Origin of the sequence: Aestuariimicrobium sp. Y1814 (assembly GCF_050113895.1) — a bacterium.
In the GTDB taxonomy this organism is placed as follows: domain Bacteria; phylum Actinomycetota; class Actinomycetes; order Propionibacteriales; family Propionibacteriaceae; genus Aestuariimicrobium.
On sequence record NZ_JBNJRW010000010.1, the window covers coordinates 1 to 55,826 of the forward strand.

51 protein-coding genes, 1 tRNA gene, 1 other RNA gene and 1 pseudogene (1 of these 54 running past the window's edge) are annotated in these 55,826 nt (G+C 68.7%); 26 read left to right on the plus strand and 28 right to left on the minus strand.

Annotation, left to right across the window (positions count from 1 at the left end):
• Positions 1-47: 47 nt before the first annotated feature.
• Both ACQE3C_RS11585 and ACQE3C_RS11590 read right to left on the minus strand, forming a co-directional pair.
• Positions 48-1,289: an IS256 family transposase gene (locus tag ACQE3C_RS11585; protein ID WP_434539340.1), complete on the minus strand. Its 1,242-nt coding sequence runs from the start codon at positions 1,287-1,289 to the stop codon at positions 48-50.
• A gap of 341 nt (positions 1,290-1,630) precedes the next feature.
• Complete coding sequence (locus ACQE3C_RS11590; RefSeq protein WP_434539341.1) at positions 1,631-2,113, minus strand: MarR family winged helix-turn-helix transcriptional regulator; 483 nt, start codon at positions 2,111-2,113, stop codon at positions 1,631-1,633.
• 100 nt (positions 2,114-2,213) lie between these two features.
• On the opposite strand from ACQE3C_RS11590, the gene ACQE3C_RS11595 reads away from it, so the two are divergent.
• The 3 genes from ACQE3C_RS11595 (at position 2,214) to ACQE3C_RS11605 (ending at position 4,772) form a co-directional block, all read left to right on the plus strand.
• Positions 2,214-4,058 (plus strand): ABC transporter ATP-binding protein, encoded by a 1,845-nt coding sequence (locus tag ACQE3C_RS11595; RefSeq protein ID WP_434539342.1) that lies wholly within the window; start codon positions 2,214-2,216, stop codon positions 4,056-4,058.
• A gap of 64 nt (positions 4,059-4,122) precedes the next feature.
• Positions 4,123-4,341, plus strand: a complete 219-nt coding sequence (locus tag ACQE3C_RS11600) for a hypothetical protein (protein WP_434539343.1) — start codon at positions 4,123-4,125, stop codon at positions 4,339-4,341.
• Positions 4,342-4,343: 2 nt separating this feature from the next.
• On the plus strand, positions 4,344-4,772 hold the full coding sequence (locus ACQE3C_RS11605; RefSeq protein WP_434539344.1) for a type II toxin-antitoxin system VapC family toxin: 429 nt from the start codon (positions 4,344-4,346) through the stop codon (positions 4,770-4,772).
• Positions 4,773-4,997: 225 nt separating this feature from the next.
• Here ACQE3C_RS11605 and ACQE3C_RS11610 read toward each other — a convergent pair whose 3' ends face one another.
• The 3 genes from ACQE3C_RS11610 to ACQE3C_RS11620 form a co-directional block, all read right to left on the minus strand.
• A complete protein-coding gene (locus ACQE3C_RS11610; RefSeq protein ID WP_434539345.1) occupies positions 4,998-6,590 on the minus strand; it encodes a TROVE domain-containing protein in 1,593 nt (530 codons plus the stop codon).
• Between the two features lie 365 nt (positions 6,591-6,955).
• Entirely contained in the window at positions 6,956-7,783 is an 828-nt protein-coding gene (locus tag ACQE3C_RS11615) for a phosphoenolpyruvate hydrolase family protein (RefSeq protein ID WP_434539346.1), read from the minus strand.
• Positions 7,784-7,792: 9 nt separating this feature from the next.
• On the minus strand, positions 7,793-9,031 hold the full coding sequence (locus tag ACQE3C_RS11620; RefSeq protein ID WP_434539347.1) for a Tm-1-like ATP-binding domain-containing protein: 1,239 nt from the start codon (positions 9,029-9,031) through the stop codon (positions 7,793-7,795).
• Positions 9,032-9,150: 119 nt separating this feature from the next.
• Here ACQE3C_RS11620 and ACQE3C_RS11625 point away from each other — a divergent pair, with 119 nt between their 5' ends.
• Positions 9,151-10,539, plus strand: a complete 1,389-nt coding sequence (locus ACQE3C_RS11625; protein ID WP_434539348.1) for a PLP-dependent aminotransferase family protein — start codon at positions 9,151-9,153, stop codon at positions 10,537-10,539.
• Here ACQE3C_RS11625 and ACQE3C_RS11630 read toward each other — a convergent pair.
• Genes ACQE3C_RS11630 through ACQE3C_RS11640 form a run of 3 tightly spaced genes read right to left on the minus strand, consistent with a single transcriptional unit; the run spans position 10,523 to position 14,028 of the window.
• Positions 10,523-10,981, minus strand: a complete 459-nt coding sequence (locus tag ACQE3C_RS11630) for a hypothetical protein (RefSeq protein WP_434539349.1) — start codon at positions 10,979-10,981, stop codon at positions 10,523-10,525. The genes ACQE3C_RS11625 and ACQE3C_RS11630 overlap by 17 nt on opposite strands.
• Before the next feature lie 42 nt (positions 10,982-11,023).
• On the minus strand, positions 11,024-11,800 hold the full coding sequence (gene yaaA / locus ACQE3C_RS11635) for a peroxide stress protein YaaA (RefSeq protein WP_434539350.1): 777 nt from the start codon (positions 11,798-11,800) through the stop codon (positions 11,024-11,026).
• A 26-nt stretch (positions 11,801-11,826) separates the two neighbouring features.
• Complete coding sequence (locus ACQE3C_RS11640) at positions 11,827-14,028, minus strand: copper-transporting P-type ATPase (protein WP_434539351.1); 2,202 nt, start codon at positions 14,026-14,028, stop codon at positions 11,827-11,829.
• 217 nt (positions 14,029-14,245) lie between these two features.
• Here ACQE3C_RS11640 and ACQE3C_RS11645 point away from each other — a divergent pair, with 217 nt between their 5' ends.
• The 4 genes from ACQE3C_RS11645 to ACQE3C_RS11660 are packed head-to-tail and all read left to right on the plus strand — an operon-like array spanning position 14,246 to position 17,296.
• Complete coding sequence (locus ACQE3C_RS11645) at positions 14,246-15,073, plus strand: ABC transporter ATP-binding protein (RefSeq protein ID WP_434539352.1); 828 nt, start codon at positions 14,246-14,248, stop codon at positions 15,071-15,073.
• 53 nt (positions 15,074-15,126) lie between these two features.
• Positions 15,127-15,723 carry an ABC transporter permease gene (locus ACQE3C_RS11650; protein ID WP_434539454.1) on the plus strand — a complete coding sequence of 199 codons (597 nt, stop codon included), beginning with the start codon at positions 15,127-15,129 and terminating at the stop codon, positions 15,721-15,723.
• On the plus strand, positions 15,720-16,397 hold the full coding sequence (locus ACQE3C_RS11655) for an ABC transporter permease (protein ID WP_434539353.1): 678 nt from the start codon (positions 15,720-15,722) through the stop codon (positions 16,395-16,397). Before ACQE3C_RS11650 ends, ACQE3C_RS11655 begins: the two co-directional genes overlap by 4 nt.
• A complete protein-coding gene (locus tag ACQE3C_RS11660; RefSeq protein WP_434539354.1) occupies positions 16,394-17,296 on the plus strand; it encodes an ABC transporter substrate-binding protein in 903 nt (300 codons plus the stop codon). The genes ACQE3C_RS11655 and ACQE3C_RS11660 overlap by 4 nt, the downstream gene beginning before the upstream one ends.
• A gap of 3 nt (positions 17,297-17,299) precedes the next feature.
• On the opposite strand, the gene ACQE3C_RS11665 is transcribed toward ACQE3C_RS11660, so the two are convergent.
• The 4 genes from ACQE3C_RS11665 to ACQE3C_RS11680 are packed head-to-tail and all read right to left on the minus strand — an operon-like array spanning position 17,300 to position 23,459.
• Complete coding sequence (locus tag ACQE3C_RS11665) at positions 17,300-18,370, minus strand: ABC transporter ATP-binding protein (protein ID WP_434539355.1); 1,071 nt, start codon at positions 18,368-18,370, stop codon at positions 17,300-17,302.
• A 4-nt stretch (positions 18,371-18,374) separates the two neighbouring features.
• The gene (locus ACQE3C_RS11670) at positions 18,375-19,901 is read right to left on the minus strand and encodes an ABC transporter permease (protein WP_434539356.1); all 1,527 of its coding nucleotides are present in this window, start codon (positions 19,899-19,901) and stop codon (positions 18,375-18,377) included.
• Entirely contained in the window at positions 19,885-20,919 is a 1,035-nt protein-coding gene (locus ACQE3C_RS11675; protein ID WP_434539357.1) for an iron ABC transporter substrate-binding protein, read from the minus strand. Before ACQE3C_RS11675 ends, ACQE3C_RS11670 begins: the two co-directional genes overlap by 17 nt.
• Positions 20,916-23,459 (minus strand): AMP-binding protein, encoded by a 2,544-nt coding sequence (locus ACQE3C_RS11680; protein ID WP_434539358.1) that lies wholly within the window; start codon positions 23,457-23,459, stop codon positions 20,916-20,918. The genes ACQE3C_RS11675 and ACQE3C_RS11680 overlap by 4 nt, the downstream gene beginning before the upstream one ends.
• Positions 23,460-23,503: 44 nt before the next feature.
• Between ACQE3C_RS11680 and ACQE3C_RS11685 the strand changes: the two genes are divergently transcribed.
• The gene (locus ACQE3C_RS11685) at positions 23,504-24,070 is read left to right on the plus strand and encodes a 4'-phosphopantetheinyl transferase family protein (protein WP_434539359.1); all 567 of its coding nucleotides are present in this window, start codon (positions 23,504-23,506) and stop codon (positions 24,068-24,070) included.
• A gap of 19 nt (positions 24,071-24,089) precedes the next feature.
• On the opposite strand, the gene ACQE3C_RS11690 is transcribed toward ACQE3C_RS11685, so the two are convergent.
• Positions 24,090-25,343: an MFS transporter gene (locus tag ACQE3C_RS11690; RefSeq protein ID WP_434539360.1), complete on the minus strand. Its 1,254-nt coding sequence runs from the start codon at positions 25,341-25,343 to the stop codon at positions 24,090-24,092.
• Between the two features lie 90 nt (positions 25,344-25,433).
• On the opposite strand from ACQE3C_RS11690, the gene ACQE3C_RS11695 reads away from it, so the two are divergent.
• On the plus strand, positions 25,434-25,988 hold the full coding sequence (locus ACQE3C_RS11695; RefSeq protein ID WP_434539361.1) for an ArsR/SmtB family transcription factor: 555 nt from the start codon (positions 25,434-25,436) through the stop codon (positions 25,986-25,988).
• 7 nt (positions 25,989-25,995) lie between these two features.
• Here ACQE3C_RS11695 and ACQE3C_RS11700 read toward each other — a convergent pair whose 3' ends face one another.
• Both ACQE3C_RS11700 and ACQE3C_RS11705 read right to left on the minus strand, forming a co-directional pair.
• Positions 25,996-26,379: a type II toxin-antitoxin system VapC family toxin gene (locus ACQE3C_RS11700; protein ID WP_434539362.1), complete on the minus strand. Its 384-nt coding sequence runs from the start codon at positions 26,377-26,379 to the stop codon at positions 25,996-25,998.
• Complete coding sequence (locus ACQE3C_RS11705; RefSeq protein ID WP_434539363.1) at positions 26,376-26,603, minus strand: FitA-like ribbon-helix-helix domain-containing protein; 228 nt, start codon at positions 26,601-26,603, stop codon at positions 26,376-26,378. Before ACQE3C_RS11705 ends, ACQE3C_RS11700 begins: the two co-directional genes overlap by 4 nt.
• A gap of 219 nt (positions 26,604-26,822) precedes the next feature.
• Here ACQE3C_RS11705 and ACQE3C_RS11710 point away from each other — a divergent pair, with 219 nt between their 5' ends.
• Complete coding sequence (locus ACQE3C_RS11710; RefSeq protein ID WP_434539364.1) at positions 26,823-27,017, plus strand: hypothetical protein; 195 nt, start codon at positions 26,823-26,825, stop codon at positions 27,015-27,017.
• Between the two features lie 74 nt (positions 27,018-27,091).
• Here the strand turns inward: ACQE3C_RS11710 and ACQE3C_RS11715 are convergent, their stop codons facing one another.
• Positions 27,092-28,378, minus strand: coding sequence for a site-specific DNA-methyltransferase (locus tag ACQE3C_RS11715; protein ID WP_434539365.1), 1,287 nt, complete (start codon positions 28,376-28,378; stop codon positions 27,092-27,094).
• Positions 28,379-28,511: 133 nt separating this feature from the next.
• Between ACQE3C_RS11715 and ACQE3C_RS11720 the strand changes: the two genes are divergently transcribed.
• The 3 genes from ACQE3C_RS11720 to ACQE3C_RS11730 are packed head-to-tail and all read left to right on the plus strand — an operon-like array spanning position 28,512 to position 32,585.
• Positions 28,512-29,366, plus strand: a complete 855-nt coding sequence (locus ACQE3C_RS11720; protein WP_434539366.1) for a DNA adenine methylase — start codon at positions 28,512-28,514, stop codon at positions 29,364-29,366.
• Complete coding sequence (locus tag ACQE3C_RS11725; RefSeq protein WP_434539367.1) at positions 29,363-31,267, plus strand: McrB family protein; 1,905 nt, start codon at positions 29,363-29,365, stop codon at positions 31,265-31,267. The genes ACQE3C_RS11720 and ACQE3C_RS11725 overlap by 4 nt, the downstream gene beginning before the upstream one ends.
• A gap of 4 nt (positions 31,268-31,271) precedes the next feature.
• Complete coding sequence (locus tag ACQE3C_RS11730) at positions 31,272-32,585, plus strand: 5-methylcytosine restriction system specificity protein McrC (protein ID WP_434539368.1); 1,314 nt, start codon at positions 31,272-31,274, stop codon at positions 32,583-32,585.
• A gap of 9 nt (positions 32,586-32,594) precedes the next feature.
• On the opposite strand, the gene ACQE3C_RS11735 is transcribed toward ACQE3C_RS11730, so the two are convergent.
• Positions 32,595-33,323, minus strand: coding sequence for a hypothetical protein (locus ACQE3C_RS11735; RefSeq protein ID WP_434539369.1), 729 nt, complete (start codon positions 33,321-33,323; stop codon positions 32,595-32,597).
• A 199-nt stretch (positions 33,324-33,522) separates the two neighbouring features.
• Between ACQE3C_RS11735 and ACQE3C_RS11740 the strand changes: the two genes are divergently transcribed.
• The 5 genes from ACQE3C_RS11740 to ACQE3C_RS11760 all read left to right on the plus strand — a co-directional run bounded on the left by ACQE3C_RS11740 (position 33,523) and on the right by ACQE3C_RS11760 (position 39,187).
• Positions 33,523-36,135 (plus strand): TrlF family AAA-like ATPase, encoded by a 2,613-nt coding sequence (locus tag ACQE3C_RS11740; RefSeq protein ID WP_434539370.1) that lies wholly within the window; start codon positions 33,523-33,525, stop codon positions 36,133-36,135.
• 149 nt (positions 36,136-36,284) lie between these two features.
• Entirely contained in the window at positions 36,285-37,400 is a 1,116-nt protein-coding gene (locus tag ACQE3C_RS11745) for an ImmA/IrrE family metallo-endopeptidase (protein WP_434539371.1), read from the plus strand.
• A gap of 8 nt (positions 37,401-37,408) precedes the next feature.
• Positions 37,409-37,933 (plus strand): DUF4411 family protein, encoded by a 525-nt coding sequence (locus ACQE3C_RS11750; RefSeq protein ID WP_434539372.1) that lies wholly within the window; start codon positions 37,409-37,411, stop codon positions 37,931-37,933.
• A 207-nt stretch (positions 37,934-38,140) separates the two neighbouring features.
• Entirely contained in the window at positions 38,141-38,746 is a 606-nt protein-coding gene (locus tag ACQE3C_RS11755; RefSeq protein WP_434539455.1) for an ABC transporter permease, read from the plus strand.
• Positions 38,747-38,965: 219 nt separating this feature from the next.
• Positions 38,966-39,187, plus strand: a complete 222-nt coding sequence (locus ACQE3C_RS11760) for a hypothetical protein (RefSeq protein WP_434539373.1) — start codon at positions 38,966-38,968, stop codon at positions 39,185-39,187.
• A gap of 16 nt (positions 39,188-39,203) precedes the next feature.
• On the opposite strand, the gene ACQE3C_RS11765 is transcribed toward ACQE3C_RS11760, so the two are convergent.
• The 6 genes from ACQE3C_RS11765 to ACQE3C_RS11790 all read right to left on the minus strand — a co-directional run bounded on the left by ACQE3C_RS11765 (position 39,204) and on the right by ACQE3C_RS11790 (position 44,445).
• Positions 39,204-39,440 carry a FitA-like ribbon-helix-helix domain-containing protein gene (locus tag ACQE3C_RS11765; protein WP_434539374.1) on the minus strand — a complete coding sequence of 79 codons (237 nt, stop codon included), beginning with the start codon at positions 39,438-39,440 and terminating at the stop codon, positions 39,204-39,206.
• Positions 39,441-39,563: 123 nt separating this feature from the next.
• Positions 39,564-39,651 (minus strand) — tRNA-Ser (locus tag ACQE3C_RS11770).
• 63 nt (positions 39,652-39,714) lie between these two features.
• On the minus strand, positions 39,715-40,386 hold the full coding sequence (locus ACQE3C_RS11775; protein ID WP_434539375.1) for a TorD/DmsD family molecular chaperone: 672 nt from the start codon (positions 40,384-40,386) through the stop codon (positions 39,715-39,717).
• A gap of 33 nt (positions 40,387-40,419) precedes the next feature.
• On the minus strand, positions 40,420-41,334 hold the full coding sequence (locus tag ACQE3C_RS11780; protein WP_434539376.1) for a dimethyl sulfoxide reductase anchor subunit family protein: 915 nt from the start codon (positions 41,332-41,334) through the stop codon (positions 40,420-40,422).
• A 1-nt stretch (position 41,335) separates the two neighbouring features.
• Positions 41,336-41,965 carry a DMSO/selenate family reductase complex B subunit gene (locus ACQE3C_RS11785; protein ID WP_434539377.1) on the minus strand — a complete coding sequence of 210 codons (630 nt, stop codon included), beginning with the start codon at positions 41,963-41,965 and terminating at the stop codon, positions 41,336-41,338.
• Between the two features lie 2 nt (positions 41,966-41,967).
• The gene (locus ACQE3C_RS11790; RefSeq protein WP_434539378.1) at positions 41,968-44,445 is read right to left on the minus strand and encodes a DMSO/selenate family reductase complex A subunit; all 2,478 of its coding nucleotides are present in this window, start codon (positions 44,443-44,445) and stop codon (positions 41,968-41,970) included.
• Between the two features lie 209 nt (positions 44,446-44,654).
• Here ACQE3C_RS11790 and ACQE3C_RS11795 point away from each other — a divergent pair, with 209 nt between their 5' ends.
• From ACQE3C_RS11795 to recR, 7 genes and pseudogenes are all read left to right on the plus strand, one after another.
• Complete coding sequence (locus tag ACQE3C_RS11795; protein WP_434539379.1) at positions 44,655-46,154, plus strand: CHAD domain-containing protein; 1,500 nt, start codon at positions 44,655-44,657, stop codon at positions 46,152-46,154.
• Positions 46,155-46,241: 87 nt separating this feature from the next.
• Positions 46,242-47,123 (plus strand): 4Fe-4S dicluster domain-containing protein, encoded by an 882-nt coding sequence (locus ACQE3C_RS11800; protein WP_434539380.1) that lies wholly within the window; start codon positions 46,242-46,244, stop codon positions 47,121-47,123.
• Positions 47,124-47,166: 43 nt separating this feature from the next.
• Positions 47,167-47,403 (plus strand): DUF6457 domain-containing protein, encoded by a 237-nt coding sequence (locus tag ACQE3C_RS11805; RefSeq protein WP_434539381.1) that lies wholly within the window; start codon positions 47,167-47,169, stop codon positions 47,401-47,403.
• A 53-nt stretch (positions 47,404-47,456) separates the two neighbouring features.
• Positions 47,457-47,553: signal recognition particle sRNA small type (gene ffs, locus ACQE3C_RS11810), an RNA gene on the plus strand.
• 24 nt (positions 47,554-47,577) lie between these two features.
• A pseudogene (locus ACQE3C_RS11815) lies at positions 47,578-49,494 on the plus strand (DNA polymerase III subunit gamma and tau); the annotation flags it as partial.
• Between the two features lie 484 nt (positions 49,495-49,978).
• Positions 49,979-50,287 (plus strand): YbaB/EbfC family nucleoid-associated protein, encoded by a 309-nt coding sequence (locus tag ACQE3C_RS11820; protein ID WP_434539382.1) that lies wholly within the window; start codon positions 49,979-49,981, stop codon positions 50,285-50,287.
• 16 nt (positions 50,288-50,303) lie between these two features.
• Positions 50,304-50,903 (plus strand): recombination mediator RecR, encoded by a 600-nt coding sequence (recR, locus tag ACQE3C_RS11825; protein WP_434539383.1) that lies wholly within the window; start codon positions 50,304-50,306, stop codon positions 50,901-50,903.
• On the opposite strand, the gene ACQE3C_RS11830 is transcribed toward recR, so the two are convergent.
• From ACQE3C_RS11830 to ACQE3C_RS11850, 5 genes are all read right to left on the minus strand, one after another.
• Complete coding sequence (locus tag ACQE3C_RS11830) at positions 50,888-51,817, minus strand: BadF/BadG/BcrA/BcrD ATPase family protein (protein WP_434539384.1); 930 nt, start codon at positions 51,815-51,817, stop codon at positions 50,888-50,890. The two genes, recR and ACQE3C_RS11830, sit on opposite strands and share 16 nt — an antisense overlap.
• Positions 51,818-51,921: 104 nt before the next feature.
• Positions 51,922-53,670 carry a threonine/serine ThrE exporter family protein gene (locus ACQE3C_RS11835; RefSeq protein ID WP_434539385.1) on the minus strand — a complete coding sequence of 583 codons (1,749 nt, stop codon included), beginning with the start codon at positions 53,668-53,670 and terminating at the stop codon, positions 51,922-51,924.
• A gap of 154 nt (positions 53,671-53,824) precedes the next feature.
• Positions 53,825-54,103, minus strand: a complete 279-nt coding sequence (locus ACQE3C_RS11840) for a metal-sensitive transcriptional regulator (protein WP_434539386.1) — start codon at positions 54,101-54,103, stop codon at positions 53,825-53,827.
• A 1-nt stretch (position 54,104) separates the two neighbouring features.
• A complete protein-coding gene (locus ACQE3C_RS11845; protein WP_434539387.1) occupies positions 54,105-54,266 on the minus strand; it encodes a hypothetical protein in 162 nt (53 codons plus the stop codon).
• 50 nt (positions 54,267-54,316) lie between these two features.
• Positions 54,317-55,826 carry the 3' portion of an FAD-dependent oxidoreductase gene (locus tag ACQE3C_RS11850; protein WP_434539388.1) on the minus strand. The gene runs 188 nt beyond the window's last position, so 1,510 of the gene's 1,698 nt are visible here — the last part of the coding sequence; its start codon lies beyond the right edge, outside the window; its stop codon occupies positions 54,317-54,319.

Genomic DNA, 55,826 nt, shown 5'->3' on the forward strand with positions numbered 1-55,826 from the left:
CAAGTCCCGGGTAGTGGTGTAGCGGTTGGTGATCCTGTGGGGCGGGGTTAGCTGGCGAGTGCGGGCATGGTGGTCTCCTGTTCGGGCTGGTTGGTGATGCGGGTCATGCGGCTCTTGGCGAGGGTTTCGAGGCCGAGGTAGCGGCGTCCTTCGGCCCATTCATCGGTTTGCTCGGCCAGGACAGCGCCGACGAGCCGGACGATTGCGCCCCGGTTCGGGAAGATCCCCACGGAATCGGTGCGGCGGCGGATCTCCCGGTTCAACCGTTCGGTGGGGTTGTTCGACCAGATCTGGTGCCAGACCTCGACGGGGAACTGGGTGAACGCGAGGATGTCGGCCCGGGCCGCATCGAGGTGCTCGGTGGCCTCGGGCAGCTTGTCGGCGGTGTAGTCCAGCAGCCGGTCGAACTGGGCGTGGACGGCATCGGCGTCGGGCTGGTCGTAGACCGAGTGCAGCATCGCCTTCACCGCGGGCCACAGACTTTTCGGGGTGATGGCCATCAGGTTCGCGCTGTAGTGGGTGCGGCACCGCTGCCAGGACGCTCCGGGCAGGTTCGCCGCGACCGCCTCGACCAAACCCGTGTGGGCGTCGGAGGTCACGAGACGGACCCCGCTCAGGCCGCGGGCGACCAGGTCGGCGAAGAACTCGTTCCAGGCCGGGCCGGTCTCGCTGGTGGCGACGCGCAGGCCGAGGACTTCGCGGTGCCCGTCTGCGTTGACTCCGGTCGCGAGCATCACCACCGAGTTGATGACCCGGCCGCCCTCGCGGACCTTCATGGTCAACGCGTCCGCGGTGACGAAGGTGAACGGCCCGGCCTCGCCCAGGGGTCGGTGGCGGAACTGCTCGACGTGTTCGTCCAGCTCGGCGGCCATCCGGCTCACCTGGGACTTCGACAGCCTGTCGATTCCCAATGCCTTGACCAGCTTGTCCATCCGGCGCGTGGACACGCCGGCGAGGTAACAGTCCGCGACCACGGTGATCAGGGCAGTCTCGGCGCGCTTGCGGCGTTCCAGGAGCCAGTCAGGGAAGTAGCTGCCGGTGCGTAGTTTCGGGATCGCGAGGTCGATCGTGCCGGTGCGGGTGTCGAGGGCGCGGTGGCGGTAGCCGTTGCGTTGCGCGGCCCGGCCCGGGGTGGGCTGGCCGTAGTCGGCGCCGACCACCGCGTCAGCATCAGCACTGAGCAGGGCGTTGAGCATGGTCTGCAACAGACTGCGCATCATGTCCGGTGATGCCTCGGTAAGCAGCTCGCCAAGAACGCGGGCAGGGTCGACAATGTGTGGAGCGGTCATCGTGATGGTCCTTCTCGAGTGAGTTGTGAGAGATGAACTCGAGGATCACGCGGTGACCGCCCTGTCGTCCAGACCCGGGCCGCCCCGCTACACCACTATCTGGGACTCAACTTCTCGCGCCTGGGTTGGCGCGCCAGCGCCCGCACGTATCCGCATACTCGGCAGGGCGGAGGACTGGCCGCGGAGCGCGTCGCGGGCATTGATCAAACCGACTCGCGAAACGCGTGTTGGTGTCGTGCGGTGAAGGCAGCCGTGCGTGCAGGCCGTGCGCAGGCGCAAGGTCTGCAGGTCATTGATCCAGATTCGCCAGCAAACCTTGCACGGCTGCAAGATCTGCACGCTCAGCGGGCCAACAGCCCCAGCAACTGCGCAAGCTGGGCCCGCTGCCCCTCGTCCAGGGGCGCGAAGTACTCGTCCGAGAGTTGGCGGCGCTTGGCCAGCACCGCATCGCACAACTCGCGGCCGGTGTCACTGGGGGTCACGATGACCGCTCGCCGGTCCGCCGGGTCGGGCTCCCGGCTGACCAGGCCGCGGTCCTGCAGCGAGTCGATGACCTCGGTGGCCGAGCGCGGGGCGATCCGCAGGCGCTCGGCGAGGTCCTTCAACCGCATCCCCCCGCCGGATCGCATCAGGGTGCTCAGGGCCCGCCACTGCCCGGGGGTGATCCCCCAGGGGGCCAACTGCTCGGTCCACTGGTGGCGCAGGCCGCGGAAGGTGGCGTGCAGCAGCGACCCCAGGTCGGGGGAGTGGCCCCGATCCCCCGGGGAATCACTCGTCCCCCCGCGTGGGGCCCCCGGTGACAACGGCGAATGGTCGGCGGGCATGGCGCCACCCTATCCCAACTTGCGTGCAGCCTCATAATGAGGTAACCTCAGCAATGCGTGTGAACAGTTCCACGCCTTCCACTCCAGGAGGTGGTGCCGCATGGCAACCCCCCACATTTCTGGCGAAGTCGCACCTGGTGGACCCACTCGCGGTCCCGGCCGGGTCAGCGCCGCCGACAAGTCACAGCTCAAGCAACACCCCGTCGACCTGCGCAGGGTCGCCGCGTTGTTCGCCCCCCACAAGTTCACCATCGTGCTGGTGATGCTGCTGATCAGCGCCTCGTCGTTGGTCGGCCTGGCCCAGCCCTTCCTCGTGCGCGCGGTCATCGACACCGCGCTGCCCCAGCAGGACGTCAGCCTGCTCGCCCTGCTCGCCGGGGCCATGGTCGCGGTCGCCGCGACGACCTCGGCGATCGGGGTCATCCAGACCTGGTTGGCCACCCGCATGGGCCAGCGGGTCATGCACAGCCTGCGCACCTCACTGTTCGGCCACCTGCAGAAGCAGTCGCTGGCCTTCTTCACCCGCACCCGCGGCGGCGACGTCCAGTCGCGGCTGACCAATGACATCAACGGCATGCAGTCGGTGGTCACCACCACGGCCACCTCGGTGGCCTCGAACCTGACCACCGCGGTCGCCACCATCATCGCGATGGTTGCGCTGTCACCGCGACTGACCCTGCTCTCGCTGCTGGTGCTGCCGCCCTCGATCTGGCTCAGCCGTCGCGTCGCCCTGCTGCGCCGCGACATCACCAGTGCCCGCCAGCGCGAACTGTCCGAGCTGTACAACCAGGTCGAGGAGGGGCTGTCGGTCTCCGGCATCCGCCTGGCCAAGACCCTGGGCAGTACCGGACGAAACAGTGCGCGCTTCACGGCTTCGTCCGAACGTCTCGTCGGGCTCGAAATGCGGTCGCAACTCGCCGGGCAGTGGCGGATGGCGACGATGTCGATCGTCTTCGCCGCGATCCCCGCGGCGATCTACCTGGCCGCCGGCTTCCCGGCCGCCTCGGGCGGCATGACCATCGGTACCCTGGTCGCCTTCACCGCCCTGCAGGCCACCATCTTCCGCCCGATCATGGGGCTGCTCAACGTCGGCGTGCAGTGGGTCACCGCGATGGCCCTGTTCAGCCGCATCTTCGAGTACCTCGACCTCACCCCCGAGGTGCCCGCCCCGGCCGAGCCGGTGGCGATCAACCTGGACGAGGTGCGCGGTGAGGTGCGCTTCGAGGGCGTCGAGTTCGCCTATGCCGATGGCGAGCCGGTGCTGCGCGGCATCGACCTGGTGATTGCGGCCGGCACCACCACCGCCGTGGTCGGGCCCACCGGCTCGGGCAAGTCGACCCTGGGCTCACTGGTGCCGCGACTGCACGACACCAGCGCCGGACGAGTCACCATCGATGGCATCGACGTGCGCGACCTGGCCCCCGAGGACCTGGCCCGGATCGTCGGCGTGGTCAGCCAGGAGACCTACCTGGTGCACTCCACGGTGCGCGAGAACCTGCTGCTGGCCAAGCCAGATGCCTCCGACGACGAGCTGTGGACCGTTCTGGAATCGGCCCGGATCGCCGACCTGGTCGCCAGCCTGCCCGATGGTTTGGAGACGGTCGTGGGTGCCCGTGGCCACCGCTTCTCCGGCGGTGAGCAGCAGCGGCTGGCCATCGCGCGGACCCTGCTGCGCAACCCGAAGGTGCTCGTCCTCGACGAGGCCACCAGCGCCCTGGACAACACCACCGAGGCCGAGGTGCAGGCCGCCCTGGACCGGCTCGCCGAGGGACGCACCACGCTGACCATCGCCCACCGCCTCTCGACGGTGGAGGATGCCGACCAGGTCGTCGTGCTCGAGGGTGGTCACCTGGCCGAGATCGGCACCCCGGCCCAGCTGCGGGCCGCCGGTGGGGCCTTCGCCCGGCTGGCTGCCCATCAGGTGGCGGAGGAACTGGCGGCCTGACCGGGCCTGGTCAACGTCCGCTCGGCGACCGAGCATCAGCATTCCCGTCGCCTAGACTTGGGCCATGTCCGAGAACCGTGAGAAGCTGCACCGGCTGATCGACCGCCTCCCCGAGGAGCAGGTCGAGCAGGTGCTGTCTGATGTCTGGTCGCGCACTCAGCCGCGCCCGGTTCCATCGGAGAAGGCGTTCGCCTGGATCGGTGCTGGAGTCGCCAAGAACGGGCGTACCGACAACGCAACGCACGTCGACGAGTTGCTCGCCGAGGGCTTCGGCCGCCACTGATTGTGATTCTGATCGACACCGCACCCATCGTGGCGGCCGCCTTCCGAACTGAAGAGCACTACGAAGTCTGCACCGAGTTGTTCACCGGTCTGCATCTGGCCGGTCGACGTCTGTTGCTCCCTGCGACGGTTGTCGCCGAGGTCGGCTATTTGCTCGATCGACTTGGCGGTCCCGAATTGGAGGCCGGGTTTCTCGAAGGCATCGCGGAGGGAGCGTTCGAGGTGGTCAATCTGACCCGGGTGGACTTCACGCGCATGGCTGAACTCGTAAGGCAGTACGACGACATGCGTCTTGGCACGACGGACGCCTCACTCATCGCTCTTGCGGAGCGGCTGAAGATCACCGAGGTGGCCACCCTCGACAGACGCCACTTCGCTGCTGTCCGGCCTCGTCATATCGAAGCGCTGTCACTGCTCCCTGAGAGGCTCTGACCTTTGATTGGAGGCTGGCTGCTGGCGGTCTCACCCCGCCCGACAGCCAATTGCCCGTGACAATCACACTTGCCCCTGTTTCGGAACAGGGGCAAGTGTGATTTAGGCGGGTAACCAGCCGAGGGGTCGGCCAGCTGCGGGGGTGCGGGCCACCAGTTGTGGGACCGGGCAGCCGGTGCGACCGGAGCCCGTCGGGGCTTGTCAGGCTCGACTGCCTGGCCCCGCTCAGCCGCGGGCGAACTGGCTGATCAGGTTCGGCACCGCCGCGTCGAACCCAGCGATGTCGAGCATGCCCGCATCGTCCGGGTCGGCGATGGTGAACCCGGTGGAGGTCATGCCGACCACCACCAGCTTCGCCGCGATCCCGGTCTGCTCGCGGTAGGCCCGCAGGGCCTGGTGCGGGTGCACGCTGCCGGCCCAGGTCTCGTTGTCGGTGTAGATGACGAATACATCGACCTCGAGGCCCTGCTGCGCCGCGTGCAGCATCGGCAGCGCGCAGTCGGTGCCACCGAAGGGCAACGCACGAACCGCCCTGAGCGCATCGTCCAGACGCCTGCGCGGCGAGATCGCCAACGGCGTCAGGCCAGTGGGGGCATCCCAGCCACCCGCACGGGTGAAACCCACTGCGGACGAGCCCGGCTCGGTCGCCAACTGGACCAGGGCCAGGGCCGCCGAGGCCTCGCGGGCGCTGAGCGGCAGCCCCGAGATCATGGCACCCATCGACCCGGAGACGTCGACCGCCAACAGCATCCTGCGCCCGGCCGCCGCCACCGCCCCGAAGGCCGCGTAGAAGGCCTCGTCCAGCGCGTCGACCACCTTGGTGGTCGGCACCCAACTGCTCTCGCCACGAGCCGAGCGGCCCGAGGCATAGGTGCGCTGGGCCACCAGCACGTTGACCGGGTGCACCCTCGCCCGGCGCAGGCGCGCGCCATCGACCAACTGCCCGGTGACCAGGTCGGTGTGACCACCCAGATCGGGCAGCAGCCCGAGCCTGGTCAACCTCGGCAGCTGGCGCAGCAGTGCGGTCTGCGGCAGCCCGGCGTCGAGCAATGCCTCCCACACCCCCGGCTCGCGCAGGGCTGCATCGGGCAGCATCTCCCAGGTCAGACCGTGCTCGGCCACCAGCCGTGCCCAGGTGGGCACATCGGTGGCCTGCTGGGCAGCCATGAACCCTTCCACCAACTGCGGCAGCTCGGCCCCGGCGGTGCCGCGCACGACCCAGTCGAAGGTGTCACGCACCGCCGGCACGGACGAGACCGGGTGTGACAGGCGCAACAGGTCACGGTGCGACCAGCCCTCACGCTGGCGGTACTTCACCACCTGGTGCGCCAGGGCATCGGCGTCCTTGGAGGTGTACCAACCAGCCACCGCCCGACGCAGGCCACGGCCCCACCCACGGAACTGCTCGACGTAGCCGGCGAACAGGAACAGGTGGGTACCGGTGCGGGCCACCTGCGGCAGGGCCGCCAGCGCCAGCGCCGCCGACTCGGGCACCGAGGCGGCATAGGCCAGGGCGAACAGCGCCGGGTTCTGCTTTGGCGCAGCGCCACTGGTGGACACCTCGACGATCACATCGACCAACCCGGCAGGATCATTGACCGCCATCCGGGTGAGCACGGCCGCGTTGTCCAAGGCCAGGGCGTGGTCGGTGGCGTAGTAGGTGCCGCCGTCGACGCCCAGGATGAGGAACCGGCGCAGGCGCGCGGCATCGTCCAGCTCGAAGGTGTGGCCACCGGCCGAGTTCGGGACCTGTCGCGGGTCCGCGCTCAGGCTCTGGGGAGTGCGGCGCAGGTTCAGCGTGCGCAGGATGTCGATCATTGTCAGTTCCTCCTTCCGGTGCCCTCGGATGGGCGGGCACCAGCGGGGACGGGCGTGTGGTGCTGACCGGATGGGCCGGGTTTCCCCGGTTGGTCCACTCCTGGACCTTCCCTGGTTGGAGAGATAACCGATCGGCTTCGGCCCGCCCCCGCGGGTGCGGTTGATGGGGTCAGACAGGCATGGTGGTGGCCGCCGGGAAGTCCATTGCTCTGCCGTTGAGCTACCGGCCGGGGCCGGCGAGGAGTCGAACCTCGAACCTGCGGATCCAGATAACCGACAACCTTCGGCCCGTCTGACCTGACCAGTCTGGCCGGGCTTCGTGGAGTCGGCAAGGGATTTATCGCCGGGCCACCACAGCCCCGGACCTACTTCGTGAAGGTGATCGCCTTGAACTTCTCCGTCTGCTCCTTGATCCCCGTCTCGGTCGGGAACCGCTCGACCGAGCTCGCGCCGTAGAAGCCGACCACGCCCTCGGTGTTGTCCAGCACGTACTGGGCATCCTCGGGGTTGGCGATCGGGCCGCCGTGGCACAGCACCAGGATGTCGGGGTTCACCGAACGGGCCGCATCGGCCAGCTCCTGCACCCGCTTGGCGGCCTCCTCCAGCGTCATCGAGGTCTTCGCCCCGATGGTGCCCGAGGTGGTCAGGCCCATGTGCGGCACCAGGATGTCCGCCCCGGCCGCCGCCATCGCCTTGGCCTGGTCGGTGTCGAAGACATAGGGCGAGGTGAGCAGGTCGAGCTCATGGGCCATCCGGATCATGTCGACCTCCAGCCCGTAGCTCATGCCCGTCTCCTCCAGGTTCGCCCGGAAGACGCCGTCGATCAGCCCCACCGTCGGGAAGTTCTGCACCCCGGCGAAGCCGACCTCCTTCACCTGCTTCAGGAACAGCGGCATGATCCGGAACGGGTCGGTGCCGTGCACACCGGCCATCACGGGGGTGTGCTTGACCACCGGCAGCACCTCCATCGCCATCTCCATCACGATGGCATTGGCGTCGCCATAGGACATCAGCCCGGCCAGCGACCCGCGCCCGGCCATCCGGAACCGGCCGGAGTTGTAGATGATCAGCAGGTCGATGCCGCCCGCCTCGGCCGACTTGGCCGAGATGCCGGTGCCGGCACCCCCACCGACGATCGGCTTGCCGTCGGCCACCTGCTGGCGGAACCTGGCCAGGATGTCGCTGCGACTCATGATGTCTCCTCAGTTGTTGGTTGCGGAATCAGTGATCTGGCGGTGCAGTGCCTCGGCCATCGCCCTGCCGAAGCCCGCGTCGTTGATGTGCTGGTCGACGTCGTGGACGACCACCGCCGAGCCCTCCAGGCCCACCTTCAGCTCGTGGATGAGCCGGGCATTGGCCTCGGGGTCCCAGAACGGGCCGTCGACGATGTCGATGCCCGAGACCCCCCGCAGCGGGATGAACAGTTCGGTCGGGCCGGTCGCGGCGGCGAGCTTGCGGGCGATCCGACGGCCCAGCTCGGCCATCTCGTCCGGGGTGGTGCGCATCAGCGTGATGGTCGGGTTGTGGACGAGGAAGTTGCGCCCGTCGTACTTGGTCGGGACCTCCTCGCGGGGGCCGAAGTTGACCATGTCGAGCGCACCCAGGCTGACCACCTGCGGCAGGCCGACCCTGCCGGCCTCCTCCAACCGGTCCGGCCCCGCCGACAGGATGCCCCCGGCCAGGTCGTCGCACAGTTCGGTGGTGGTCAGGTCGCAGACCCCGGCCAGCAGCCCGTCATGGACCAGCTTCTCCATGGCCTGGCCGCCGGTGCCGGTGGCGTGGAAGACCAGCACCTCATAGCCCAGGCCCTCCAGCACCTGCCGGGCCTCGTCGGCGGCCGGCGTGGTCAGCCCGAACATGGTGATCGCCACGTTGGGCTTGTGCTCCTCGGCCTCGGGGGCGGCCAGCCGGGCCTCGTAGGCCCTGGCCATGCCCGCGATGCCGGCGGCCGCGTTGCCGAAGACCTTTGACGAGATGGAGTTGATGCCGGCCACGTCGACCACCGAGTACATCAAGGTGGTGTCGACCTCACCGACGTAGGGCTTCACGTTGCCCGAGGCCATGGTCGAGATGAGCAGCTTCGGGAAGCCCACCGGCAGGGCCTGCATCACCGGTGCCGCCACCGACGAACCCCCGGAGCCGCCGAAGGACAGGAAGCCATGGATCTTCTGCTCGGCCGCCAACTGCTTGACGAGCTGCGCGGCGCCCGAGCCCATGATGCCCATCACCTCGCCACGGTCGTGGCGCTCACGCACGGCCGCGGGGTCCGCCCCGGCGGCGCGGATCACGTCGTCCGAACTGATGTCTGCCAACTCGCTGGTCGAGAACGAGCCGACGTCGATGGTGAGTGTCTCGACCCCGTACTGGGCCAGTCGATCCCGCAACCACCGGCATTCTTCGCCCTTGGTGTCGAGGGTGCCCAGCAATGCCACTGTCGCCATGCCGACCTCCTTGTCCGATCATGGAATTCGTCATTGAACACTGCGAGGCTAGGCCGCCCGACCCGATGGCTGCTGGGCCAATCTGCGAGAAGTGGCCCACCCGTGGCATGCTCGGGGGCATGGCCACCACCCGCATGGACGCCGCGGTGCTCAGCCGGCTGCTGCAGTCGTGGGCCGACACCGCCCCACGGTTGTCCGACGCGCTGGCCGAGGCGCTGCGCCAACTGATCGATGACGGGCTGGTGCCACCCGGCATCACCCTGCCCCCGCAGCGTGAACTGGCCGGGGCGCTCGGGGTCTCCCGCGGGACGATCGGGGCCGCCTTCGCCGCGCTCAGCGCCCGCGGCTACCTGGTCGCCCAGCAGGGTTCGGGGACGAGGGTGCGCTCGGGCCGCGCCCAATCGATGCACCTGGGCGAGGGCCGGTTCTTCTCATTCACCAACGCCCCCGCCGAGGTGGTCGACCTGTCCACCGGGGCCCTGCCCGCCTCGGGCCTGGCCCGCCGGGTGCTGGCCGCCGGGCCACCCGACCTGGGCCACTACCTGGCCACCGACGGCTACTTCCCGGCCGGCCTGCCGGTGCTGCGCCAGGCCATCGCCGAACAACTCACCCGCGACGGCCTGGCCACCCGGCCGCAGCAGGTGATGGTCAGCGCCGGCGGCCAGCAGGCGGTCTCACTGGCCGTGCGCCACCTGGTCAGCAACGGCGACCTGGCGTTGGTGGAGGACCCGACCTTCCGCGGCGGCATCGAGGCGCTGAGGGCCTACGGCGCCCATGTCGAGGCGGTCCCCAGGGTCGGCGGGGCGATGGACGCGGGGTTGCTGCGGCGCGCTGCCCCGCGTCGCCCGGCGGTCGTCTACTGCCAGACCGGTGTGCACAACCCGACCGGCCAGACCGCGGGCCCCGACGCCCGCCGTGAACTGGCCGCAGCGATCAACTCGCTCGGCGTGCCGACCATCGAGGACTGCTCGTCCTATGACCTGACCCTGCGCGGCGGACCGGCGCGCACCCTGGCCGGGCTGGTCGACCCTGAACTGCTGATCAGCGTCGGCACCATGTCGAAACTGTTCTGGGGTGGCATCCGGGTGGGCTGGGTGCGGGCCGACGAGTCGCGCATCCGGGCCCTGGTGGAACTGCGCAAGGCCGCCGACCTGGCCACGGCCGTGGTGGACCAGCTCTACGCGGTCGCCCTGCTGGGCAGCATCGACGAGGCCCGCCGCGAGCGGCGCGAGCAGTTGGCGGCGGTGCTGCCGGTCGCCGAGGCGGTCGTCCGCGACTGTTTCCCCGACTGGGCCTGGACCGCCCCGATCGGCGGGACGGGGCTGTGGATCGACACCGGCACCGACGCCCAGGCACTGGCCGAGAAGGGCAAACGGGTGGGCGTGAAGCTTGCTCCCGGGCCGAGTTTCTCCGCCCACGAAGCCCAGCGGACGATGCTGCGGCTGCCCATCTGGCATGAGCCCGAACAGCTCGCCGAGGGACTGGCCAGGCTCAGAACAGCTGGCTGATCGCGATGAACAGCCCCAGCACGCCGAGGGCGGCTGAGACCCACTGCATCGGGATCCAGAACAGGGTGTGCCGGTTGCGCAGCTGCTTCTCGGCGGCCTCGAGCTCGGCCTGGAAGAGGTAGTCGGACTGGGCCCTGGCCTCTTCGTAGCTGCTGGGCATCGGGGCGCCGGGGGCGAGTTGGAACTGGTTGGCGGCGACCATCTGGTCCAGCTGTTGGCGGCGCGGCTCCAGTCGCCTCGCGGCCTCCTGCGGCACCCGGGTCTTGTTCAGCCAGTTGCCCAGCAGGAACGCCCCGACGGCACCGGCGAACAGGCCCAGGCCGGCGAACAGGCCCGTTTCGTCGTTGGTGGCGCCGAGCGCCTCGCCCAGCCACACCATCACACCAGCAGCCAGTCCGGGAATCAGAATGCCGAGGATGCCCCAGCCAGCCCAAATGATCACGGCAGCGATGCTACTTGCTGCCGGGGTCGTGGCCCGGCAGCCTCAGTCGCGCCGGAACACCGGGACGTCGGGGGTGGAGACGTCCTTGGCGTAGCGGTAGCCGTCCTCGGCGAACTCGGTGATCGCCCGGGCCGAGCGGACCCGCTCGGTCACCAGCCAACCGACCATGGTGCCGCGGGCCCGCTTGGCGGGGAAGGAGATCACCTTCCAGTTCCCCGACCGGTCACGGTTCTCGAAGCGGGGGCTGATCACCCGGGCGTCGATGGCGTCGAAGTCGACCGCAGTGCTGTACTCGGTGGAGGCCAGGTTCACAATCACCTCCGGCCCCGGTGAGGCAGCCAGGTCGTCACGGACCAGGTCGGTGATCCGCGAACCCCAGTAGTCGTAGAGGTTGCGCCCGGCGTCGGTGTGCAGCCCGATGCCCATCTCGAGGCGGTAGGGCTGGATCAGGTCGAGCGGGCGCAGCAGCCCGTAGAGCCCCGACAGGATCCGCAGGGTCTTCTGCGCCTCGGTCCAGTCCCGTTCGTCGAACCGCTGCCGCGCGTCCAGGCCCTGGTAGGCGTCCCCGTTGAACAGCAGCGCCGCCGGCCGGGCGTTGCTGGTGGTGAACGGGGTCTCGAAGCTGGCGTAGCGGTCGACGTTGAGCGCAGCCAGCTCGTCCGAGATGTCCATCAGGGCGGCCACCTCGGGCACGGACTTGGTGCGCATCACCTCGATCAATCGTTGGCTGTCGTCGAGCTGCCGCGGCTGGGAGTGCTTGCGGGTGGTCAACGGCGAGGTGGCGTCGAGGGACTTCGCGGGGGAGAGCAGGGCCAGCATGCCCCTGAGGGTAGTCCACCCCGCAGTCACGACCCCAGCTTGACCCGATTCAGGCGGGCCGCGTTGGTGATCACACTCACCGATGACAGGGCCATGGCCAGCGCAGCGATCATCGGCGAGAGCAGCACACCCAGGAAGGGGTACAGCACGCCAGCCGCGATCGGGATGCCCAGCACGTTGTAGATGAAGGCGAAGACCAGGTTCTGGCGGATGTTGCGCATCGTCGCACGCGACAGCAGCCGGGCCCGCACGATCCCGAGCAGGTCACCGCCGAGCAGGGTGACATGGGCACTCTCCATCGCCACGTCCGTGCCGGTGCCCATGGCGATGCCGACATCGGCAGTGGCCAACGCCGGGGCATCGTTCACACCGTCGCCCGCCATTGCCACCCGGCGTCCCTCGGCGCGCAACTGCTCAATCACCCGGCCCTTGTCCTCAGGGAGAACCTGGGCGCGCACCTCGTCGATGCCCAGCCGTTGGGCGACCGCCTCGGCCGTGGTCTGGTTGTCTCCGGTCAACATCACCACGCGCAGGCCGGCCTCGTGGAGGGCGTTGATGGCTTCCGGGGTGCTGGGCTTGATCGGGTCCTCGATGGCGAGCACGCCGACCACCTGTCCGTCGACGGCCACATGGACTGCGGTGGCCCCGTCACGCCGGAGCTGGTCGGCCGCTTGTTCGGCGTGTTCGGGTGCTGACACGTAGTCGGCATTGCCGACGGCCACGGTGTGGCCCTCGACCTCGGCGCGCACACCGCCGCCGGCTTCGGAGGTGAAACCGGTCGACTTCGGTGCGCCTAGTTCGCGGTCGCGTGCCCCGTTGATGATGGCCTGGGCCAGCGGGTGCTCGGAGTGCTGTTCGACGCCGGCTGCCAGTGTCAGCACCTCGTCCTCGGTCAGGTCGGCGAGGGTCTGGACGACGGTCACCGACGGTGCGCCCTGGGTCAGGGTACCGGTCTTGTCGACCACGACAGTGTCGACCTGCTCCATCAGCTCCAGTGCCTCGGCGTTCTTGATCAGTACGCTGGCCTTCGCGGCCCGCCCGACACCGACCATGATCGACATGGGGGTGGCCAGGCCGAGCGCGCAGGGGCAGGCAATGATCAGCACCGACACGGCAACCACCAGCGCGTGGGGCAGGGCCGGCTCGGGCCCCAGCAGCAGCCACAGCACGAAGGCGATCACCGCGACCGCGATGACGGCCGGCACGAAGATGGCCGAGACCTTGTCGACCAGCGACTGGATCGGTGCCCGGGAACGTTGAGCCTCGCCCACCATCGACACGATCCGCGACAGCAGCGATTCCGAGCCGAGCCGTTCGGCGCGAATGACCAGGCTGCCATTGCCGTTCACGGTGCCGCCCACCACGGCGTCACCGGGCTGCTTCGCGACCGCTAGCGACTCGCCGGTGACCATGGACTCGTCCACGCTTGAATGCCCCTCGGTCACACTGCCGTCGACGGGCACCTTTTCGCCGGGGCGCACCCGGACGAGATCGCCGGTCACCAGGTCGGCCAGCGGCACGTCGGTCTCGGCGCCGTCGGGATTGATCCGGCGGGCCTGGGCGGGGGCGAGGTCCATCAGCGCCTTGATCGCGCCCGAGGTGGACTCGCGAGCGCGCAGCTCCAGCACCTGGCCCAGCAGCACCAGGACGGTGATGACGGCGGCGGCCTCGAAGTAGGGCTCGGGTCGTCCGTCCATGACGCGCATCGCCTCAGGGAAGGCGGTGGGCCAGAGCAGGCCGACCGTGGAGTAGGCCCACGCGGCCGTGACACCCATGGCGACCAGGGTGAACATGTTCAGGGAGCGATTCTTCACCGACTGCACGGCGCGCACGTAGAAGGGCCAACCGGCCCAGAACACCACCGGGGTGGTCAAGGCGAACTGGATCCATTGGTTGGCGGTCGCCGACAGCCCGGTGTCGATGCCGAGCATCGGGAAGATCATGGCGAGCAGCAGCACCGGGATCGTGAGGGCCGTGCCGATCCAGAACCGTCGGCGCATGTCGGCCAGTTCCTGGTTGGGGCCCGCGTCGGGGTCATAGGTGGCCGGTTCCAGGGCCATGCCGCAGATCGGGCAAGTACCGGGGCCGTCCTGTCGGATCTCGGGGTGCATCGGGCAGGTCCACTCGCTGCCGGGTCGCACCTGGGTGGCTGTCGTCGCGGCCGGAGAGTGGTGCTCGTGCCCGTGCTCGTGCCTGTGAGGCTCGTGCTCGTGCCCGTGGTTGCTCATGTCGTTCCTTCCGTTCACCGTGAGTCTATACCCCCTAGGGGTATATGCTCAAGGTGGTGCGCACAGCAGTGTGCATCGACCGCGCATCACTCGCCGCCCAGGGACTGGTGTCGCCCCGGTCGATGCACACTGCTGTTCCGCCGAGAGCGATGCAGGCCTGCGCTGCCCCCGATTGCTGTGTCAGGGTTGACAGCAGACCCGTCAGGAGGGCCAGCCCGTGATCGAGTTCCAGCAGGTTTCCAAGCAGTACCCGGACGGCACCCAGGCCGTCGCCGAGTTCAGCGCGGTCATCCCCAGCCACACGACCACCGTGCTGGTCGGCTCGAGTGGCAGCGGCAAGACCACCCTGATGCGGATGGTCAACCGGATGGTCGACCCCACCAGGGGCCGGGTGCTCATCGATGACGAGGACGTCGCCGGGGTCAACCCGGTGCTGCTGCGCCGTCGCATCGGCTACGTGATGCAGCACGGTGGCCTGCTGCCGCACCGCAAGGTGCTCGACAACATCTGCACGGTGCCGCTGCTCAACGGGGTGGCCCGCCAGCAGGCCCGCGCCCGGGCCCACGAACTGATGGAACTGGTCGGCCTGGACACCTCCATGGCCAACCGCTACCCGCACCAGCTGTCCGGGGGCCAGCAGCAGCGCGTCGGCGTCGCCCGGGCGCTGGCGGCCGACCCCAACATCCTGCTGATGGACGAACCCTTCGGCGCGGTCGACCCGCTGGTGCGCAGCGACCTGCAGCAGTGGCTGCTGGGTCTGCAGCGCGAGATCGGCAAGACCGTCGTCTTCGTCACCCACGACATCGCCGAGGCGCTGCTGCTGGGCGACGAGATCATCATCCTCAAACCCGGCGGTGAGGTGGCCCAGCGTGGCACCGGCCACGAGATCCTGGCGGCTCCGGCCGACCACTTCGTCCGCCAGTTCGTGGGCCTCGACAGCGGTGAGCGCACCCTGCACCCCGAACAGGTCAACGGCCGCACCGTCCTGGTCGATGCCCAGGGGCGCCCGGTCGGGCTGCTCAGCGACACCGGGGGCAGCCCGTGACCTGGGTCGGGAACAACCTCGACCTGATCGGCCAGCTGCTGGTGCGCCACCTGATGCTCTCGCTGCCGCCGATCCTGTTCAGCCTGCTGCTGGCCATCCCGGTGGCGTGGCTGGCCAATCGGGTGCGCTGGCTGCGGGTGCCGCTGGTGTCGGCCTCGTCGCTGATGTACGCCATCCCCTCGCTGCCGCTGTTCATCGTGCTGCCGCTGGTGCTGGGCACCGGCATCCGCGACCAGGTCAACATGGTCGTCGCGCTGACCCTGTACGGGCTGGCGCTGATGGTGCCTGCCACCGTCGACGCCCTGGCCGCGGTCGACCGTCGGGTGATCGACGCGGCCGTGGCCGTCGGCCACCCACCGCTGCGCCGCTTCCTGACCGTCGACCTGCCGCTGGCCGGGCCCACCATGCTCGCCGGGCTGCGCGTGGTGGCGGTCAGCACCATCTCGCTGGTGACCGTGGGGGCGGTGCTCGGCATCCCGAGCCTGGGCCAGTTGTTCACCGACGGCTTCCAGCGCGGCATCGTCGAAGAGATTGTCACCGGCCTGGTCGCCACCCTCGTGCTGGCCCTGGTGATCGACCTGCTGCTGGCCCTGGTCGGACGAGTGATCCTGCCGTGGGCGAGCCCGGCGAAGAAGGTGGCGACGACATGAACTACCTCGCCGAAGCCTTCGCCTGGCTCGCCAGCCCGACCAACTGGACCGGCCCGCTCGGCGCCGGGGCGCTGCTCGCCGAACACCTCTGGTACAGCCTGGTCGGGCTGGCATTGTCCGCGCTGGTCGCGATCCCGGTGGGCTGCTGGGTGGGCCACACCGGACGAGGCCGGGGGCTGGCCGTGGCCCTCAGCGGCGGCGCCCGGGCGCTGCCCACCCTGGGCCTGGTCACCCTGTTCGGCCTGCTGCTCGGCATCGGGTTGACCGCACCGATGCTCGCCTTCGTCATCCTCGGCATCCCCAGCGTGCTGGCCGGCACCTACGCCGGGCTGCAGGGGGTCGACCGGGCCGTGGTCGACGGTGCCCGCGCCGCCGGCATGACCGAGTGGCAGGTGCTCACCCAGGTGGAACTGCCCCTGGGCATGCCGGTGCTGCTCGGCGGGCTGCGGGCCGCCCTGCTGCAGATCATCGCCACCGCCACCCTGGCCGCCTACGTCGGCGCCGGCGGCCTGGGCAGGCTGCTCTTCCTCGGGCTGAAGACCCAGCAGTACGACGTCATGCTGGCGTCGTCGTTGCTGGTCATCGGCCTGGCCCTCATCAGTGAGGTCGTCTTCCTCACCCTCCAACGCATGGCCACCCCGGCGCATGTGATCACCCGAAAGGAACCGTCATGACGCTCAACCGTCGCCATTTCGTCTCGCTGGCCGGGCTCGCCGTCCTCGCCGGGTGCTCCTCCAGCGACCCACTCAGCAGTGACCCCTCGTCCAGTGGCCCCGCCGGGGCGCTGGTGGTCGGCTCGCAGGCCTACTACTCCAACGAGATCATCGCCGAGCTCTACGCCCAGTCGCTGGAGAAGCTCGGGCTGAGCGTGACCCGGCAGTACAACATCGGCCAGCGCGAGGTCTACCTGCCCGAGATCCAGTCCGGCAAGATCGACGTCTTCCCCGAGTACAACGGCAACCTGCTGCAGTACCTCGACAAGGAATCGACCGCCGCCGACACCGCCTCGATCCAGGCGGCCCTGACCGCAGCACTCGGGGACGGGCTGCGGGTGCTCGACCCGGCCGATGCCAGCGACCAGGACTCCTACACCGTGACCAGGGCCTTCGCCGACCAGCACGGGCTGGTCAGCATCGCCGACCTGACCAAGGTCGGCGGCACCATCAAGATCGCCGCCAACAGCGAGTTCAGCGCGCGTCCCTATGGGCCGGCCGGGCTGAAGGAGACCTACGGGGTCGACGCCGAAGTGGTCCCGGTCGAGGACTCCGGTGGCCCGCTGACCGTCAAGGCGCTGCTCGACGGTGACGTGCAGGTGGCTGACATCTACACCGCCGACCCGGTCATCGCCAAGGAGGACCTGGTGGTCCTCGAGGACCCGCAGAACCTGATCCTGCCGCAGAACGTGGTGCCGGTGGTCAGCTCGAAGGTGGACGAGGCCGCGGCTGAGGCGATCGCCAAGGTCAACGCCGCCCTGTCAGCCACCGAGCTGCAGAAGCTGAACGCCCGCTCGGTCGACGAGAAGCTGGGCTCCGACCAGGTCGCCCGCGACTGGCTGGCCGAGCAGGGCCTGTGAACCTCAGCGGCTGAACACACGCACCGGGTTGACCAGGTCGAGGCCCACCAGCTGACCCACCTCAGGGGTCTGGTGGCCCCGCACCCGGGCCAGGATGGCGGTGGTCGACTCGCTGAACTCCGGGTCGACCCGGGCCAGCTGCAGGGTGACCAGCGCGTCGTGGCCGTAGAAGTCGACCCGCGAAACGTAGCCGTCGGCCAGCCCCTGCCCGGGTTGGGTCAGCCGCAGCTGCTCCGGGCGCAGCAGCACGTCGACCTGCCCGCGGGGGATGAACCCCACCACCGGCAGCAGGCCGATTGCGCAACGCACCTGCTGGCCGGCGGTCTCGCCGGCCAGCAGGACGGCATCACCCATGAAGGTGGCCACCTGCGGGTCGGCGGGTTCACCGTAGATGGTGCGCGGTTCGGCGACCTGGCGTACCTGCCCGCTGCGCAGCACCGCGATCTCGTCGGCGAACGAGAGGGCCTCGGACTGGTCATGGGTCACCAGCACCACGGTCGCCCCGCTGGCCCGCAGGGCCCTGGCCGTCGCCTCACGGGTGCTGGCGCGCAGGCCGGTGTCCAGCGACGAGAACGGCTCGTCGAGCAGGACGAGCGCAGGTTCGGGGGCCAGGGCCCGGGCCAGCGCCACCCGCTGCTGCTGGCCCCCGGACAGTTCCGCGGGGCGCCGTTCGGCGAGCTCGGCTGGCAGTTCGACCAGTTCGAGCAGTTCCAGCACCCGGTCGCGGTGCCCGCGTTCGCGGCGTGACCAGCCCGGGCGGGGCAGCCCGAAGCTGATGTTCCCGGCCACCGACAGGTGCGGGAACAACCCGCCCTCCTGGCGGACGTAGCCGATGCCGCGCCGTTCGGGCGCCACCCAGGTGCGGCCGCTGCTGACCACCCGTGAGCCGATGGTGACCTGGCCGCCGGTCGGCCGCAGGAAGCCGGCGACCGCCCGCAGCAGGGTGGTCTTGCCGGAACCGGAATCGCCCAGCACCGCCGTCGTCCGACCCTCGGCCACAGTGAGGCTCACCCCGTGCAGTACCTCGGTGTGGCCGTAGCCCGCCCTCAGGTCGTGGACCTCGAGTGTGCTCATCGGCTCACCTCTCCCCGGTGATCTGTCGTCGCAGCACCACGGTGAGCGGCACTGACAGGGCAATCATGACCGCCGCATAGGGTGCGGCGGCGGCATAGTCCAGTTCGTCGCTGGCAGCCCAGAATGCCAGCGCGAGCGTGTTGGTGCCCGAGGGAGCCAGCAACAGGGTGGCCGTCAACTCGGTCGAGATGGCCAGGGCCACCAGCACGAACCCGGCCAGCACCGAGGGGGCCGCCAGCGGCAGCACGACCCGGCCGAGCACACCCGGGCCGGCCAGTCCCAGGGAGCGGGCAGCCTCGGCCAGTTCGGGTGGGGCCGCCGCCAGTCCCGAGCGCAGGGAGACCGTGGCGCGGGGCAGGAACAGGATGGCGTAGGCCAGCACCAGCAGGGTGACGGTCTGGTAGATGCCGGGCACCCACCGCACCGCCAGGGTCACCAGCGCCAACGCCACCACCACCCCCGGCAGCGCACTGGCGATGTAGGTGGCCCGTTCCAGCAGCACCGCCAGCAGGCCGTGGCGACGGTTGAGCAGTAGTGCGACCGGCAGGGCCAGGACCACCGCCACCAGCCCACCGAGCAATGCCAACCCCAGGGTGGTGCCGGTGACCTGCCACAGGTCGGCATGGCCGCGGCCGCGCTGGCTGGTGCCCACCACGAGCCAGCGGACCACCATCACCACCGGCACCAGCACCGACAGGCCGACCAGCCCGGCCAACGCCGCCAGGGACGGCCAACGCCAGTTGCCCAGGGGCAGCGGGGCGGGGCGCCGCAGCGCTCCCGAGCCCAGCCTGGCCACTCGTCCGCGACCCCTCAGGAGCATCTCGGCGGTGAGCAGCAGCAGGCACAGCAGCAACAGTACCGACGCCAGCAGGGATCCCTGCTGGCTGCTGAACCCGACCGCGTACTGCTGCAGGATCGCGGTGGTGAAGGTCTGGTAGCGCATCATCGACAGCACCCCGAACTCGGCCAGCAGGTGCAATGCGACCAGCAGTGCACCGCCGCTGACCGCCGGTCGAAGCCGCGGCAGCACCGTGCGCCAGAAGGCGCTGAACGGTCCTAGGCCCAGGGAGCGGGCAACCTCCTCCTCACCCGCGTCCAGGGTGCGCAACAGCGCGGCGACGGGCAGGAACACGAACGGGAAGTACGCCAGCGTGGTCACCAGCGCGGCGCCCCCGAGGCCGACCAGGCCCGGCTGCCACGAGACCCAGGCGTAGCTCGACACGAAGGCGGGGATCGCCAGCGGCGCCAACATCAGGGTGCGCCAGATGCCGGCGCCGGGCAGGTCGGTGCGTTCGACCAGCCAGGCGGCGCCGATGCCCAGCACGACCGCACCGGGCACGGTGAGCAGCATCAGCCACACCGTGTTGGTCAGCAGCCGCCCGATTCGGGGCCGGAACAGGTAGTCGATCGCGGCCTGCGGGCCACCGTCGCCGACCGCGGAGGTGAGCACCACCACGATCGGCAACAGCACCAGGACGGCCACCAGCGCGGCGGCCACCTGGAGCCACCGGTGTTCAGAGGATGCCGGCATCAGTCATCAGTCGGGTGACCTGCTCGGAGTTGAGGGTGAAGGGATCGACGGGCGGCGCATCGAGGCTGTCCAGCGGCGGCAGGGCCGGGTCGGAGGCCACCCCGTTGCCGACGGCGTACTCCATGGACTTCGAGGTGACCAGTTCCTGCTGCCCCTCGGGGGAGGTGACGAAGGCCAGGAACTGCTGGGCCTGGTCGGGTCGGTCGCTGCTCTTCAGCACGCCGCCGGCCGACAGGGACACAAAGGCACCGGGGTCCTTCTTGCCGAAGTAGTGCAGCCTGGTATTGGCAGAGCCCTCCTTGGTGCCGGCCTGGTCGCGGTACCAGTAGTAGTGGTACATGATGCCGACGGGCACTTCACCGGCGTTGACGGCCTTCATGGTGGCGACATTGTTCTGGTAGACGGTGGCGCCGGCCTCGAGGGCCTTGAGCCAGGCGGCGGTCTGCTCCTCACCGCGGTCGGCGAGCATGCCGGCGACGATCGCCTGGAAGTCGGCGCCGCCGGGGGCGCAGCCCCAACGGTCCTTCCAGGCGGCATCGGCCAGGTCCATCATGGACGAGGGGAGTTCGGCCTCGGTGATGGTCGAGGTGTTCCACACCAGCACCGTCGACCGGGCGGCGATGGCCATCCAGTCCTTGGTGGAGGGCACCATCTGCTCGGGCACCTGGGCCAGGGTGGCGGCCTCGACCGGCGCCAGCAGGCCCGCCCGCTGCACCAGGGTCATGGCCGGGGAGTTCTCGGTGAGGAAGACGTCGGCGGGGGAGCGCTCCCCTTCCTGGACGATCTGGTGGCCCATCGAGGAATCCTGGCCGGCGCGGACCTGGGTCTTGATGCCGGTCTTGGCGGTGAACGCCGCGGCCCACGCCTCGGTGAGGTTCTGGTGCTGGCTGGAGTAGATCTGCAGCGCCTCGGGGTCGGCCGTGAACTCATCACCGGAGTCGGAACTGCAGGCGGCCAGTGCCAGCGGGGTGACGGCCAGCGAGGTCAGCAACAGGCGGCGGGACAGGGTCGTGGTCACGGTCGTGGTCCTTCTTGTGGGGTGGCCGGCAGCAGGAGTTGCTGCAGTCGTTGGGTGGGTCGGGCGGTCAGGCGCCACAGCAGCACACCGGCTGCCAGGGCCAGGCAGGTGCCGAGCAGGGGTCGTCCGAGCCAGTCAAGGATGTGGAACTGGACCAGGTAGATGTGCAGGCTCGCGGCAGCCAGCACCGTGACCGGCTTGACGAGGCGGGTGGGCACCGGCACCCGGGCGACCAGGGCCAGCGCCGTGATGCCGGCCAGGATCAGCCCGTTGCGCAGCGCGTCACCGGGGAAGAAGTCCACCACCCCCACCGCGGCGGCGGCCAGGGTGAGCAGCCGCTGGTTCACGGTGGTGGCCCGGGACAGGGCCAGGCCGGCGGCGAACAGGAAGAACACAGTGGGCATGATGCCGCGCAGGGTTCCCTCGAACAAACCCAGGATCGTGAACCGGGCGACCAGGCCCACCAACAGCAGCCCGAACGCCACCCGCCAGGGGTGCGACTGCCAGCCTCGGCGCAGCGCCGGCACCGACAGCAGGGCGGTGGTGACCAGCAGGCACAACACCAGCGCGTCGACGAACCACAGCTCGTTGCGCTGCAGCCGGTTCACGTCACCGGTCGCCCAGTTGGCCAGCAGCAGGTTCGCCAGCCCGTAGCGGCCGGTGACCATGCCGAAGGCGGCCACGGCCATGGTGGGGATGGCGATGCCCAGCAGCAGTCGCCCGGTGGAGCGCCAGCGCAGGCGAGTGGTGGCCAGCGACAGGCCGAACATGCCGGCGCTGTACCCGGCCACCGCCAGCAGGGCGTGCGCCCCGCCCGGCAGTCGGAACAGGTGGGCATGGGAGCCGGCGATCATGACCACGGCCAGGGCGCGCAGCACCACCGAGGTCTCGACCGGGCGGGTGCGCCGGGCCCCCGGCTGTGGGCCGGCGCCTGCGGGTGCGGCGGCGCGGACGAGGTCGTCGAGGCGACGGTGGTGCCAATCGGCGGGCAGGTCGCCCAGCAGGTCGGTGAGCACGGCGCCGGCCTGGACGTGGCTGAGCGAGTCGCCGCCCTGGCTGACGAAGGACTGGGTGAGGTCAATCCCGTCGCCCCCGAGCAGGTCGCCGAGCACGGTGGCGACGCGGGTGGCTGTTGACTGGGTGGTCTCGGGCCGGGTGGTCTCGCTGCTGCGGACCAGGGCATCGCAGCCGGCACGGTCGACCTTGCCGTTGGCCAGCCGGGCCAGCGCGACGACGGCCACCCGCACCTGCGCGACGCCCAGGCTGCTGGCGTGGGCCGCGAGCCGGCGGGCCCGGGTGTCGGTCTGCTCCGCGGGTTCGTCGGGGACCGGTTCGACGGCCACCCGCAAGCCGGTGTCGTCCCCGGTGACGCAACAGACCAGGTCGTCCGCCTCGAGCGCGGCCTCGACCCGGGCCAGGTCGATGCGCAGCCCCAGTACCTTCACGAAGCCGGAGCGCCGGCCGGTCACCTGCAGCAGCCCGTCGCGCAGCACGCCCAGGTCGCCGGTGCGCAGTTCGTCCAGCATGGGGCCGAGGGCCAGTTCGTCGGGGTGTTCGGCGTAGCCCATCATGACGCCGGGGCCGCGGACGATCACCTCGCCGCTGCCGGTGCGCGGGTCGGCGCCGGGGACCGTGGTGTCGATCGTGATCGTGGTGCCCGGCAGGGGTCGCCCGACGGTGGCCGGGCTCGCGATGGCGTACTCGGCTGGCTGCACAGTGATGCGCGCGGTCGCCTCGGTCTGGCCGTACATGACCGACAGGCCCCAGCCGTGGCGCCGGCCCAGTGCCGCGGTGCGCTTGACCCGGTCGGGGGCCAGTCGTCCGCCGGCCTGGGTGACCAGGCGCAGGCTCGGGTGGGGGCGGTGGAGGACCCCGGTGGTCTCCATCAGTTCGACCATGTGGGGGACGACCGCCAGCGTGGTGACCCCCTCGTCGACCTGGCGCCAGAACACCTCGTCGAGCACCGAGGCCTCGCTGAGGGTCACGGCGGCACCGACGGTGAGGTGGCTGTGCAGCACCGACAGCCCGAAGGTGTAGTGCAGCGGCAGGCTGGTGATGCCCCGGTCGTCGGGGCCCAGGTCGAGGGCGGTGGCGATGCCCCGGGCATTGCTGGTGATGTTGTCGTGGGACAGGCGCACCAGCTTGGGGGAGTTCGTGCTGCCCGAGGTGCTCAACAGCACCGCCAGGTCGGGGTGCAGCAGGTGCCGCGGGGCACCGGTCAGGTGCTCGATGCGGCCACCGGCCAGGGACAGGTCGGCGGGCCAGGTGTCGGTGATGATGCCGACATGGCCCGCCTCCAGCACCGCGAACCAGGCCACGATGTCCTCGACGGTGGGTCGCAGTCTGACGTGGGCGAGCAGGCGCCCGGCCAGGCTGTGGGGGAGGGCCGCGGCCAGGTCATCCACCCGGGCACGCAGGGTGCCGTGGTCGACCACTGAGCCGTCGACGTCGACCAGGGCCGGCCGACGGGGATCGACACTGCCGGTGGGCGGCAGCGGGGAGAACCCGGTGCGAGCCGGACGGCTCAGGAGGTCATGCACTCGGTTAGGGTAGCCTTACCCGACTGAATTAGACAAGGGGACAGTTGTCAATTGATCTGCCGCGGGGTGTGCGGCTGTGGTGGGCAGACCTGAGGGCGGCCGACATCGCCACCGCCGCGACGCTGCCCGCAGCCGAACGGGCCCGGCTCGACGAGCTGTCCGACCAGGCCGCCAGGGGCCGCCGCCTGGTCGGAGCACTGCTGCTGCAGGAGGCGGTGCGGACCGTGCGTGGTGCCCCGCCCGACAGCGTGGTCGAGGTGAGTCGCACCTGTGACGGGTGTGGCGCCCAGCACGGTCGTCCGGTGGTCGCCGACGGGCGGGGGCCGCACCTGTCGCTGGCCCACGCCGGGCTGCTGGTGGTGGTGGCGACCTGCATGGGGGCGCCGGTGGGGGTCGACGTCGAGCGCGCCGACCGGTTCGCGAGCCCGGCCGAGTGTGCCGCCTGGGTGGAGTCGGAGGCCCGGTTCAAGGCCGGTCCGGGTGCGGCCGAGGGGGTCCCCCTGCGCGTGGAGACCCCCATGCCGGGTTACTGCACAGCGCTGGTGGTCGCACCAGTAATGTCCATCAACTCGGCTCGATCGGCCGATGGGCCGCCCCTCGGCCCCGGTTGATGGACGTTGCTGGGTCACCTCAGCCGGCCAGGGGAATGCCGGTCCAGTTCTTCGCAGTGGGGATCGTGCGCAGCGGTCGGCTGGCCAGGGTGAGCCCGGCGCCGGCCATGAGCAGGACGACGAAGGCGATGGCCGTCGGGCTGTGACCCCATTCGGTCAGCCCCCAGCCGGCCAGGGCGGGCGCCAGGGAACCCAGGGCCATCGCGCCGGTGGCAGCCACCGAGGTGACTCGCCCGAGCTTGTCTGCCGGGACGATCGTGGTGACGATGCCGCCCATGATGGCGTTGACCGGGGCGACCCCGAGACCGACCAGGCCCGTCACCAGCCCGAGCTGCCGCAGGTCCAGGCGCAGTGCCAGCAGGGAGCCGAACAGGGCGATCCAGACCAACCCGGCCGGGACCACCAGGCCGCCGCGCAGGCGGTGGGCCAGGGTCGGGGCGGCGATGGCACCCACCAGCATGCCCACCCCGGCGAAGCCCTCGACCAGGCCCAGCTGCCACCCGGGAACGCCCTCCTGCAGCATGGTGAACAGTACGGTGGTGAGCAGGCCGCCCAGGGCCAGGTTGACCAGCAGTGCGACCGAGATCAGGGCCCGCAGCACGGGAATGCGCCAGGCGTGGACGAGTCCTTCACGCAGGTCGGCCAGCGGGCTGGCGTGCTCGGTGCGACCGGGGTCCAGCGACGCACGCACGCCCATGGCTGCAGGCAGCGTCGACAACGACAGCAGCGCCGCCGCGGCGAACGGGACGGCCGGCCCGAACCCCAGCAACACGCCACCCAGGGGTGAGCCCAGCAGGCCGACGACGGCGTCGCGGCCCTGGTTGGCGCTGGTGGCCGTCGGGATCTGCTCGGTGGTGACCACCTGTTGCAGGCAGGCATTGGTCAGCGAGGTGAACAGCCCGGCGCGGATGCCCCCGAGCACCGCCAGCACGGCCAGCGCCGCGGTGGTGACGCTGCCCGTGGCGACCAGCGCCGCGAGCACGCCCCAGACCACCAGCCCCGAGATGGCCTGCCACGCCAGGAGCTGGCGCCGGTCGACCCGGTCGACCAGCACCCCGCCGGGCAGGCCGAGCAGCAGGGCGGCGCCGAGGTAGGCGGTGGCCACCAGACCGCCAACGCCCACCGACCCGGTGACCAGCACGGCCACCAGCGGCAGGGCGAAACCCTGGATGGCGGCACCCAGGGCCGAGCCGGTGTCGCCGCCCCACCACAGCAGGTAGTCGCGGTTGCCGAACAGCCGCACGGGGGTGGTCGGTGTCGTCGTTGTCGTCATGACCTCAGGGTAGGTCTGCAACAGTCATTGCGCAATAGACATTGCGCAAAATGTGTTGCGGGATTCTGGGGTGTTTGGGAGGATGGTGGCGTGGAGAGCCCGAACATGGAGCAGTTGCGTGCCGTCGCCCACCCGACCCGCATCCGGATCATGACGCTGCTGGCCTACCAGGGGCCGCTGCGCGCGACCGATCTCGGCGAGCCGCTGGGGCTGGCGCCGAATGCGGTTTCGTACCACCTGCGCATCCTGGCCCGGGCCGGACTGGTCACCGAGGCCACCGGGGTCGGCCAGGACAAGCGCGAACGCTGGTGGCAGACCGCCCATGCCAGGTACGAGATCGACGACCCGGGTCAGGCGCCGCAGTTGTTCACCCACATCAGGCAGGTGGTGGAACGTGCCCTGGACCAGGCGTTGCAGTCGGACCTGCCGGAGGGGTCGAAGCCGGCGCTGTCGTTCGCCTCGGCCTGGCTGCCGCCCGCGGAGTTCGACCAGGTGCTGGGGGCGGTCGGCGCTGCCACCGAGAAGCAGTTGAAGCTGGCCCAGGCCGCGGCCGAGCAGCGCGGGGCCGACAAGTCCGAGTGGCGCATGTACGACATCGTCCTGGTGGCCTCACCCGCGCCCCGCGAGGACGGCTCGACCAGCTGAGGAGGAATCAGTCGAGCAGACGCACGTCGGCAGTGTGGCCGCGGGTGGCCAGCTTGGCGTCGCAGGTGTACAGCGGCGCTCCGAGGGCCTCGGCGAGGGCGATGTAGCTGGCGTCGTAGGTCGTGAACTGGTGCCTCAGCTGCCAGACGCGCCCGGTCAGCGTAGTCATGGGGTGCCGTGTGATGCTCATTGACTGGAAGTTCTGGAGCGCCTGCTCTGCCAGGGTCGTGCTGAGCCTGCCGCCGAGCAACAGGCCGCGCAGTGCGGACAGGACCTCCACGTCGAGCAGGTGTGGTGCGTCCACGTCCCCGGCCAGGGCTTCCAGGGGTTCGTCGCTTGGCTGTCGTCCGACCAAGGCCTCGACCATCGCCGAGGCGTCGATGACGATCATGGACGACCCTGGCGGACTGTGGTCACGATGTCCTGGCTCGTCGGCCCTGAGGTGCGGTCAAGGGATCGCAGCCGTTCTACCATCTGCTGGTTGCTGGGACGTGCGGCCCACCGCGTCAACTCTGCGGCCACGTAGGCGGACAGCGACATTCCCTCGAGGGCGGCGCGCTCCTTGAGTGTCTCCGCCACATCTTCGGGCACCTCACGGATGTACAGGGTTGTCATGTGGCCATGCTAGCACTTTGCAAGCAGACTGCCACGGCGGACGACAAAGGCCCCCGGTCGCAACCGGGGGCCGTCGTGGCGGAGGTGTTGGGACGGTACTCGAAACTGTCGGCAACAGAGGCGGGGATCGCCCGAGCACGAGCCAGGGCCGAGGAGTGCCAACGAGCAGAGCCGTGGAAGGCTCCTGAGCTGACGGCTGTGACGCGTGTGCGTCGACTCATGGCCGAGGAGATTGGGGCGATCGTCGCGGACTATGAGGCAGGCATGGGGTGCATCCTCATCGCACGGAAGTACGGTGTCGCTGACAACACCGTGCTCGACCATTTGAGGTTCGCCGGGGTCCAGATTCGTTCCCGCGGGCAACTCACCGCCGAGCAGGTGGCAGCCCTCATCGCTGGCACGCAGGGGGAGTAAACAACGCCGAAATCGGACGTCGCCTTGGGGTCACCCGTCAGGCGGTGTCATTACGGCTGAGCTGAGCAAGAAAGTCAGCCAGCGAGTAGTGCTCCTCGTCGTGTCGACAACCGTGAGCAGAGTTCGGGCACGTTTCCCAGCCGGGGCGCGACCTGCAGCACCTCAAAGGCTCCGCCTCCGCTCCAAGCGACCGACTCGGAGATACCTCCGGTGTCGCTCCCTGAGACCACCGTTTCCAGCCGAGGAAGAAGCACCGAGGACACCGTTTCGACCAGTCGCTCCGACGTGATCCACTGTCGCCCCATCTTGTGGGCCACAGCGGCGGTGGTTCCTGATCCACCGAAAATGTCGACAACCAAGTCGCCCGGGTTGGTCGAGATGTGCAGGATGCGCTGGAGCAGCGCTTCCGGCTTCGGGGTGTCGAAGACGGTTCCTGAGTCGGGAAAGAGGTTGGCGAGGTGCCGCTTGGCGTCGTCGTTGGTGCCGACCTCACGCCCGTTCCATAGAGTGCTTGGTACTTGGAGTGCGTCTATGTCGAAGTTCTTCATGCGTGGCTGACCAGATCCACCCTTGGTCCACCAGATGCGATCCTCGTCGAGTAGACGACGGAAGGTCGGCTCGGTGGCAAACCACGAGCGGCCACGCGGCGGGCGCAGTTCGTGGCCGGCGGGATTGGTGATCACGTACTGCTGGCCAGCTCGGAAGCCCGGGGCGGTGAATGGCGCATCGCGCCACGGTCCGCGAGGGTCCCCGTCGCGGTTGGAGGCTTCGACACCGCCAGGCACTCGGTTGCGCGTGCGCTTCCATGCCTTCTGGCCGGACGGGGCGTACACGAGGATTGGGTCGTGGGCGAACGAGATGGCCGTTCGGGACTCGACCGTCAGGCGCTTCTGCCAAACCACAGTCGCGACGTAGGCGTCGGCGCCGAAGACCTCATCGAGGATGAGACGCGCCTTGTGGCTCATCGTCTCGTCAAGGTGCACCCAGACGGACGCGTCGTCGGCGAGGTATGGACGCAGCGCAGATAGCCGGTCGCGCATCATCGACAGCCAAGTGCTCTCGGCGAGGGCGTCTGAATAGTGCCCGAACCGCTTGCCGGTGCCGAACGGCGGATCGATGTAGACACATCGGATCGAGTTCTGGCGCAGGGATCCTCGTGCGGCGAGCGCATCGAGCGCATCGAGACCGTCGCCGCAGACGACTGTGCCAGTCGGTCCGTCCTCACCTCTAACGGCGACATCGGTGACCTCCAACCCAAGCAGGCACTGCTCGGCTGGATCGACCCAGGCGTACTCCGTCTCGCCGCGAGCGACGAGAAGCTGGTCCCGGTTCGGCCAGGTGAGGTGGGTCGAGATGGTCATGCGGCTCAGTGAACCAGCGACCGCTGACAGAACCCGACAGGCGCACCGTGAGGTCAGAGAGTCCACGCTCAGATTGGTTTAGAGATCATGTCGTTCCCCGTATTCGTCGTACGTTGCCAATAGGCTCAGGCGCATGACAGCCGCTCCCCACGAGGACATCTCTGCGCCCCCACTGCGCCCGTTTCTGAAGTGGGCAGGCGGCAAGGGGCGGCTGCTGGCGCGCATCTTGCCGCACGTCCCGGCCTCGTTCGACAACTACCATGAGCCGTTCCTGGGTGGCGGTGCGATGTTCTTCGCGGTGCGCGAACGGATGACAGGGACGCCGCATCTGCACGACCTAAACGACATCCTCATCAACGTCTGGCAACGTGTGCAGGAGGACCCTGCGGCTCTCTACGCCGCGCTGGAGTGGTACCACGAGCGGGACTCCAAGGACTTCTACTACGAGCAGCGCTCGGCGGAGCCAGAGAACCGCACCCAACAGGCGGCGCGCTTCATCTACCTCAACCAGACTGCCTGGAACGGCCTGTGGCGGGTCAACAAGTTCGGGCAGTTCAACGTCCCGTGGGGTGACCGTCCGTTCCGGGGCATCGATGAGGACACGCTGTTCCGGATCAGTGACGCGCTAATCGGGGCGACGATCACGAACATGGACTTCCGCGACTCCCTTGAGAAGCCTCATGCTGGTGACTTCGTCTATCTCGATCCTCCGTACCTGCCCATCTCGGATACCTCGAAGTTCTACCTGTACACCGAGAAGCGCTTCAGGGCGCCGGACCTCGGCGAGCTGGCCGAGCTCTGTCACGGACTCACCGAGCGCGGGGTCCACTGGGTTATGTCCAATCGTGACACCCCGCAAGTCCGTGACCTGTTCCCGGGCTGTGACATCGTGCGCTTCACGACTCGCCGCTCCGTGGCTGCGCAGAATCGCCGTGACGTCGAGGCGCTGGACTCGCCTGAGGCGCTGATCATCGGGAAGCGAGCGTGACCGCACAGCCCGTCGACGCCATCTTCATCTGGAAGATGGAGGCGGCCTCAGTATTCAAGCCAGTGTACGGGCGCGACCCGATGACAGGCTCGACTGTCGACCCTGCGACCGGGAAGAAGGACCAGTCGTACTCGAAGGACTACCTCCAGCCCGATACCCCAGGCTCACAGGTCTTGGAGCGTGTCCTCGGGAAGGTTCCGCCAGTCGAGGACGGGTTGGTCCCGATCAAGTGGAGATGGCCCGGGGGTGAAGTCGATGGGGCCCTTCGGCAACACGACAAGATCATGGTTCGCAAGGATCTGTCTTGGCCGAAGAATAGGCCGCCCGCACCCTGGCGGCTGAAGCCGTCGCCGCAGCCCGGGGACGTCGAAGTCTTGGCAGGCACTCCCAACCTTGGGACGCCCCAACTGGCCGACCAAGAGTTCGCCAGGATCGTGGCAACCGGCGAGCATCCATGGCTCTTGGGCGTTCATCTCGCTGGCGAAGGCTCCATCCTGCATGCCCGGGTGGTCTTCGAGAACCCCTCGGCTGCCCACGCAGGTGCGTCGTGGGATCTGGTGCCGCCCGAGGTTAAGCAGGTGGCCCAAGGCTTCCGGAGCAACCAGGTGATGGGCGTCGTGGAGTACAGAGCAGGAGCCGCAATGACCGACACCCTTGTGCAGCGCATCTTGGCAGCCTTCGAGGACAGCCCCAACGTTCTGCTCGTCGGGCCGCCGGGCACTGGCAAGACAGTCGCGATGGAGAAGGTTGCGGCGTTGTACTCAAGCACGCCTCCGTCTGGTGTGACGTTTGATCCGGACGTGCTGCACGCTGCGTTCGGGAGCGGAGCAATGCCTCCCCAGGGAAGTCGCCGCTTGGCGTCGCTGCTCTTCCATCCCTCGTACGCCTACGAGCACTTCGTTATGGGCCTGCTGCCGGAAGTGGTCAAGGACGCCAGTGGCAACCCGACGGGCGTAGTCACTGTCAGCCCCAAGGTCGGCCCTCTGTTGGAGTTGGCGCAGTTCGCCTCGACCGCTCCGGACAACAAGGCTCTGCTTGTCCTGGATGAGTTCAACCGGGGCAATGCTGCTGCGATCTTCGGTGACACGCTGGCGCTTCTCGATCGGGATAAACGTGACGTTGCGTCTATCGACACTCCGTACGTGCACCTGAAGCCAGGGACCAGTCTCGGCCCGCTAGGTTCCACGACCTCCCTACCGACGGATCTCCACGTCCTCGCCGCCATGAACTCCGCCGACCGTTCTGTGGCCCCGCTGGACGCTGCGCTCCGTCGCCGTTTCAGCATCCTTCACGTCGATCCGGATCTGGAGGCTCTCCGCAACGAGCTCAAGCCAGACGACGTCGGGGTGGTCCTGGATGACCCGACCACGTGGGCCACAGGGGAGCACGTTGCGTCTGTTGCCATAGCAATCCTGGAGAGCCTCAACCGCCGCATCGAGTTCGTCTTGGGCCGAGACTTCTTGCTTGGCCAGTCCGTCTTCTGGCACCTCAATACGGCCGATGTCGACAGCGCACTGGAGTCCCTGGCGGTTGCACTCGACAACCGCGTGCTGGGGACGCTGACGCTCTCGTTCACCGATGACGACGAAGGTCTGGCTGCTGTCCTCAATGTCAACGTCGCATCGAGGGGGCCGGCGGCAGCAACCTGGGCGACGCCGCCGAGCGAGTTGACGCGTTGGCCGAGCCGTCTGCGGGTCTCCCGATTCCAGGACTTCAGTGGAGCCGATCTGGTGCAGGCATTGGTGTCGTTGCTCGACGCGACGGTCATCGCCACGCATGTCGCGACGACTGCCGCAGTGGCCAGTGCTGAGGAAGCAGACGCAGGAGACTCCGACGCTACTGACGATGGACCCGCAGCCGACGATGCCTCGGCCCAAGACGACGAGGACGTCGAGGCATAGGGCCGTGCTGCGCCGCATCCCGGTCACTGAGTACGTGCCCGTCGAGGACGTCTCTAGCGACGACATCCGCCTCATACGTGCGCGACTTGCTGAACTCGCTGTCGAGCTCCGGCCTCGTCGGAAGTTCGTCGCGCCGGGGAGTGACCTTGTCATCCGCAACCTTGTCGGGACGGTCCAGGTCAACCGCGACCTCGTGCTCGACATCGCGCCGGATGTGTCGGAGGGTGTCGATTGGGCAGGGGCACTTGTCGATCTCCTGTCGCCGCCAACCAGGATCGGCTTCGGCGGTGAGAACCGGGAGTCGGAGCGACGCCCCGTTCGAGTTCTGCCAGATGCCTTCGCTGAGCTGTACCTGCGCCAACTGGACGGAGCACTGCGCAAGGACGGTCCGCTGACGCTCATCCAATCGCAGTACGCGTCAGTGCCCTCGCTGGCTGGGCGTCTCGACGTCACCCGGTGGGTCACTCAGCGCACGCTCAAGCCTGCGGACTTCCCCCAGCATCGGTCGGCCCTCACGGTCGACAACCCGTTCACGGCGATGCTGGCTGCTGTCGCGCAGCTGCTGGCGTCGAGCACCAGTGATCCTCGTGTCGCCTCCGCCCTGCATGGTGCCTCTGGGCGGTTGCGGCCTGGCTTGGCGCCGCATGTGGCTCTCGACCCGAGTGCAGCGCTGAGAGAACTACCCCCTCAATGGCGCGCGTACGGCCCGGCATGGGCTACTGCGCGATCCGTAGTGCGCCGCGTGGCTCCGCTGCGCCGACACGGTCACTTGGAGGGTTTGGGGGTGGCTCTGGAACCGTGGCCACTGCTGGAGACGCTGTTGGAGCGATCGCTCAAGGCAGTGGGCGAGGTCGCTGCCCGGCAGGGGCATGCGGGACTCAGCGGTCTTGGGCATACAGGGACGTACCCCCTGCGGACCCCCACTGGTGACACGGCACCTGGAACCGAGAGGTTTCACGTCAAGGGCGACGTCGATCCCGACGGCCTGCTCAGGCGAGGGAGCGACGTCGTTGCCACCTTCGAAGCGAAATACACAACACCGACGACGGAGCGGATTCGCACGCACGCCTTCCAAGCACTGACCACGGCTGCCGCACTGCGGTCGCCGATCGCGGTGCTGGTGTATCCGACAAACTTCGAGCCGATCATCTGGGAACTGACAGGCTTCACGACCCATCCGCAGCGGCTCATTGCTGTCGGCCTGGATATGTACCGCTACCGGAGCGGCGTTGGCGACGCGAGCCGGGCGGAACGGCTGTACCGAGGAATCGAGGCGGCATTGCCAGCCGCGTCCGCGGCGGCAGCCGTGGCCTCGTAGCCGACCAGGTCAGGCGACGCCGTCGTCCCACTCGATGAAATACGAGTAGTCGGTGCCGTACAGCACGCGGTTGAACTCGGCTTCGTTCATGGCTTCGAGTTCCTCGCAGCGGTTGTAGATGCCGCGGTTGACGAAGCGCAGGTGGCGGCGGGTGACGCAGGGGAACTCTGGGGAGCCGCAGGCACACCCGTCGTTGTCCTCGGCAGGACCGTGGGCGACCACGATCTCCACGAGCGCCCGCATCCACTTGTCACGCTTGCGGTACGCCTCGTCGCGCTCGGTGCTGAGCTTGTGACAGGCCTCGCGGTAGTCCTCCACCTTCCGCTTCGACTGCGCGACGTGCTCCTCATGACGGGTCAGCGTCTCAACGTAGGACTCACCGGGGCGCTCGAAATGGTGGCGGCAGTCCCGACATATCTCGCCGGACTCCTTCGTGGGGAAGTAGGCGAAGAGGTAGCCGCAGCAAGTGCAGGTGTCGTACCTCTGGCGAGCGGTCTCCTCAGCGGCGCGGGCCTCCTCGCGGACAGCCTGCGCAGCGGCGGCACGTTCCGCCCGGATCTGCTGGGTGACGAGGTTGTTGGCGACGGCCTCGCGAAGGACGTGCGCCTGACCGGGCGATAGCGTGGCAACCGCCCGGATGACATTGATTCCGAGGCTCTGAGCAGCCTGGATGAGTTCACGACTGCTGACGCCCAGCTCGTGGGCCAAGTCGCAGACAGCGATGCGCTGGTTTCCCATGTTCACCATGATGCGCGCAGCCACCGACAGAAGTGGGGCGGCGGGACGGTGCGAGCACTGCCAAGCAGTTCACGGTTGTCGGAACGCGTCCAACAGTCCGGCCGATGGTGCAAGTTCGGACCCAGACTGTCGGACCCTCCCACTACAGTGCTGCCGGAGCCTGGACGTCGACACCGGCTCTCAGAAGAGGGAGCAGCCGATGGCCGACCATGTAGGGGCGCACTGGATTCGCGCCGCTTTGCAGGTGAACCCGTACGGGTACAAGGGCAAGAACGAGCCGGCCCAGCGCTACACGTCGGAGGATGACTACAACCAGGCGCTCCTCGACCAGTGCGACGCGCTTGGCATCCAGATGATCGCTATCACCGACCATTGGTGCGTCGACACGGCGGCAGGTCTGATCGCCGCTGCCGAAGCACGAGGCATCGTGGCGCTACCCGGCTTCGAGGCGAACACGTCCGAAGGCGTGCATCTGCTGGTCATCTTCGAGGTCGGGACCCCGTTCGCCGAGATCAATGCGGCGATCGGCATGTGCGGTGGAACTCCCGGCAGCAGTGGGACCGGTAGTTGCGGCTACGACGAGGTGATCGACAAGGTGGTTGAACGGGGCGCCTTGGTCATCCCGGCTCATGTCAACGCGTCACCGAGCGGTCTCCTGGCTCGCGAGAGTGGTCAGCCGCTGCAGCGGATGGTCAAGCATCCGCGCGTCAACGCGCTCGGGATCAGCCCGGACATGGCAGACGCGAGGGACCAGGCGTCGGTCCTTGCCAACCGTAAGCCGTTCGATCGGCAGCACCCACTGGCCGTGGTCTACGCCGACGACGTCATGGGACCTGGCGACCTCGCAAAGCGGGGAGCCTCTTCGTGGTTCAAGGTCAGCACGGAGCGTCTTGAGAGCCTCATGTTGGCCTTCCGCACGCCGGTCACACGCGTCTCAACGGACGATCCCGCAGCAACGCCGCGCGCCATCATCCGGGAGCTCTCCTGGACGGGCGGCTTCCTCGACGAGGTGACGATCCCGCTCTCTGAAGAGCTGTCGGCCTTCATCGGCGGGCCGGGTACCGGCAAGTCGACGGCGATCGAGAGCCTGCGCTACGCGCTCGGGATTGAGCCGATCGGTGCATCGGCACTGGCTGACCACCGTGCGATCGTGAAGGACGTGCTCAAGACCGGCACGATCATCAAGGTGGCAGTCGAAACGGCCAAGCCGACTCCGCACACGTACACGATCGAGCGACTGGTCAACGACGTGCCCGTCGTCCGCGATGCCAGTGGATCGGCTACCAACCTGAGGCCCGAGGACATCGTGCCCCGGGTGGAGATCTTCGGCCAGCACGAGCTTGCCGAGCTCGCCAACGATCCCGCGCGGGTCGCCACGATGCTTCAGCGGTTCACCGGGTCTGACGGCCCTGATCTTGAGCACCAGCGGACGCTCGCGCTGCTGGCTGAGAACCGTGCGCGGTTGCAGAGGAAGGAGGCAGCGAAGGAGACGCTCGAAAACGAACTCGCTGACATCCCGCGCCTTGAGGAGCAGATCAAGCAGTACGACACAACGGACGTGCCGGGGAAGTTGGCCGCACAGCAGCGTCTGGAGCTTGATCAGGCCGTACTCAAGGAAGCCGCCGACCGCATTGGTGAGACGCGCACGACGTTGGCTGACCTTACCGACCCGCAGTTGGGTGCTGACCTGACCGCTGACTACGAGAACGTCGATGACTCACCGCAGAAGGAGCTCCTCAACCGGGCAACTGCCGCGACATCTGGCTTGGCGACGAAGCTCGCCGACATCGCAACACAGGTCCGTGCAGCACTGGATACCGCCGAGCAGGCAGTGGCAGCAGCGCAGGCCGACTGGACGGCGGCTGTCACTGAGCAGCGCGAGGAGTACAACACCGTGCTCCGGACGCTGCATGAGCAGGGCATGCAGCCCGACAAGTACGTCGACACGAAGCGGGCACTGGAAGGACTGAAGGCCAAGCTGCCCCGTCGCAAGAAGCTCGACCAGGAGATTGCAGGTCTCAAGACGACCCGTGGTGGTCTGCTCGGCAAGTTGCGCGACCACGAGAAGCAGCAGACCGAGAGGCTTCACGACGCGATTCGGGCCGCCAACGCGGCAACGGACGGCGTCGTTGTGGTCCAGCCGGTCCCCGACCCGGACAGAGCGGAAATCAAGCAGTTGGTTGTGGATGCTCTTACTGGAGCGAAGAACACGATCACCACGGCGATTGACGCTGACACCTTCTCAACGCGCGCCTTTGTCGATGCTGCCCGCAAGGGGACGGACGGTCTGGCCACGTACGGGATCAAGGGCGCTCAGGCCGCAAACCTGCTCGCCGCTGGCGAGCCACTCTTCCGAGAGATGGAGGAGCTCAGTGTCGGGCTGGCAGTCGACGTCAAGCTCGACGTCGGCTACGGCTCCGGCACCAAGGAGCTCAAGAGCATGGGTCAGTTGTCGAAGGGACAGAAGGCCACAGCACTGCTGCTTCTGTTGCTCAGCGGGTCCGATGCCCCATTGGTCATTGACCAGCCCGAGGACGATCTGGACAACCGCTTCGTCTTCAACGGCATTGTCGCGAACCTGCGCAAGCTCAAGGGCCAGCGTCAGGTCATCGTCAGCACGCACAACGCCAACGTGCCAGTCCTCGGAGATGCTGAACTGATCGTCACGCTCGAGGGCGACGGGCAGCGCGGTCGCCCTGCCGCCGATGGCATCGGGTCGCTCGATGACAAGAAGATCCGTGCCCACGCGGAAAACATCCTTGAAGGCGGCCCGGACGCCTTCAACGCGCGGCAGCACCTCTATGGCTTCTGAGGTAGCGAGTCGACCTCTCGGTGACGTAGAGGAGGTCCTCGACCTCGGTCGACTTGACGACGGTCAGGAGGGCCGGACCGCCGTTGTGAGCCCGGTCGTTCTGGTGCGTTTCCCGACTCTCGCCGGACGGTGCCCCTAGATTCAGTTGCATGCCCAAGGTCCGGATCAGCGCCCTCAGGTTCTCCAGCCTGCTCGCGAACCGGAACATGAACATCTCTGACGTCGCGGGGCGCACCAAGCTCGGCATGCTGGCCGGCGAACTCAGTAGCGGCGACCAGGACATCGAATTCGACGACCTGCTGGTCCTCGCCAAGCTCTTCAAGCGACCCTGGTCCTACCTCCTTATCGATGAGGCTGAGGCGAAACCTGAAGCTGGAACGGACAACCGGACCTTCGCCAACCGGAAGAGCGGCGTCTCGCCGGAGCTTCTGTCCGAGTTGCAGGCGGCCGACCTCATGTTGGAGTCGGCGGGAGAACTGTTCCCGGATGCGACCTTCACGGTGCCCGGCGTCGTGGGGGACGTTCCGGCAAGTCGCTTGGCGGTCGAGATCCGAGCGCTGCTGGGCGTCAGCATCGAAGAGCAGTTGAAGATCAAGGACAAATACGCAGCGCTCCGTCGCTGGGTCGCCGCGCTTCATGGGCAGGGCGTCTATGTCTCCCAGCGCAAGCTAAAGGACCCGACCATCCGGGCGTTCAGCAAGATCGTCGGCAACCAGGCGATCATCGTCGTGGACACCGGGGACACGCCTTATGCCCGAATCTTCTCGGCGCTGCATGAGTACTGTCACATCACGCTGCACTCGACCGGCATCTGCGATCTGGACGACCACAGCACGACGGAGCGGTACTGCAACCAGGTGGCTGCAGAGGTGCTCCTGCCCAGCGCATTGCTGGACCAGGCAGTGGCGACTGGCGTGTTCGCAGGCAGCGACGAGGCGGCCGACGAAGCGCTGAAGGATCTCAGCAAGCGGTTGCACGTCAGTCAAGCTGCACTGCTTATCCGCCTGCGTGACCACCACACGATCTCGCAGCAGGTCTACGAGGCGATGGAACTGCGCCGGGCCGCTCGTCGCGGGGGCGATGGGGGCCGCAAGGGTGGCACCCACTATCCGGTGGCGATCAACAAGGCGGGCCGGCTGTTCGCCCACCGCGTGGTCGATGCGATGACCGACGGAGTCATCGACCGGCAGGACGCCAGCGTGCTGCTTGAGATCGGCGAGCACACCGTGCCTCGGTTCGTTACCGAGTTGATCAAGGGCGACTGAGGTGCCCGATGGCCAACCTGGGAACGCTGTTCGACGACCTTGCGAAGTACTCCATCGACACCAACGTCATCCTGAGCTTCCTCCGTGAAGATGAGGCGGAGCGCTACCCGATGGATGTCTTCAAGCCGCAGTGGGACTTCCTGCAGAAGGCCATCGCTGACGGCCGCGTGGTCGCCGCCAGGCGTGTCGAGACGGAGCTGGCGAAGTGGCAGAAGACCATCCCCGCGATGAAGGGGTGGTTGAGTGACAACAAGCACATGTTCTGCGACATCGCGACCGATGAGCAGCTTGTCGGGGCGAAGCGGATCGTCAATGCCTACCCGGCCTACGGCAGCAACGAGAACTACTTGGGTGATCTTGAAGTGATGGTGTTGGCGCTGTCTCGCCAGCTCACCGTGGTGTCGTTGGAGCTCAAGGCACAGCAGCACAGCGTCAAGCGCCCGAAGATCCCGAACGTCTGCGAGCAGTTCGGGATCGGGTGCGCCAACTTGGCGGGGTTTCTGCGCGCTGAGGGATTCACGTCGGACAACTGAAGAAGCCCAGAGCCCCGCCCTCCACGGTGGATGCGATCTGCGGCCGTCCATCTTCGGTTAAGGAGACCGTCGCCCGTTACCGGGAGACGGAAGTTGACCGGGTGTGCGGGTTGGGCAGATCGAATTCGATCATCTATGGCGCAACTATTTCCCGCACTTTTGCGATATAATTGAACATACATGCGTAAAATTACACAATTGAATAGTGTGCACGCCGCGGCCGCACTTCGACGCTTTGTAATCACCGACTTCAAGCTGCGATATCAAGGGTCCGTTCTCGGATATCTGTGGTCGCTGCTGAAGCCGCTGGTGATGTTTACGATCCTCTACGTCGTGTTCGGTCTTGTGCTTCGGCTGGGCGACTCGGTGCCGCACTACCCGGTTTACCTGCTTCTTGGGCTGCTGCTGTGGAACTACTTCACCGAGGTGACGTCGGTCGGGCTGCGCTCGATCGTGGAGAACGGCGAGCTGATCCGCAAGCTCAGCTTCCCGCGCTACACCATCGTCCTCGCGGGCTCGGTCTCGGCATTTGTCAACCTCGGGATTAGCCTGCTGGTGTTTGCTGGCTTCGTCGTCGTGTCGGGCGTTGATCTGCATTGGCGCACCGTGTTCTTCCCGCTGATCCTCCTGGAACTGTTTGTCCTGGCGATCGGTGTCGCCTTCCTTCTCAGTGCGCTCTTCGTGGTAGCTTCAAGCGCGGTCGTGGATCCATCGTCGTTCGTCAGGCCTCCCGCTGCGATGCCTGGTGCCGATTTCACCTTCGTCGTCTGTGATGGAGAGTTCGCCGTCGGAGTCGGCCATGAACTCACTTAGGCAGCAACCGTCGGGAACTGGTGCCACGCTTGTCCAAGTAGGCCAACATGGCCGAGACGCCCGACGTCTACCGTTCCTCGAGGTCACCCGGGCGGCCCAAGTGTTCCGGGACCTAGGGCACGGGGCCAGACGCCCGGCGCGTGGGCGGGGCGCCCAGAACGCGCCAAGACGACGCGAGACGTCGTAGCGCGACGATCCGCTAAGGCGCTGCAGCCTGACGTGCCCGACGGGTCGAAGCCGGCGCTCTCGTTCGCCTCGGCCTGGCTGCCGGCCGAGGAGTTCGAGCAGGTGCTGGGGGCGGTCGGGTCTGCCATCGAGGAACAGTTGAAACTGGCCCAGGCCGCCGCCGAGCAGCGCGGGGCCGACAAGTCCGAGTGGCGCATGTACGACATCGTCCTGGTGGCCTCGCCCGCCCCCCGCGAGGACGAAGCAATCAGCTGAGCGGGTCGGTGGGGGGTCAGGGGCGACCCTGGCGGATTGCGGACACGATGTCCTGGCTCGACGGCCCTGAGGTGGGGTCCAGGGATCGCAGCCGTTCCACCATCTGCTGGTCGGTGGGGCGCGTGGCCCACCTCGTCAACTGTGCCGCCACATAGGACGACAGGGATGTGCCCTCGAGGGCCGCTCGCTCCTTGAGCGCCTGCACCACGTCTTCGGGCACCTCACGGATGTACAGGGTTGCCACGCGGTCCATGTTTGCACTCGGCAGAGGCTCACGCACTTCCATTTTCGAGCACCTCGCGTGGGGTGCGCGGTGACCGCGCTACGAGGCTCGCGGCGGACGACAAAGGCCCCCGGTCGCAACCGGGGGCCGTCGTGGCGGAGGATACGGGATTTGAACCCGTGAGGGCGTGAACCCAACCCGCTTTCCAAGCGAGCGCCATAGGCCTCTAGGCGAATCCTCCACCGAGCACCTTATCGGAGCGGCGAGCCGTTCGCGAAACCGGCCCCACCGGCCCCGAGTGGCATCAGCGTCCCAGGATCGTCCCGATCGCTGCGATGGACCCGCCCAGCAGGTGGCCGAGGGCCCGGTACAGGTCGGTCCGGGCGGCGTCGACGACCAGGGACGAAAGGGTCTCGCCCCACACGCTGAGGTGCTCTTCCCAGAAGCGGGTGATGCCCGAGACCAGGGTGGCCTGGCCGACCACGTCACCGGACTCGGCGGCGTGCAGCGCGGCCACGGCCAGCTCACCGATGAAGGCCAGTTCCAGGCCCATGTGGTCGTCCGGCTCCTTGTTCAGCGCCGGTGCCTGCAGGCCGAACTCGCCGTAGGCGTGCCGCACCAGCATCGTCGGCTCCTGGAACATCAGCCCCTCCTCGTCGACGTGCACCGACTCCCAGGGTGGCGCCGCGATCGGCCCGGGGCCGACGAACAGGCGCCGGTAGTCGGCCGCCAACTCCTCGGTGGTGGCCGGCTGTTCGACGGCCCGCGCCAGCACGTTCAGCCCGACCCGGGTGGCCTCGTTGCGCCCGGCCATCGGCCAGGCGGCGATCGTGGTGGCATCAAGGTTCGCCACCACCTCGGGTGCCGACTCGACGCGCAGCAGCAGGTTCGCCAGGAAGGCGCACACGGCCGCGATCGCGTCCAGCTCGTCAGTGCTGGGCACCCGGTGGGGGGTGCCCAGGTCAACGCTCGTCACACTGTGTCCCTTTCGCGCGGTGGGGGCACCCGGCTACATGCCGGTGCGCACCATCGCAGCGTAGAACAGCTGGCGTCCGATGAACTCACCGACCAGGCCGAGGACGAAGGCCGCGATCGCCAGGTACATCACGATGCGGATGTCCTTGCCGCGGGCGAGCAGGTACAAAAGCACCGCCATCGCCACCACCGCCAGGAAGACCAGCACGTTCTGCGCCCCCGACCAGAAGCCGTACTGCTCGGTCAGGATCTGCAGCGAGGCCTGCGCGGCCGGGTCCTCATGGGTGCCGAGGAAGCCGATGTAGGCCGGCAGCCCGATGAACTTCAGGCCCATCAGGACGATGCTGCCCAGGGCAATGCCCTCCAGCGAGCGGCGCACCAACCCGTTCTCGCGGTCGGTGACCTCCAGGTTCCGACGACCACGGACGTACAGGTTGATCACCAGCGCTGCACCCACGGCCAACCCGCCGGTGAGCAGCGCGGTGATGAAGAACCGCAGCGGGGTGTGGAAGGTCGACCAGGCCGGCACCGTCGACAGCGAGTAGACCCGGCTGATCGAGTACACCAGCGCCACGCCGACCAGCGCGGTGACGACCGCGACGACCTGGCGCAACCGGTGGCCGCCCCACTTGAACCACTGCAGCAGGGCGAACAGCGCACCGCAGCCGAGGAAGGCGATGCCGGTGAAGATCTCGACGCTCAACGCCGAGTCTGGGAAGTGGCGAATGGCGTTGACTGCCCGCAGCGGGGTGCCGAGGTGGAACATCGAGGCCGCCAGGCCGATCACCAGCAGCGGCCCGGTCGCGTACAGCGCAGGGTCGGTGACCCGGTCCATGACCTTCTGCGGCACCCGGGCCCCGAAGATGTGGATCAGGCCCAGGGTGATGAAGGAGCCCGCCGACAACCCGGCGGCGATGGTGAAGAGCACCAGGGGCATTTCGTGGGTCATGTCAGATCTCCTCCGGGTTTCCGATGGCGCCGGCGCGGGAACCCGAGGGCTTGGCCTTGGGGTGCGGGAGCACGACCAGGTTGGGGTTCGTGATGGTGGGCTTGGGCAGCGGGGCGACATCGGCGGTGGCGCCGGCAGCCTGGCGCAGGTCGACGATCTCACCGAAGGCCAGCGCACGGGTGGGGCACGAGGCGACACAGGCCGGCTCGCCGCCCTCGGCGATGCGGTCCATGCAGAAGTCGCACTTGCTCATCACGCCCTTGTCGGCGTCGTACTGGGGGGCCGAGTAGGGGCAGGCCATCGCGCAGTACTTGCAACCGATGCACACGTCCTGGTCGACGTAGACGATGCCGTTGTCACCGCGGCGCATGGCGGTGGTGGGGCAGACGTCCATGCAGATGGCGTCCTCGCAGTGGTTGCACGAGATCGACGTGTAGTAGCTGTAGACGTCCTGGGTGACACTGCCGTCGGAGGAGTTGGTCGTCCACCCGCCGCCGGTGTACTCGGCGACGCGGCGCCAGGTGACGCCGACGGGCAGGTCATTCTTGTCCTTGCAGGCGACCTGGCAGGCCTTGCAGCCGGTGCACTTGGCCTGGTCGAACGAGAACCCGAGCTGGTTGAAGTTCGCCATGATCACGCCTTCCTGACGTCGACGAGTGCGGAGTGCTGGCCATTGCCCTTGGCGTAGGCCGTCAGTTCGCCCGAGGCGAGCACGTTCACCGAACCGCCGACGTCGAGGCCGCCGGGTGACTCAGGGGTGTACCAGGCTCCCTGCGGCACCGAGAGGACCCCCGGGATGATCCGGTGGGTGACGTAGGCCGGCAGCTTCAGCTGGCCGCGGTCGTTCCACACGATGACCTCGTCACCGAGGCTGATGCCCCGTTCGGCGGCATCGGCGGTGTTGATCCAGACGGTCTGGGGGTGCGCCTCCTTCAGCCACGGGCTGTTGCCGTAGGAACTGTGGGTGCGCTGCTTGTAGTGGTGGCCGATGCACTGCAGCGGGTACTTCTCCTGCAGCGGGTCACCCGGCATCTCGCGGGTCTGCCGGTAGATCGGCAGGGGGTCGATCGGGTGGCCCTCGGCCTGCGGCCAGTCCTGGCTCATCAAGTACAGGTTGGACGACCAGATCTCGATCTTGCCGGACGGGGTGCCCAGCGGGTTGGCCACCGGGTCGTCCCGGAAGTCCTTCAGCGCGATTACCGAGTCGAGTTGCTTGCGCCACACGCCCATCTCACGCAGCTCGTCGAAGCTGGGCAGGTCGGGGATGTTCTTGCGCGACTCCTCGACGATCTCGCGCACCCAGTCTTCCTGGGTCTTGCCCTCGGTGAACTTGTCCTTGACGCCCAGCTTGTCGGCGATGCCGGCCAACTGGTCATAGACCGGAACGGTGTCGTAGAGCGGCTCGATCGCCTTGTCGCAGAAGATGGTGTAACCCATGTTGCCGGCGCTGCCCTGGGCCGCCAGGTCCATCTGTTCGGCGGTGGTCACGTCGGGCAGCAGGATGTCGGAGTAGCGAGCCGAAACCGTCAACTGGTTGTCGATCGTGACGATCATCTCGACGGCCGAGTCATCGCTGAGAATCTCGATGTTGCGGTTGATGTCACCGTGCTGGTTGATCATCGCGTTCGAGCCGTAGTTCCAGATGAACTTGATGTTCGAGTTCAGGACGATGTCGTGTTTGACGTTGGCGTTGCCGTTGAGGTTGTGCAGGTCACGCACACCGTCCTTGTAGGTCATGCCCTTGCCCTTGGTGATGGCATCGGGCCACTGGTAGAACGAGATCACCGGGCGAATCGGGTTCTCCAGCACCGGGAAGCCGGACATGCCCAGGTTCGCCGATCCTTCGCGGGAACCCGTGCCGCCCCCGGGGATGCCCACCTGGCCGATCACGTTCGACAGCAGCATCGGGGCCCGTGACGCGGACTCACCGTTCGAGTGGCGTTGCACGCCCCAGCCGGAGTTGATGGCGCAGGGCTTGCTGGTGGCGATATCACGAGCCAGCCGGATGATGCTCTGGGCGGGGATGCCGGTGATCTGCGCGGCCCACTGCGGGGTCTTCTCGATGCCGTCGGGGCCCTTGCCCTCCAGGTAGGCGCGGTAGGACGAGTTGGCCGGTGCCCCGTCCGGCAGGTGTTCCTCGTCGAAGCCGCTGCAGTAGGTGTCCAGAAACTCCTGGTCCTGCAGGTTCTCGCTGATCATCACGTGCACCATGCCGGCCACCAGGGCTGCGTCGGTGCCGGGCTTGATCGGCACCCACTCATCGGCCAGGTTCATCACGGTGTCGCTCATCCGCGGGTCGATCACGATCACCTTGTGGCCCGACTCCTGCTTGGCCTTCTGGGTGACGAAGATCTCGCCACCACCCGACATCCGGGTCTCGTGGGGGTTGTTGCCGAACATCACCACGAGCTTGGAGTTGCGGGTGTCGTCGTTGGAGTTGGAGGTGACGTAGCCGCCGTAGTGGAAGTCGAGCGCGGCCTCAATGTTGCCGGCCGAGTAGTCGTTGTAGTGGTCGAGGTAGCCGCCGATGCAGTTCATCAGGCGGCTCACCGCAGTGGCCCGCGGCGGCCAGGAGGTGGCCACGGTCGCGCCCAGCACCCCGGTGCCGTAGTTGAGGTAGATCGACTCGTTGCCGTGCTCTGCGATGAGGGCGGTCAGCTTGTCGGCGATCAGCGTGTAGGCCTCGTCCCAGCTGATCTCCTCCCATTGGCCGCTGCCGCGGGGCCCGACCCGCTTCTGCGGAGTCTTCAGTCGTTCTGCGCTGTAAATGCGTTGACGAATGGAGCGACCACGTACGCAGGCGCGGATTTGCTGGCTGCCCAATTCGTTGTCGCCGCCCTCTTCGGGGTCGACGCGAATGATCTGGCCGTCCTTGACCGCGAGGATCAGGGGGCAGCGGCTGCCGCAGTTCACGGTGCACGAGCTGGTGACCCGCCGGTCCTCGGGGTAGGCGGTGCCGGCCTGGTCGTCGGAGTCCTTGGTGAGCAGGCCGCAGCCGCCCAGCCCCAGCACCCCGGCGGTGCCGCCCGCGATGCCGCTCCACTGCAGGAAGCGTCGGCGGTTGGGGCCGGTGGCCTGACCGGTGGCGACTCTGTCCTGGGTGACAGTCATGGACCCTCCTCGGGGGCGGGAAAACAATCGTTGGTGGCGCTCATTGTATGAAGGCAGGTCGATGCGTACAGGCTTGGGGGTGGGAAATGTCATCCGGAAGTTGTTGACCGTTTGACTTCCATTTTGAGCGATTGTCGTTGCCTAATTCCGGGGGCCTCGGTGGGCGCCATTTCTGCTGGTGGGGGACACTGGTGGCACGAGGAGGAGCCATGCCCATCGAGACCGAGCGCAAGTACACCCTCGACCAGTCCGAGGACCTGGTCGGTGAAGACCTGCACCTCGAACTCACCGAGCCCTGGTGCTGGGGTGAACAGCGCAGTTTCCGGCTGGTCGCCGACTACGTCGACACCCCCGACATGACGCTGATGCAGGCCGGCTACACCCTGCGACGCCGCACCGGCGGCGCCGACGAGGGCTGGCACCTGAAGTGCCCCAGGGCCGGCGACAGCCGCGTCGAGGTGCACGCCGGGCTCGCAGCCGGTCGCAGCGCGGCCCGGGTGCCCCACGAACTGCGCGCCCGGCTCGACGAGGTCGTCGGACTCGACGTGCTGGTGCCGGTCGCCGAGCTGGTCACCCACCGCGAGGAACGCGCGATCCTGCGTGAGGGCTCCGGCGTGGTGGTGGTGCTGCTGGCCGACGACCGGGTTGTGGCGCGCGGTGGGGCCGGCGGGGCGCTGGTCGGCTGGCGCGAGGTCGAAGTCGAACTCGTCGACGGCACCCCGGACGACCTCGACGCGATCGAACAGGTCCTGCTGGCCCAGAGGCTCAGCCGCTCGTCCGCCGGACCGAAACTGGCCCACGCCCTCGGGATGCTGGGCGGCGACACCGCTTGGGCGGCGGCGCGGGGTGGGCCGACCGGTGCCGAGGTCGTGCTCGCGCACCTGCGCCGACAGGTCGGTGCCATGCAGGGCTGGGAACCCAAAACCCGTAGTGACGAGCCGGATGCGGTGCACAAGCACCGGGTCGCCTGCCGGCGCCTGCGCAGCACGCTGCGCAGTTTCCGGGGACTGTTCGACCGCTCGGTCACCGACCCGATCAGGGACGAGGTGCGCTGGCTCGGCGAGCAGTTGGGGGCACCCCGCGACGCCGAGGTGGTCTCCGCGCGGATCCTGGCCGACCTGGCCGAACTCGAGGCGGACGAGGTCGTCGGCGACGTCCGCGACCGGCTGCCGGCCGCCCTCGAGCACACCCACGCCGAGGCCCACGCCGCGCTGGTGGTGGCCCTGGACTCTGAGCGCCACGACGCCCTCATGGAGGCGCTGGTCGGGCTGCTGCTCGACCCGCCGCTGCGCCCCGAACGGGCACACCAGTCGGCGAAGAAGGTCCGCAAACGGGTCTCGAAGACGGTGACTCGCCGCGTCGAACGGGCCCGGGAAGCAGCCCTGGCCGGCAGTGGCGACCAGCCCCGCTGGGAGTTGCTGCACGAGGTGCGCAAGAAGGCCAAGGCGGCCCGCTATGCCCACGAGGTCTTCGACGACCAGGCCGAGGTCACCAGCCGCTGGGAGGCAGTCACCGAGACCCTCGGTGAGGTGCAGGACTGCACAGTCACCGCCGCCCGGCTGCGTGAACTGGCCGACCAGGCCACCGACGCCGGGCAACCCACGGGCACCTACGAGGTGCTCGAGCACCGGCAACTGGCCCGCGGTCGCGAGGCCCTGGCCGAGGCCGAGGATGCATTGCGCGCGGTGTCCGACAGTGGTCGCACCTAGAATGGGGCAGGCAGGCGACCAACAATTTCGAAGCGGCGTTTGTTGCCAAATAGGTCGTGGAAAATCTGGCAGGGGAATTGGGGGGAAATGACCGACCCGGGGCTTGAAGTGCGGTTCACGCGCGTGCTGGCCGCATTGGCGGCCAGGCCCGACTGCCACGTGCTCGTGGACTGTGGCGACCACCCGGTGACGGCGGCTGACGACCCCGTCGAGGTCGGTGACGCCGAGGTCGTCCGGGTGGTCTGGCCGCAGTGCCCGACCGGCGCCCCGGACTGGATGCTCGTCGACCTGGCCGTGGCGGCCGGCGGCAGCGTCGTGGTGGAGGCGGCTGGCTGTGAGGCCGACTCGTCCGGCGTGGCCGACCTGGCCCGGCTGACCGGTGGACGGGTGCAGCCGGGCAGCATCGACGCGGCACCGGTGGCGGTGCTGTCGGTGGCGCACCCGCCGATGAGCCGGCGCGGCATCCTGGGCAGGGCACCGGCGGCGGTGGTCGAGCATGCCGACCCCGACCCGCGGGCCCGGCTGGTGGAGTCGTTGCGCGCCATGGGTGGTGATGTCGGGGGGCGCTCGCCCGCGCTGGAGCTGGATGCCTCGGCCTGCATCGCCTGCGGGGTGTGTGTGAAGGCCTGCCCCCATGACGCCCTCGACCTCGGCACCGCCGATGGTCGCACGACGCTGGTGCAGTACCCCGACCGGTGTCGCGGGGAGCAGGCCTGTGTCACGTCCTGCCCCAGCCGGGTCATCGAGGTGCGCGGCCAGCACGACTGGGCCACGGTGCTGGCCGGTCGTCCGCTGCCGCTGGCCCGGTTGGCGACGACCAGCTGCCAGAAGTGCCGCGGCACCATCCCGCAGGGCCGGACCATGTGCCAGGCCTGCTCCGACCGGGCCCGCGACCCGTTCGGGACCCACCTGCCCGACCACCTGCTTGACTCGCTGCCGGCGAAGTACCGCGACCGGCTGCGAGGCTGAACCCCTGACCCGCTGAACCTGACCTGATGACAAGGAGACGAACATGGCCGAGGACCGCAGTGAATGGCGCCCCTTCATCGAGCGTGCGAGCGCGGCGGTGGGGGTGGACCCGAACCTGGTCGACGAAGAGGTGATCCTGGGGCTGACGGTCTCGATCGCCCACCTCGGGGTGCGCCCCATGGCCCCGGTGGGGGCCTTCATCCTCGGTCTGGCCGTGGCCGGCGGCGGCGACGCCAGCGCACTGCGCGCCGAGATCGAGAAGGTCATCGAGGCCGAATGAGGCGGGGTTCGCGCGGGTTTCGTGCCCGTGCGGACGATCCACTACACTGGCTCGAAGGTCCCTCGTGCGGCGTTATCTCGCCCAACTCCCCCAGGGTCGGAAGACAGCAAGGGTAAGTGAGCTCTGTCGGGTGCACGGGGGGCCCCTTCATGTCCCCAGCAGGCCAACGCCGACCTGCAACTCTTGACGGAGGGCACCCGTAGAGTGGTTCACGTGGACGACGACACCTACCCCGACGGCGACGCGCTGTGGGACGAACCTGACACCGGGCTGTTCGACCTGCCCGAACAGGAGGGTCCCAGCCTGTTCGAGGAGGAGCCCGAACCGGTCGCCGGGCCTGAGCGTGAGGTTGAGCCCGAGCCGGAACCCGTGAGCGAGCCGGTTGACCTGCCGGCACCGGCGGCCGAGGAACGCCCGCCGCGGCCGGTCGAGGAACTGGCCGCCCCGCTGGCCCTGTACCGGCGCTACCGCCCCGACACCTTCGACGAGGTGATCGGCCAGGAGCACGTCACCGAACCGCTCAAGCGCGCCCTGGTCAACAACAAAGTCAACCACGCCTACCTGTTCAGCGGCCCCCGCGGCTGCGGCAAGACCACCAGCGCGCGCATCCTGGCGCGGTCGCTGAACTGTGAGCAGGGGCCCACCCCGACGCCCTGCGGGCACTGCCGGTCGTGCACCGACCTGGCCCGCGGCGGGCCCGGGTCGATCGATGTCATCGAGATGGACGCAGCGTCCAACGGTGGTGTCGACGATGCCCGCGACCTGCGCGAACGCGCGTTCTTCGCGCCGGTACAGAGCCGCTACAAGATCTACATCATCGACGAGGCCCACATGGTGACCCCGGCGGGCTTCAATGCGCTGCTGAAGCTGGTCGAGGAACCCCCGCCCCATGTGAAGTTCATCTTCGCGACCACCGAACCCGAGAAGGTCATCGGGACGATCCGCTCGCGCACCCACCACTACCCATTCCGACTGGTGCCGCCGAAGGTGCTGGTCGCCCACCTGCAGAACCTGTGCCGGGCCGAGGGCGTCACCGTCGACCCCGAGGTGCTGCCGCTGGTGGTGCGGGCCGGGGCGGGGTCGGTGCGTGACTCATTGTCGGTGCTCGACCAGCTGCTGGGTGCCGCCGGTGAACAGGGCGTCGACTACGCCTCAGCGGCCGCCCTGCTCGGCTACACCCCCGACACCCTGCTCGACGAGGTCGTCGACGCCTTCGCCGCCGGTGACGGCAAAGAGGTCTTCGCGACCATCGACCGGGTCATCGAGGTCGGGCAGGACCCGCGTCGCTTCGCCGAAGACCTGCTGCGCCGCCTGCGTGACCTGGTCATCGTCGCCGCCGTTCCCGATGCCGTCGAGACCGGGCTGATCGATGCCGCCGGCGACCAGGCCGAACGGCTGGCGCTGCAGGCCGCGGCCATGGGTGCCGGGGAACTGACCCGCGCGGCCGAGGTGATCGCCGCAGGGCTGACCGAGATGCGCGGCACCACCGCCCCCAGGCTGCACCTGGAACTGATGTGTGCCCGGGTGCTGCTGCCCGGTGCCGATGTCGACGAACGCGGCGTCCACGCCCGGCTCGACCGGCTCGAACGGCGACTCGCCGAGGGGGGAGTGCCGGTCAGCCACGACACCGCCCCCGCCCAGCCCCCGGCCCGCGAGCAGTGGACCGACACCGCGCCTGTTCGGGAACGTCCGGCCCCGGAACCCCCGGTCCAGGAGCGTCCTGTTCAAGACCCCCCGGTTCAGGAGCCCCCGGCCCAGCGGCAGCGCCCGGCGCAGGATTCCCCGGTCAAGGGCGGTCCGCGGCAACGGCCGCACCGCCCGAGCCCGGACCAGACCCCCGACAATGTCGTGCCGCTGCGCCCGGGCGAGCCGGCGGCCCAGGCCGCGCCGTCCGCCCCCCGGGGCAGGCCCGGTGACATCGACACCTCGCGGATGCGCCAGGAATGGCCCCGGGTGCTCGAGGAGGTCAAGCAGCGCCGCCGGTTCAGCTTCATGCTGCTCAGCGGCAATGCGCAGGTCGGTGAGGTCGTCGACGGCGTGCTCACCCTGTTGTTCGCCAACCCCGGTGCGCGTGACAACTTCACCTCCGGCGGCACCGACAACGTGCTGCGTGACTCGATCGTCGAGGTGCTGGGTGCCGACCTGAAGATCCGGCCCGCACTGGCCGACGACCCGCGCCAGGGCCGCCCGGCCGGTCGTCCGGACTCGGCTGCTGACCAGTCGCCGCGCCACGACCCCGAACCCCCGCCACCCCCGGACGACGAGCCCGAGCCCCGCTCCCACCAGTTCGGCGACCTGGCCAGGGCCTCGGTGCGCCAGGCCACACAGGCGGGTTCACCCGATTCGGGGCCCGAGCCGGTCGAGGCCGGTGAGTCGGACGACGACATCGTCCTGGACGACTCCGGTGTCTCGGCGGCCGAGTTGGTGATCTCCGAACTGGGTGGCGAGGTCATCGACGAACGCGAGCGCGAACGCTGAGCGCCTACGATTGACCCTGAACCGGCCCGTCCCCCTGAACTGACACACCCCTGAACTGACACCCCTGACCGGCCGGGCCACCACCGAAAGGACCCCGATGTTCCCCGAAGGCATGGACATGAACGCGCTGCTCGAGCAGGCGCAGGCGATGCAGGCGCAGCTTGCCCAGACCCAGCAGGAGCTGGCTGCCGCCGAGTTCACCGGCTCGGCCGGTGGTGACCTGGTCGTGGCCACCGTCAGTGGCACCGGCGAACTCAAGGGGCTGGTGATCAAGCCCGAGGCCGCTGACCCCGAGGACACCGAGACGCTGGCCGACCTGGTCGTGGCCGCCGTCCGTGACGCCAACTCCCAGGCCACCGCCAAGGCAGCCGCCTCCATGCCGCAGATGCCGAACCTCGGCTTCTGACGGCAGGAGGAACCCCGTGTACGAAGGCCCGATCCAGGACCTCATCGATGCCCTCGGCCAACTGCCCGGCATCGGCCCCAAGAGTGCCCAGCGGATCGCCTTCCACCTGCTCGACGCCCCCACCGAAGACGTCGAGCACCTGGCGGCGACCCTGCTGCAGGTCAAGGCCAAGGTGAAGTTCTGCGACATCTGCTTCAACGTCTCCGAGGACGAACGCTGCCGCGTCTGTCGTGACCCTCGCCGCGACCAGACCTCGATCTGCGTGGTTGAGGAGTCCAAGGACGTCGTCGCGATCGAACGCACCCGCGAGTTCCGCGGGCTCTACCACGTGCTCGGCGGCTCCATCTCACCGATCGACGGCCGCGGCCCGGCCGACCTGCACATCCGTGAGCTGTGCATGCGGCTGGGCGACGGCACCGTCCGCGAGGTGATCCTGGCCACCGACCCCAACGTCGAGGGGGAGGCCACCGCTTCGTACCTGAGCCGGTTGCTGCTGCCGATGGGCGTGCAGGTCTCCCGGTTGGCCTCGGGCCTGCCGGTGGGTGGTGACCTCGAGTACGCCGACGAGGTGACCCTGGGCCGGGCCCTGGACGGACGCCGCTACGTCACCGCCTGACCGGCGCTCACCAGCACCGGTGCCGGCGTCAGGTAGCTGACATGCTTCTGGTACGGGTCGGTGAACAGCAGCTCGGCCGGCACGTCGAGCAGATCGTAGTTCGCCTTCAGGATCTCCAGGTCGAACCGCGCCAGGGCCAGTTCGAGGGCGGTCATGTAGGTCCGTGAATGGGTCAGGCCGCCGCGCAGCGCCACCATCTGCTGGCCCACCCGCTGGGCCGTGGCGGCGCAGCTCTGGGCCACCTTGATGGCGCACTCGGTGACCAGTTGGGCGGCAACCGGGTCGTCCTGGGCGGCGGCCTCGCACACCTGCTCGGCGAACCCGGCGATCGTCTCGACCTGGTGCGGGTCGGCCAGCAGCCGCACGGCGGCGGCCAGGTCAATGCCACCCAGCCACTTCTGGGCCAGGTCGCCCAGCGCCGTCGCCGGGCCGACATCGTCGCGGGCCTCGAAGGCCGCGACCAGGCCACGTCGTCCGAGTTCGAAGGCCCCACCGCGGTCACCCAGCAGCGGGCCCCAACCGTCGACCCGGTGCAGCGCGCCGGTGTCGTCGAGGCCCATCACGATCACCCCCGAACCGATGCTGGCGACCACCCCGAAACCACCCAGGGCGGCGGCATGGGCGAGCACCCCGTCCTCGTACAGCGCCAGGGTCGCGTCGGGCCAGATCAACTGCAGTGCCTCACCCAGGCCCTGCTCGTCCGCCGGCAGCGCCGTCGAGCCGACCACGACCAGGTCGGGGGTGGGAGAGGTCTCGAACTGGGCGAACGTGGCCGCCACCTGGGCAGCGATCATCGGGATGCTGGCGGGTTTGCCGGGCAACTGCGGCGGGATGCCGGGGCCGCTGATCGAGTCACCGTCGGAGGTCTTCATCCCAATGGCTGACTTGCCAATGGCCACGACCAGACTGTCCATCTGTGGAACCTCGCAACGTTCGATGGGGGCGGTGACGTCGGAACGGGCGTCACTGGGCAACCCCATCATGCCGTAGTGCCACTTGGTCGGCGTGCTGGAAATCTTCAGACGTTCTGCGCGTCGTCGTGACCCCGGCGCCAGGCCTTGCCCAGCGCCAATCGGGTCGGCCAGTCGGCGGGCATGCTGAGCGGACGACCGGCGACCGTGCCCAGGGACGCACCGGCCGCGAGCATCACCGCGACCATGAGAGCCTGGAACAGCACCAGGTTGGAATCCTGGGTGACGGTGATGCCCTGGCTGATGTTCACCAGCCCCAGCAGCCCCCGGTACAAGGCCATGCCGGGCACCAGCGAAACCACGCCTGCGGTGACCAACGCGATCGACGGTACCTTGACCGCCCGGGTCAGGGCCTGCGCGGCGATCCCGACCACGAAGGCCGCAGCCCCGGCGGTGGCGGCATCGGCCGAGACCCGGGTGCCGGCGCCGGACGACACCAGCCACGCGAGCAGGCCGAAGCCGGCCGAAACCACCCACGCCTTCGGTGGCAGGTGGTTGTTGACGGCGAAGGCCACCGCGATCAGCGACGAGGCGATGACCTGCATCCACCACACCGGGCGGACCCCGGTGGTGGGGGACAGGTAGGCGGGGATGCCGAGCTCGAGGCCCACCCACAGGGTGACCGTCAGGCCCAGCACGATGCCACCGGTCAACGTGGCCACCTGGACGAGCCGGGCCGCCGCGGTGAGGTAGTAGCCGTCGATGGCGTCACGGATGGCCGTGGTCAGCGAAAGCCCGGCGAGCATCGAGATCATGCCGGCCGCGACCACCAGTGAGGGGGAGACGTCGACATTCCAGCCCGGGTGGGCCCTGGCGGCCATCACCCCCAGCGCCGCCGCCCCGCACACCGCGGCACCGGCCGCCTGCCCGAAAAAGGACGGGGCCTTGATCACGGCGATGCCGCGGATGGCCAGGTCGACCACCGCGGTGGTCACCCCGGCGATCAGCATGTCCCAGATGTTGCCGCCGAACAGGGCGGCCACCCAGAACCCGAGGAATCCTTTGGCCAGGGTCTGCACCCAGCGGCGGTAGGTCTTCGGCATCCGGACGATCTGGGCGATGCGCCCGCGGGCCTCGGTCAGGGTCAGCTCGTCGGCGGTGATGTTGTCGACGAGGTGTTCGACTGCGGCCAGCTTGCGGTAGTCGGTGGTCTTGGTCTGCACCGTGCGCAGGATGGTGATCGGGTCACCCTCCAGGGACCGGAAGTGGGTGATGTTCACCGAGGACATCGTCACGTCGGCGTGCACCGAGAGCTTGTAGTGCTGGGTGACCCGCAGCAGCAGGGCCGTGGAATCGGCGGCGGTCGCGCCGGCCCCGAGGGCGGCGGCAGCCACTCGTCCGGCGAGGTCGACCACGGCGCGGCTGTGGCGCAGGTCGACCTCGGTGGTCGACAGCATCGAGGTGCCTGCGGTGTTCTCGGCGGTCTCGGACCAGATCCGCCGGGCCTGGGCCCGCAACCGGCGCAGCCCGGACCGCTCCCGGGCGCCGGTGCGCTGGCGGTGCGAGCGCCGGTGGGCCGAGATGTCCTCGCGGGTGGGCAGCGGCAGCTCGTGAGGGGCGACGGGGTCGTTCGGGGTGGCTTGTGATGCTGGCGCGGCCGGCGGCGCGTCGCCGGGGCTGGTGGCGCTGCTCGCGCTCCCCGGCGAGGCGGGGGTGCGGAAGATGTGGGTCGGCAGCGGGCCGTAGGACACCACCGGGGCCGGGGTGGCTGACTCGTGGCCGGAGTCGTCCTGGCCGAGGTCGGGAAGGGTCTGTTCGAGCGCGTGGTCACGGGTGTTGTCGTCCACGTCAGCCATGCGTTCCTCCCCTCGTTCGAGCCCCGCCCAGCCTAACCCGCGGCCCCTGTCGACCGGAGCCGCTGACCGGGATCACGACCGTGGTGGCACCGGGGGCGGACTGCAGTTCGAGCCCGGGCCGGGCTGCAGACGCGGATTCGGGCCGCAGACGGGGTCAGGCGAGCATCAGGAACAGCTTTTCCAGTTCCTCGGTGGTCAGGCCGTCCTCGGTCTCGGCGGTCGCCTCGGGGTCGGCGACGCAGTCCTTCATCGCGGTGGCCAGGATGGCGAAGCCGGCCTTGTCGAGGGCGCTGGCGACAGCAGCCAACTGGGTCACCACCTGTCGGCAGGGGGCGCCCGAGTCGACGGCGGTGATCACCGCGTCCAGCTGCCCGCGGGCGCGGCGCAGCCGGTTCAGGATGCGCCGCTGGGCGGCGAGGTCATGCTCGTTCATGTCAGCGGCCGAGCAGTTTCGAGAACCAGCTGCCTGATTCCTGCTTGGCATGGCCCGGGCACTGCTGTGCCTTGGGGATGTTCTTCATCACCTGGTCGACGTGCTGGCCGCAGCCGGCCCAGGTGGTCTTCCCGCAGGACGTGCAGGTGACTGCTCGGCACATGATGGTCTCCTTCGATTTCGGGTTTGTGGTGGGTTGAGTGGGTCAGGGGTTCAGCGGACGAGCACCTCGGCGGCGCGCTCGCCGAGCGCGGCCCGCAGGGTGAGGATGCCCCCGGACAGGGAGGCGGAGTCGAAGCCGGCCTGGGCCAGCACCCGGTGCGCGATGGCCGAACGCACGCCCGAGGCACACATCACCCGAACGGCTCGCCCATCAGCAGCGGCCCGCACCTCGTCGAGTCGTCCGCGCAGCTCGGTGTGGGGAATGTTCAGCGCACCGGGCAGGTGGCCGGTGGCGAACTCGGCCCGGCTACGGGTGTCGAGCACCAGCGCGGTGGCCTGCACCCGGTCGAGGTCCTCGGCCTGCCACAGCCCCAGGGTCTGGTTGAGCACGTTCTCGGCCACCATGCCGATGAAGTTCACCGGGTCCTTGGCCGAGCCGTAGGGCGGTGAGTACGACAGGTCGAGGTCGATCAGGTCACGCACATCCAGCCCGGCGCGCAGGGCGGTGGCCAGCACGTCGATGCGCTTGTCGACGCCGTCGGTGCCGACGGCCTGGGCGCCGAACAGTCGTCCGTCGGTGCCGAAGTGCACGACCAGGTGCACCTGGGCGGCACCGGGGAAGTAGCCGGCGTGCTGGTTCGGGTGCAGGTGGGCGGTGCGGAACTCCACCCCGGCCGCCCGCAGCGACGCCCGGTTGGCGCCGGTCAGGGCGGCGGTCAAGGAACCGACCCGCACGATCGCGGTCCCGACCGGGGCGGGGATCGTGCGCGCCGCTTCGGGGCGCAGGATGTCGTCGGCAACCAGGCGCCCGGCCCGGTTCGCGGGCCCGGCCAGTGCCACCGGACGACGGGCCCCGGTGACCGGGCAGGTGCTCACGGTCGCGTCCCCCACCGCCCAGACCGAGTCCAGGTTCGTCCGACCGTGCTCGTCGACCACGATGGCGCCGCGCTCGCAGGCGAGCCCGGACGACTCGAAGACCTCGGTGTCGGGCTTCACCCCGACCGACAGGACGACCAGGTCAGCCGCCAGCCGGGTGCCGTCGGCCAGCACGACGACATCGTGGTCGTCACCGGTCTCGATGGCGGTGGCCGCGATCCCGGCGTGGGTGGTGATGCCGAGCTCATCCAGTTCGGCGGTGACCAGGGTCGCGAGCTCCGGCTCGAGCGGGGGCAGCACGTGGGGGGCGAGCTCGACCAGGTGGGTGCCGACGCCGGCCTGCGCCAGGGCCTCGGCCGCCTCCAGCCCGATGAAGCCGGCCCCGAGCACCACGGCCCGCACGGCGCCACCGGTGACCTCGTCGCGCAGGGCCAGGGCATCGTCGACCGTGCGCAGGGTGCGCACCCGCGGCGAGTCGATGCCGGGGATCGGTGGGCGCACCGCCCGGGCCCCCGGTGAGAGCACCAGCGCGTCGTAGTCAATGGTCTGCTCACCGTCGGCGGTGCCCACGGTGACCGACTTGGTGTCAGGGTCGAGGCCGATCACGTCGTGCCCGGTGCGCACGTCGAGGTTCAGCGCGGCCCGAAGCGAGTCCGGGGTCTGCACCAGCAGGGCCGCCGGGTCG

What these genes read in the sequence shown, in the direction of transcription:
- ACQE3C_RS11835 (WP_434539385.1), bottom strand. Translation starts at nt 53,670, where the DNA reads ATGGCTGACGTGGACGACAACACCCGTGACCACGCGCTCGAACAGACC.
- ACQE3C_RS11710 (WP_434539364.1), top strand. Translation starts at nt 26,823, where the DNA reads ATGGCCGAGGAGATTGGGGCGATCGTCGCGGACTATGAGGCAGGCATG.
- ACQE3C_RS11765 (WP_434539374.1), bottom strand. Translation starts at nt 39,440, where the DNA reads ATGGACCGCGTGGCAACCCTGTACATCCGTGAGGTGCCCGAAGACGTG.
- ACQE3C_RS11690 (WP_434539360.1), bottom strand. Translation starts at nt 25,343, where the DNA reads ATGACGACAACGACGACACCGACCACCCCCGTGCGGCTGTTCGGCAAC.
- ACQE3C_RS11830 (WP_434539384.1), bottom strand. Translation starts at nt 51,817, where the DNA reads ATGGACAGTCTGGTCGTGGCCATTGGCAAGTCAGCCATTGGGATGAAG.
- ACQE3C_RS11820 (WP_434539382.1), top strand. Translation starts at nt 49,979, where the DNA reads ATGTTCCCCGAAGGCATGGACATGAACGCGCTGCTCGAGCAGGCGCAG.
- ACQE3C_RS11650 (WP_434539454.1), top strand. Translation starts at nt 15,127, where the DNA reads ATGCTCTCGCTGCCGCCGATCCTGTTCAGCCTGCTGCTGGCCATCCCG.
- ACQE3C_RS11745 (WP_434539371.1), top strand. Translation starts at nt 36,285, where the DNA reads ATGCCCAAGGTCCGGATCAGCGCCCTCAGGTTCTCCAGCCTGCTCGCG.
- ACQE3C_RS11735 (WP_434539369.1), bottom strand. Translation starts at nt 33,323, where the DNA reads ATGGGAAACCAGCGCATCGCTGTCTGCGACTTGGCCCACGAGCTGGGC.
- ACQE3C_RS11665 (WP_434539355.1), bottom strand. Translation starts at nt 18,370, where the DNA reads ATGAGCACACTCGAGGTCCACGACCTGAGGGCGGGCTACGGCCACACC.
- ACQE3C_RS11595 (WP_434539342.1), top strand. Translation starts at nt 2,214, where the DNA reads ATGGCAACCCCCCACATTTCTGGCGAAGTCGCACCTGGTGGACCCACT.
- ACQE3C_RS11620 (WP_434539347.1), bottom strand. Translation starts at nt 9,031, where the DNA reads ATGGCGACAGTGGCATTGCTGGGCACCCTCGACACCAAGGGCGAAGAA.
- yaaA (WP_434539350.1), bottom strand. Translation starts at nt 11,800, where the DNA reads ATGCTGGCCCTGCTCTCCCCCGCGAAGTCCCTCGACGCCACCTCGCCG.
- ACQE3C_RS11705 (WP_434539363.1), bottom strand. Translation starts at nt 26,603, where the DNA reads ATGACAACCCTGTACATCCGTGAGGTGCCCGAAGATGTGGCGGAGACA.
- ACQE3C_RS11790 (WP_434539378.1), bottom strand. Translation starts at nt 44,445, where the DNA reads ATGACTGTCACCCAGGACAGAGTCGCCACCGGTCAGGCCACCGGCCCC.
- ACQE3C_RS11795 (WP_434539379.1), top strand. Translation starts at nt 44,655, where the DNA reads ATGCCCATCGAGACCGAGCGCAAGTACACCCTCGACCAGTCCGAGGAC.
- ACQE3C_RS11720 (WP_434539366.1), top strand. Translation starts at nt 28,512, where the DNA reads ATGACAGCCGCTCCCCACGAGGACATCTCTGCGCCCCCACTGCGCCCG.
- ACQE3C_RS11780 (WP_434539376.1), bottom strand. Translation starts at nt 41,334, where the DNA reads ATGACCCACGAAATGCCCCTGGTGCTCTTCACCATCGCCGCCGGGTTG.
- ACQE3C_RS11700 (WP_434539362.1), bottom strand. Translation starts at nt 26,379, where the DNA reads ATGATCGTCATCGACGCCTCGGCGATGGTCGAGGCCTTGGTCGGACGA.
- ACQE3C_RS11585 (WP_434539340.1), bottom strand. Translation starts at nt 1,289, where the DNA reads ATGACCGCTCCACACATTGTCGACCCTGCCCGCGTTCTTGGCGAGCTG.
- ACQE3C_RS11740 (WP_434539370.1), top strand. Translation starts at nt 33,523, where the DNA reads ATGGCCGACCATGTAGGGGCGCACTGGATTCGCGCCGCTTTGCAGGTG.
- ACQE3C_RS11750 (WP_434539372.1), top strand. Translation starts at nt 37,409, where the DNA reads ATGGCCAACCTGGGAACGCTGTTCGACGACCTTGCGAAGTACTCCATC.
- ACQE3C_RS11715 (WP_434539365.1), bottom strand. Translation starts at nt 28,378, where the DNA reads ATGACCATCTCGACCCACCTCACCTGGCCGAACCGGGACCAGCTTCTC.
- ACQE3C_RS11600 (WP_434539343.1), top strand. Translation starts at nt 4,123, where the DNA reads ATGTCCGAGAACCGTGAGAAGCTGCACCGGCTGATCGACCGCCTCCCC.
- ACQE3C_RS11805 (WP_434539381.1), top strand. Translation starts at nt 47,167, where the DNA reads ATGGCCGAGGACCGCAGTGAATGGCGCCCCTTCATCGAGCGTGCGAGC.
- ACQE3C_RS11785 (WP_434539377.1), bottom strand. Translation starts at nt 41,965, where the DNA reads ATGGCGAACTTCAACCAGCTCGGGTTCTCGTTCGACCAGGCCAAGTGC.
- ACQE3C_RS11660 (WP_434539354.1), top strand. Translation starts at nt 16,394, where the DNA reads ATGACGCTCAACCGTCGCCATTTCGTCTCGCTGGCCGGGCTCGCCGTC.
- ACQE3C_RS11670 (WP_434539356.1), bottom strand. Translation starts at nt 19,901, where the DNA reads ATGCCGGCATCCTCTGAACACCGGTGGCTCCAGGTGGCCGCCGCGCTG.
- ACQE3C_RS11655 (WP_434539353.1), top strand. Translation starts at nt 15,720, where the DNA reads ATGAACTACCTCGCCGAAGCCTTCGCCTGGCTCGCCAGCCCGACCAAC.
- ACQE3C_RS11640 (WP_434539351.1), bottom strand. Translation starts at nt 14,028, where the DNA reads ATGAGCAACCACGGGCACGAGCACGAGCCTCACAGGCACGAGCACGGG.
- ACQE3C_RS11610 (WP_434539345.1), bottom strand. Translation starts at nt 6,590, where the DNA reads ATGATCGACATCCTGCGCACGCTGAACCTGCGCCGCACTCCCCAGAGC.
- ACQE3C_RS11590 (WP_434539341.1), bottom strand. Translation starts at nt 2,113, where the DNA reads ATGCCCGCCGACCATTCGCCGTTGTCACCGGGGGCCCCACGCGGGGGG.
- ACQE3C_RS11800 (WP_434539380.1), top strand. Translation starts at nt 46,242, where the DNA reads ATGACCGACCCGGGGCTTGAAGTGCGGTTCACGCGCGTGCTGGCCGCA.
- ACQE3C_RS11840 (WP_434539386.1), bottom strand. Translation starts at nt 54,103, where the DNA reads ATGAACGAGCATGACCTCGCCGCCCAGCGGCGCATCCTGAACCGGCTG.
- ACQE3C_RS11615 (WP_434539346.1), bottom strand. Translation starts at nt 7,783, where the DNA reads ATGAGTCGCAGCGACATCCTGGCCAGGTTCCGCCAGCAGGTGGCCGAC.
- ACQE3C_RS11625 (WP_434539348.1), top strand. Translation starts at nt 9,151, where the DNA reads ATGGCCACCACCCGCATGGACGCCGCGGTGCTCAGCCGGCTGCTGCAG.
- ACQE3C_RS11845 (WP_434539387.1), bottom strand. Translation starts at nt 54,266, where the DNA reads ATGTGCCGAGCAGTCACCTGCACGTCCTGCGGGAAGACCACCTGGGCC.